Here is a 49,504-nt window from a genome sequence, read left to right as displayed (position 1 = left end):
CTTGACAGGGATAAGACCATTCCCGGGGGCTTCTTGTTTTAAAAAATGCCTAACACATGCAAAAAGACGATAATGATGGCAACAGGAGACAGATAACGAATGAGCAGCAGCCAAACCGCAAACCACTTTCGTCTGAGGCTGGAACCGCTTTTCAGCTCGTCGAACAAATCCTGTTTCGGTATTTTTAACGGAACAAAAATAGAAATCAATAATGCGCCTAACGGCATTAAAATATTGCTTACAAGATAGTCTGCCGCATCAAAAATGGACAAATGAAATATAGAGACGTCACTTAAGACACCGTATGATAATGCAGACGGCACTCCGACAATAAAAATAGCAATTCCGCCTAACCAAGCGAATCGTTTTCTTTTATTGACATCGCCTTTTGAAAGCACTGCGACCAAAATTTCCAGCATAGAAAAAGCGGATGTCAGTGCTGCAAATAAAAATAGAAGTAAAAATGCTAATAAAAAGATAATTCCGAACGGCATTTGATTAAACACAGTCGGCAGCACGTTAAATAACAGGACAGGTCCTTGGTCTGGTTTGAGACCGAATGAAAAGACAGCTGGAAAAATCGCAATTCCGGCCATTACAGCAACCAGCACGTTCATTACAGTTACAGATACAGCAGACTGCACCAGATTTTCCCGTTTCTCTAAATAAGCGCTATACGTTACCATGACCGATACACCGACACTCAGTAAGAAAAAGGATTGTCCCATTGCATATAAAATCGTATTGGCATCAATTGCGGTTAAATCAGGCATGAGGAAAAACTTGATTCCTTCCATCGCGCCATCAAGTGTAACTGAACGCACCATTAAAATGATGAATAATAGAAAAAGCGCCGGCATTAAAACTTGGCTTGCTTTTTCAATTCCGCTGCTAACTCCTTTTGCAACAACTAAAATTGTCACCACCATAAAGAGCAGCTGGCCTCCTACAGCCAAATAAGGGTTTGAAATCGTACTTGCAAATATCGTATCAAAGCCAGATGTTTGCGATAAACCGCCGGTGAAGCCTTTTATAATATAAATTAAAATCCATCCGCCGACGACACTGTAGAAAGATAGAAGAATAAAGCACGTTACCATGCCTAAATAACCGATCCAATGCCACTTCGTTCCCGGAGCAAGTGTTTTATAGGACTGAACGGCATCTTTCTGTGTTTTTCTGCCTATGATGAATTCACCTACCAATAAAGGCAGTCCGATTAAAACCGTAAATAAAATAAAAATAAGTAAAAATGCGCCTCCTCCACTGGTTCCAGCAACGTATGGAAATTTCCATATCGCGCCAAGCCCGATAGCTGATCCTGCCGCGGCTAAAATAAAGCCGAGCTTCGAAGACCATTGATTCGCTTCCTTCACTCTATCACTCCTATTTGATCTAACCATTATAAAGATTCATTGTAAGAATATCTTCCTATATAGTCAAGAACATTTTGATTGGTTTACATCATATATCTATAGTCATCTGCTAAAATCAAATATTGAATTATTCAGAAAATTAATTATAATAAGAGAATGTTTAAAAATTTGTGAGAATTTCTGCTGAAGTTCTTGATACTGTATAAGGAGTGTTTTTATGGACAGCATTAGAAAAATAAGTCATTTTGCGGGACAAACCTTCGGCATATGGGTCATTGTTTTTGCAGTGCTCGGATTTTCTTTCCCGTCTTTTTTTACGTGGATCAGTTCTTATATTACAATTTTTCTTGGCATTATCATGTTTGGAATGGGTCTTACACTGCAAGCCGATGATTTCAAAGAGCTGCTCAGAAAACCTTGGCATGTCATTATTGGGGTGATTGGTCAATATACCATCATGCCGCTTATAGCTTTTGGATTGGCGTTTGGACTGCATCTTCCAGCTGAAATTGCAGTAGGTGTTATTCTTGTCGGCTGCTGCCCTGGGGGAACTTCATCAAATGTCATGACATTTTTAGCAAAAGGAAATACAGCCCTTTCTGTTGCGGTTACCACCATTTCTACCTTATTGGCACCTGTTGTGACACCGTTGTTGATTATGCTGTTTGCCAAGGAATGGCTTCCTGTCTCGCCGGGGTCTTTGTTTATCTCAATCTTACAGGCTGTTTTATTTCCGATCATTGCAGGCCTGATCGTCAAAATGTTTTTCAGAAAACAGGTCGAAAAAGCTGTACATGCCCTTCCGCTTATTTCTGTCATTGGCATCGTTGCGATCGTCTCAGCTGTCGTCAGCGGCAACCGGGAAAATCTGCTTCAATCAGGGTTGCTCATTTTTTCTGTTGTCATCCTTCATAACGGTATCGGTTATATGCTTGGATTTCTTTGCGCAAAGATTTTTAAGATGGACTATCCGTCTCAAAAAGCCATTGCTATCGAAGTCGGCATGCAAAATTCAGGACTCGGAGCCGCACTTGCCACAGCTCATTTCTCCCCGCTATCCGCCGTACCAAGCGCAATTTTCAGTGTGTGGCATAACCTTTCAGGTTCTATGCTTGCAACATACTGGTCAAAACAAGTAAAAAAGAAACAAGCAGCATCCAACAGCAGCAAACTGTCTCTGTAAATTGGCAAGCAAAAAAGGTACATCACTTTATCGTGATGTACCTTTTTTTATTATCCCTCTAATAAAAGCTGTTCAGGATCTTCAAGTAAATTTTTAATTGTCACGAGGAAGCCAACCGCTTCTTTACCGTCTACAATACGGTGATCATAAGATAAAGCGATGTACATCATCGGACGGTTTTCGAAACGCTCTTCATCAATTGCTACAGGACGCAGCTGAATCTTATGCATGCCCAGAATACCGACTTGAGGGCTGTTTAAAATCGGAGTTGACATCAGTGAACCGAAAGTCCCTCCGTTTGTAATCGTGAAGGAGCCCCCCTGAAGCTCGCTAAGGGTTAATTTATTGTTTCTTGCTTTTTTCGCAAGCTCGCCAATTTCTTTTTCGATACCTGCAAATGTCAGACGATCCGCATCCCGTACTACCGGAACGACAAGACCTTCATCCGCTGCAACAGCAATCCCGATATCGTAGAATTTCTTAACGATCAGCTCATCGCCTTGAATTTCCGCATTCAGCAGCGGATATTTCTTCAATGCAGCAACGACCGCTTTCGTAAAGAAAGACATAAAGCCAAGCTTCACTTCGTTTTGCTCAAAGAATTGATCTTTGCGGCGTTTTCTAAGATTCATGACAGCCGTCATGTCAACTTCATTAAATGTAGTCAGCATCGCTGATGTTTGCTGAACCTCTACAAGGCGTTTGGCAATCGTTTGTCTGCGGCGAGACATTTTTTGCACTTCGACAGGCTTGTCAAAGCTTTGTTGTGCTTTTTGAGCCTGAGGCTGCTGCTGTTTTTGCTGAGGAGACGGTTTTGACGCTGGTTTTTCGTACGCTTCGACATCCTGCTTGCGCACTCTTCCTAACGGATCTCCCGTTGGAACCTGAGACAGGTCAATTCCTTTTTCTCTCGCCAGCTTACGAGCTGAAGGAGAAGCGATCGTTCTTGATTTTGATTCAGTTTGTGCTCCCTCGCTTACCTCTTGTGCCGCTGGTTCCGCTTGCTGCTCTTCTTTTTTGCTTTCCTTGGTGTCAGCTTTCTCTGAAGGAGCAGGGGCAGAACTTTCACCCGCGCCTTCTGAAATCGTACCGATAATTTCTCCGACTTGGACGGTATCACCCGAATCTTTCAATACCTCTTGAAGTACACCCGATTCTTCTGCTGTCAATTCAACATTTACTTTATCCGTTTCTAGTTCAAGCAGATATTCACCCTGTTCTACATAATCACCAGGCTGCTTTAACCATTGGGCTATTGTTCCTTCTGAGATTGATTCTGCTAATTCAGGTACCTTAATTTCCGCCATTTTTTCATTTCCCCCTTAGTTTTTGCGAGTCAAGCTATCAGATACAATACGTTCCTGTTCTTTTTTGTGAACTGTCGGATCTCCCTCTGCAGGGCTGGATCGTCTTCTTCGCCCAATATATTGAACACTTACTCCTTCTGGTGCAATTTCAGTCAAATACGGGCTGATATAACCCCAAGCCCCCATGTTCTGCGGCTCTTCCTGCACCCAAACGATTTCTTTCAGGTTCGGAAGTTTTGCAAATAATTTTTTGACTCCTTTTGCCGGGAATGGATACAGCTGTTCAATTCTCGCAATGTGAAGCCACTCTTTACCGTCTTCTAGTTTATTAAAATGATCGCTGATGTCTATGGACACTTTACCGCTGGATAATACAAGTCTGGTTACCTTTTCATAGTCATGAGAAAGTCCGGATTGTTCGTAAACAGGCTGGAAGCGGCTTTCGCTAAGCTCTTGCACTTCTGAAACCGTATTTGGGTTGCGAAGAAGGCTCTTCGGCGTCATAATGACGAGCGGTCTGATCTCTTCACGAAGCAGCATTTTAGCCTGCCTTCTCAATATATGGAAATACTGTGCGGCGCTTGTCAGGTTGGCAACCGTCCAGTTGTTCTCCGCGGCAAGCTGCAGGAACCGCTCGATTCTTCCGCTTGAGTGCTCAGGCCCCTGTCCCTCGTAACCGTGCGGAAGAAGCATGACTAATCCCGATTTTTGGCCCCATTTTGCGCGTCCGGCAGAAATAAATTGGTCAAAGTACACTTGCGCAGCGTTTGCAAAATCTCCGTACTGTGCTTCCCACAATACAAGCGTTTCCGGTGAATGCACGTTATAGCCGTATTCAAAGCCGAGAACGGATCCTTCAGACAACGGGCTGTTATGAACAGCGAACGATGTGCTGCAGTCTGATAAGTGATGAAGCGGCACAAATTCTTCGCCTGTCTCACTGTCATGAAGCACAAGGTTTCTTTGGGCGAACGTTCCGCGCTCAGAATCCTGTCCTGTTAAACGAATTGGTGTACCGTCTTTCAAAATCGAAGCAAACGCGAGTGATTCTGCCAAAGACCATTCCACTTTTCTGTCATCATCAAACGCCTTTGCACGTCTTTCTAAAATGCGCTTTAGTTTTCCGAAAACGTTAAATGATTCCGGCCAGTTGATCAATTCGCCATTCAGCTTGCGGAGCACGTCAAAATCAATGGATGTGTCTACATCAGGGAAACCGTTTGATACAGGCTCTGGAAGTTCAATTTCACAGGCGGTATGTTCCTTTTTAGACGGCACTTTCTGATAAGCATCCTCAATGCGCTTCGTTACAGATTTTTCGATGTTTTCAACAACTTCCTCGGTAAGCACGCCTTCCTTTACGAGCTTTTCAGCGAAAATTTGTTTGACGGTCGGGTGCTTTCTGACAGCATCATACAGCATCGGCTGAGTGGTTGACGGCTCATCCATTTCATTGTGCCCGTAGCGTCTGTACCCGATCAAGTCAATCAGAAAGTCCTTGTTGAACGTTTTTCGGTATTCAACCGCAAACTTAACAGCTGAAAGACAGGCTTCAGGATCGTCCGCATTCACGTGAACAATCGGAATTTCATAGCCCTTCGCCAGGTCGCTGGCATACTTTGTTGATCTTGATTCAGCGCTTTCTGTTGTGAATCCGATCATATTATTGGCGATAATATGAATCGCACCGCCTACTTGATACCCTTTTAAAGAGCTTAAATTCAATGTTTCAGCAACAATTCCTTCCCCTGGGAATGCAGCGTCTCCATGAATTAAAATGGCAAGCGATTTTGTTTCATCCTGTACCGGGTATCCGCTTTGTGTTCGTGTTTCCTGTGCCGCTCTTGTGCTGCCTTCAACAATCGGATTGATAAATTCCAAGTGGCTTGGGTTGTTTGCTAACGTAATGCGCGCTGATTTTGTTTCAGCATCTTGAAGCTCACGATTCGCCCCCAGGTGGTATTTGACATCCCCTGTCCATCCGTAGCTGATTCCAATTGATCCCTCAGACGGGACAAGGTCTTTGTTCGGCGCATGCTGAAATTCAGAGAAAATAATTTCATAAGGTTTGCCGAGCACGTGAGCCAATACATTCAGGCGCCCCCTGTGCGCCATCCCGATGTTTACACTGGTCGTACCTGATTTGACAGATTGTGCAATAATGTCATCCAACACTGGCACAAGTGCGTCCAATCCCTCAATGGAAAAGCGCTTCTGTCCGACAAATGTGCGGTGCAAAAACTGCTCGAAGCCCTCTACTTCTGTCAGTCTTTCCAGCACAGCCGACAGTTTTTCAGCTGAATTCTTCTGGAACAGCTCACCAGATTCAATCTTTCTCGTCAGCCACTCACGCTCTTTGAAGTCATGCACATGGTCAAATTCAAATGAGATCGTTCTTTTATAGGTATTTCGTAAATACTGAATGGCTTCTAGACCGTTCGTAATGTTTTTAGGAGCGTCTTTACAAATCACTGACGCAGGTATTGCTTTGATTTCCTCTTCTGTTAGCCCGTAATCGGATAATGGAAAGAGTTCGCTCTTTTTCCCATCCTTTCTGAGCGGATTGACGGAAGCGTTTAAATGGCCATAGGTTCGGATATCTTCTGCAAGTCTGACTGCGGATGCGATCTTTTGAATCAGATCGGCTGTAACACGTCCCTTTTCTTTTGTTCCCGAGGCCTCTTTTATATCGCTTGGCGGAGCACCGAGCTCGTCGAACATGTCCTTTAGATCCGGATCAATGCTGTTCGGATCCTGGTTATACTGATCGTAAAGCTCCAGCGCATAGCCGAGGTTCGGACCGTAAAAATCTTCCCAATTCATTCGTTGTTTCATACTATTTTGAAACATTTGAATATTACCCCCAACTTAGATAATCAAGTGAATGATTCACTATCTTAAAATAACTTTCGAACGCTGTGTCCAAAATTATGTAATAAAAACGCTTCCAACGATATTTTACCACTGTTTGCAATTTGATTCTACCTTGATTGTTCACAAAATAGTAAAAAACCTTTATAAAAAACAAAAAATTTAATCATTCGAAAAAAGAAAAGCCAAAAAGCATAGGATAACGGGCTATCCTATGCTTTTATGGAGCAGTTTTTTCAGCAGCGGATACAGAACATCCGGGAGCTGATCAACATCCGGGACAAATATACTGAATTTTCCGTACATATCCTGAATGGTCTTCATTTGCGATTCTTCTATTTCTGAGTTGGAGAGAAAAACATTTATTACTTCAATTCCCCTTTTTCGAGCTTCAATAACCGCTTCACTTGTATCGACAATCCCGTTTTGTTCATAGCCAAACGCGGCCGGCTCTCCATCAGAGAAAACAATTAAGAACTTTTGCGCCTCGCTGCGCTGCAGCATTTTTTTCGTCATCTGCCGGATCGCATAGCCGTCACGGTTATCTTCCTCAGGCTCGAGCTGCATAATTGCAGGCCCAGCATCTTGTCTTAATGACGATTGGAAAGGAATAACCGTATTGAAATAGTTTGGTTGGCTTGTTTCGGTCGCATCGTTTGTGTCTTCCCAGAAACCGACAATCTGATGCGGAACCGCTACCGATTTCAGCGCTTCGTGAAACAATACAATTCCCCGTTTTGTTTCGTCCATTTTGTCGAACATGCTGGCTGAGCAGTCGACCAGCAATGTAAAAACTGCGTCAATTTCTGAAGACGGTTCTTGCTTTTTGTAGAACAGACGCGGATTTCGTTCAGTGAAGTAACGGAGGAGCTTATTGTTCAGCCGGCCGGCATGAAGATCTGTTCTTGGCAGTGTTTTTTTATGCTCCAGCGTTTTTTGAATCATTTGTTTCAAACGCTTTTGATATGATTCGATCGTTTTTGCCTGCTGTTTATAAGAAAGCTCTTCTTCACTTGTAGCCGGCTTCGGTTCTTTGTAAATCGGAAATGCGTATTTATTTTCTTTTCCGTCAGCCATACCTGCTCCGTTTGGCTGGTCTTTCTGGGACTCCAGCGCTTCCAGCTTGGAATAGTCTTTCCGTTTTGTTTGTCTGGCTGATCCTTGGACTGAACCAAGGGCTTGATCTCCATCGTCGCCTTCCCTTGAAGCGTCTTTTCCTAAATCTGATTTCGCGCCGTGTTCAATATCAAATTGAAGGAAGCTTTTCGACGGTGCTTCTGTTTCCCGGTGCCATGTCGGCATTTCTTCTTCATGAATATCCTCATCACCGTCTGATTTTTTCGGAAGCGTGATGTCATCACTCAGCTTCGGCGCTTTTTTCTCTTCTTCAAACAACGGCTGTTCTGCAGCCTTTGCGTAATCAAGCTCAGGCAAAAAGAAGTAGGTATTCAGCATGTCTTTGTCGAGCACTTCTTCAAGCCCGTCCATGAGGTCTTCAACAATTTTCAGAACCTGCCGTGTCGAGTCTGCCTCATACACACGCAAGAGCTGCTGTTCAATAAACGGGTGCATCAAATCGATATCTTCACGCATTGATGGAAGGGTCTCGAGCGGCGACTCCGCTGTTAGCTTGACATAGATCGCGCAAAAGAGCGCATCCGTAAAAATGCTTCGTTCCAAATTTAAGGTCAGCTGGGTGGAAAAGTGTTTTCTGTACATGTCTTTTCGCTTCGCAAATACATGTTTCGTACCCGGACGCTCGTGTTTGATGCACTCTTCGATTCTGATGTCCTCAAGCAGCATAAACAGCTGCTTGGCAAAACTTTTAAACGTAAGATGCCGATGGATATCATCCAAAAAATTCGCAAACTCCTGCAGCGAGCTATATCTCGTTCCGATCGAGCGCAGATAGACATCGCTCTTCAGACCCGCTTCCATGTCCTCAGCTGCCCTGTCTTTCCAAAAGTGGCTCATATAGATTTTCTTTTCAAATGGATTGTAATAGGACTGAACGCCATACTCCACTTCTACCGCTTCACTCTTTGTGAGTGTTTTGGCCAAATCAGTCAGCATCATAAATAAAAACGAATCAATTGTGCTGTCGTTAAATTTGATAAATTTCATCGCAGCTCCCTCATTCAAACAGAGTTTCTGCGATATTTCGGACGGCCGCTTTTTCCCGGTCATCATCAAGCTTCTCTACAATTCCCCGCTCGATGGCACGACGCGGCGGAATATAAGCGGCTAAATCACATGTATCGATTAAAGCTCTGATGGATGCCGCTTCTTCAGACACCTGTCCGTTATTGGCCTGAACGATCAGGTCAGAGGAAAGCGTGATAAACCGGTCAATCAATTTCTCATCTTGCAGGGCTGATTGAGACATGAGCACTTGTTTCAGCAGCCCGCCTTTAATATATGGCACATCGATGATAACAAAACGGTTTTTCAATGCTTCATTAAGCGGAACAGTTCCAACGTAGCCTTCATTGATGGCTGCAATGACTCCGAAGCCGTCTTTGGCCCGAATAACCTCGCCTGTAAACGGATTTGTCATCATTTTTCTGTAATCTAATACACCGTTTAAAATCGGCAGTGTTTCCGGCTTTGCCATATTGATTTCATCTATATAAAGAAAATGGCCTTCTTTCATGGCTTTTGTGACAGGTCCTGATACAAACTCGATCGTTGCCTGGCCAGATTGATTTTCAATTGTTTTATAGCCGACCAAAGCTTCAGCATCCAAGTCGACTGAACAGTTGACACTGTGCATCGGTTTATGAAAATAGCTGGACAATGTTTCTGCAAGCTTTGTTTTTCCTGAGCCTGTAGGCCCTTTTAGCAGGACATTTTTCCCCATAGCTAATGCGATGATGGCGTCGAATAAAATGGTTTCGTCCTCCGCCTCATAGCCTGACGTCCCGATGAGCGACTGAAACTCTGGGGAAATCGGCTGATCTTTATATGATAAAAGTTTTTTTTGTATATCTTCCGGCAATGTTAAGTGCTGTAATTGAGTTGTCATAGACAGGTTCCCTTTCCTATTCGTATTCCATTAACGAGTATACTAAAAAAGCCCCTGTATGCTCAATACAAAAGGGCTTGGATGATATTACTGCTTCTCATTATTGCCGGAAAGGGCTCCGCAGACGATACGCGCACCTGAATTCCCGCTGGGATTTGTCAAATAATCGTCGGCATGCTCATGAATAATAAACGCACTCCCGTCCTGGTCGAGAATATTTAGTTTACTTCCTTTTTTTAATGAGGTGTCCGGCGCATTCATAATGACATCTACTTTTCCGTCAGCACTGACTTCAAGGTTCGGCAGATCTCCGGCATGATGCCCCATCGGATTGTTGAAACCGTGTTCTTTGTTCAGCGGATTAAAGGGGCCTCCCGCTGATTCAAAATCCGGCCTGACACATGAACCTTTTTCATAAATGTGAAATCCGAGGGAAGCGCCGGGGCGCAGGCTGTTTGCGGAAATGTGAATATCAAGGCCTTCGTCATCTGATTCTTTGATTTCTATAAAACCGACTGCTTTGCCTTCACGATTGACCAGCTGGACATGATGACCAAATGCTGACGTTTCAACCACTTTTTTTTCCGGCACCCGCTTAGGAGGGTCAGGAGGTTTTTGTCCGCATCCCACAACTCCCAGTGCCGTTGCCATCATCAACAGCAAGAGACGGTACATACTGTCTCCCCCTTGTTTTTTCTAACAGTGTGGTCAATCACTGCCTGATATAAACAAAAAAGCCTATAAAAAGGCTTTTTTGTCACGCCGTTTTAAAAATAGCTTCTTGCGCCCAAGTAGCGCTGTTTCCAATATGAATTGCTGAGGTTGGAAATATCTACGCCCGATGAGCTTGCATGAATAAAGTCTCCCCCGCCCAGGTAAATCCCCATGTGAGACGGACCGGATTTATATGTGGTAAAGAAGACAAAATCTCCGACTGAGGGCTGGCTGACTTTTTGCATGACATTCCAATACCCTGCCGTACTTAATCTTGATATAGATGATACTTTATTAATGAGGTAATAAATGTAGCCGCTGCAATCGAAGCCGGCAGGCGTGTTTCCGCCCCAGCGGTACGGCACCCCGACATATTTTTTCGCTTCTGTTATCATTCTGTCAATCTTCGTCCCTATTCGAATGTTTGACCTTGAGTTGTCTTTTGGTTTTGTCTGATTTGAATTGTTAGATTTTGATGTTCCCGAAATCGTGAGAACCTGTCCGATTTTCAGTACATCAGATGATAAATTGTTTTTATCACGGATGCTTTGCACAGTGACTCCGAGCTGATTCGCAATTTTCCACAGCGAATCGCCTGCTTTCACCTTGTATGTAGTTGTTTTTGAGGAATTGGAGTTTGACGGCTTCTTGGAACCGCTGTTTCCGCGCTTCGGCGAGCTGCCTTTTATTTTGAGCACTTGTTTAGGATAGAGCGTATCTGATGTCAAGCCATTTAAGGTTTTCAATTCAGCTACTGTCATTTTTAAGCTGTTTGCGATTTTCCACAGTGAGTCACCAAGCTTAACTGTATATGTACTTTTTGACGAGCCTGAAGAATTGGAACCGCTGTTTTTTTTCGATCCATTTGATCTGCTTGAACTGCTTGTCCCTTTGATCTTAAGCTTTTGCCCCGGACGAATCAGGTCACTGGTCAGGCTGTTTAAACTTTTAAGCTCTGAAACACTCATTTTATGATTTTTAGCAATCATCCATAGCGAATCACCGTAGGCAACAGTGTATGTTGACGTTTTGCTTGTGTTGGATGAGGATGTTGTGCTTTTTTTGCTGCTCTCAGGGATCTTAAGGCTTTGTCCGACATAAAGCACGGACGATTTCAATTTGTTTTCAGATTTCAGTTTTGATATAGTCGTATCATATTGGCGGGAAAGTTTCCAAAGAGAGTCACCGCTTTTTACCTTTATCGTTTTTGCTTCCGCGGGTGCTGCTGCCATCGAAGACCCAACAACTGCGGAAACAGCCAAGCCGGCTACAATCTTCCTTTTCATTCATTCAACCTCCTAAACTGTTTATATTGCAAAAAACAGCTAGTATTTTGTCCCAAAAATGGCATACAACCGTTTTATCGTCACTTTTTCAATAAGTTAAAACCCTTTTCAAACATTCAACAGCAGTTTCAGCATCGTTCGACCTTTAAACCTTCAAATAAACACCTAACATTTTACATAAGCTGCAATTTTTTTTCGAAAGTCTAAGGAACTATATAAGCGGGGGTAAAATGATGGCTTTCTATTGATGAATGGAGCAGATTTTCCTCCTTTCTTGTCTGTTTTTCTTATCAATTCTCTATTGGCGTGTCAAATCCCTTCCTCTGTATGCTTACGAATGGCTAAAAAGCCTGTTCTTTTGACAAGAACAGGCTTTTATACTATGCGTTGGCTGATTGAGTTTTGTGTTTCACAAATTCAAGAATGCTGTCGGCCGCTTTTTTAGAACCGCCTGCCGCTTTCAGTGATTGACCAATTTCTTTTGCTTTTTCAGCATAAACTGGATTGTTCATCACTTCTTCAATCGTTTCTTTCAAAAGGCTTTCAGATAATTCTTCTTTTTTCAGCACTTTTCCCGCGCCGATTTTTTCCACTTGATTTCCGACGGCAAATTGGTCAGCGCCCATCGGAATAACAACGAGCGGGGTTTCAAAATACAGCCCTTCACTTGTGCTGTTCATTCCGCCGTGGGTCACAAATAAACTGGCTCTTTTGAGGATCTCAAGCTGAGGGACATACGGACGCACAATGAAATTCTCCGGAATGTCGTTTAACTCATTTGCTTTGATATGCTTGCCGATGGAAAGCACTACTTTACCGTCAAAGTCTTTACACACCTCAAGACATTGATTAAAAAACTGCTTTTGATTGTTAAATATGGTTCCCATTGAAATAAACAGCACGTTTTCATTGTCAATCTGCTCAAATGGGAAATCATTGTTTCCCGCTCTTTCCGTAATTGAAGGGCCGACAAATACATACCGGTCGCCAAATTGCTCAGCCATTGGCTGAAATTCCCTTGATGTGAAGACGATTGTCAAATCTCCATCTGAAGAAAAAACGTCAAACGGCTTCTTGATTTCTGCTTGAAATTCAGTATTTAATGTTTCTGCAAGCTGGAGATACGTTTTATAATGAGGCGAATTTTCAAATGATCCTTTAATATAAGACCCCATCATTTCCTTTAGAAATTCCTCATTCATCGCAAAGGTTGTACACAGTGAAAATCTCGGCAGCTTCAGCAGGTTGGCAATGATTTTACCGGCCAGCAGATGGTGATCATATATGACATAATCATACGATTCATGTTTGACTTCCTCATAAATATGAGTCGCGATATCCTTACAGCCTTTCAAAAAGGCGCAGATCATTTCTGTGAAATCTCTTTCTTCATCTCCGGTTGCGTTCTTTCCGAAGTGATCTTCCCGGAAATCATGATACTCGCGAAACTCAATATCAAGAGCTGCAATTTTTTCTTTGTATTCTTTTACTGCGTAGTAGGTAATATGCTCTCCCCTGGATTTCAGCTCCTTCATTACACCGATAGACGGATTAATATGCCCTTCACCGGGAAAACCGATCATTAATACATTAGCCATGCGGCAGCACCTTCCTTTTAAAATTTATGTAATATTTTATACGGTACTATAAATACATAAATAGGTAAAGTATTTAACTTAATTAACATTCATTAGATATAACTTTTCTACCAGTTTATATTTCCTGTCTTCAAGACAAAAAGCATTCAGCTTGAAGTGAATGCTTTAAAAAAGATCTGAATTCAGTCATTTTGTCTCATGATAGGATTCATTATCAGGCCCTTTTATTTATTTTTACGTTCTTGGCGAAATTAAAGGATACAATACACCGTCTTTTGCAAACGACATCTTCCCTGTCTCCTCTGAAACAACGAGCACAAGCGCATCCGTATACCCCGACATTCCAAGGGCTGCGCGATGCCGGGTTCCCAGATGGATATCCACTTCCTTTGTTGTCAGCGGGAGTACATTGGCTGCTGATACGAGTTTATTTTCCCTCACCAATAATGCGCCGTCATGAAGAGGGTTTCCGGGGAAAAAGATGCTCTCAATTAATGAAGCGCTGATTTCCGCATGAAGGGAGGTTCCTTTTTGAATAAAATGCTCAACCGGATCCGCTCTTTCAATCACAATCAAAGCACCATGCTTATGTTCCGATAAGGCTTTAATCGCCTTGGCCAGCTCAATAAATGCCGGTGTAAATTCCTCAATGTATGATTGCAAATAAAAGGATGATGCGATCCCCTGCATGTCCTGAAAAATGTGCCCCAATTCATCTAATTCACAAAGGAGACACTGGTCTTTTTCGTGAAGCGCTTTTAAGATTAGTGACGTATCACCTAATATTTGCTCTAAGTATACTTGTATTTTCCCCTTGAATGCATTTTCTGACATCTGCTCATAACGCATAGACCTTCAACTCCTTTTCAAATTTCCAACTTTTCCGCATGCTTCTCTTATTGATGCACATTCTATTGGTAAAGGAGGGATGTAAAGAATGGAAATCGAAAGAATCATTCAATATATTTGCACCTTTTTAGGCGTGATTTCGCTTTCTTTTATTTATGCCCAAATGTTTAGAAAAACGAAACCGACAAAAAAAGAATAGGTCTGGCGTTCATTGCTTTTTATACATAAAATGTTATAATTTCTCTCGTTATGAAAAAGAAACGGAGATCAATGTATGAAAGAAACTCGAAACGCCCGTCAAAAGATCAAACAGCTTTTGCACATTTTAATTCCGATATTCATTACCCAGGCGGGGCTGTCTCTTATGACGTTTTTAGATACGGTGATGTCAGGAAAAGTCAGCCCCGCTGATTTAGCCGGTGTCGCCATTGGCTCAAGTCTTTGGACCCCAGTTTATACAGGACTTGCAGGCATATTAATGGCGGTCACCCCGATTGTCGCTCAGCTATTAGGCGCTGAAAAAAAACAGAAAATTCCCTTTACTGTTTTACAGGCTGTATACGTGGCCGCGCTTCTTAGCATCGCCGTTTTAGCGATCGGATATGCTGCAGTGGACCTTATTCTTGGCCGATTACACCTTGAGGCTCACGTGCATCAGATCGCCAAACACTTTTTAGGCTTTTTATCGCTGGGAATTTTCCCTTTATTTGTTTACACAGTTTTAAGATCATTCATTGACTCATTAGGGAAAACAAAAGTCACAATGATGATTACACTCAGTTCTCTGCCAATCAATTTTGTATTGAATTACGTATTCATCTTCGGAAAATTCGGAATGCCTGCACTTGGCGGAGTTGGTGCAGGGCTTGCGTCCGGGCTTACATATTGGTGTATCTGCATCATCAGTTTTTTCATCATTCATAAAGCCGCGCCGTTTTCCGAATACGGAATTTTCCTTACCATGTATAAGTTCTCTTGGAAAGCATGCAAAAATATGCTCAAAATCGGCCTTCCTATTGGGTTTGCCGTGTTTTTTGAAACGAGCATTTTCGCAGCTGTCACGCTTCTGATGAGCCATTTTGATACAGTGACCATCGCGTCCCACCAGGCAGCCATGAACTTTGCATCACTTTTATATATGCTGCCGCTTAGCGTGTCTATGGCTTTAACAATTGTTGTCGGTTTTGAAGCCGGTGCAGCCCGATTTAAGGATGCACGCTCATATAGCTTGATCGGCATCATGATGGCAATCGGCTTTTCTTTGTTAACTGCAGCCTGTATCCTCTTATTCAGAGAGCAAATTGCCGGCATGTACACTTCTGACCCCGATGTGCTCCGGCTGACACAGCACTTTTTAATTTATGCGCTGTTTTTTCAGCTTTCCGATGCTGTGGCTGCACCGATCCAGGGAGCGCTCAGAGGATACAAAGATGTGAACTATACGCTTGCGGCCGCTTTTGTCTCTTACTGGGTCATTGGCCTTCCGGTCGGTTATGCGGTCGGTACGTTTACAAGCCTCGGCGCGTTTGGCTATTGGATCGGATTAATTACAGGACTCGCCGCAGGAGCAGTTGGACTGTTTTTCAGGCTGGCTAAACTGCAAAAACGTTATTCGCAAAAACAATACATTTAAAAGAGGTGATCCTATATGGCAAAAAATAAGAAATTATACGAATATCTTTCTCAGCATGCAGAGACCATCAGTTCAACATGGTATGAAACCATTGAGGAAACTGATCCAAATTCCATTTATGCATCAACAGACCCTGATGTCATTCACAATTTAAAGAGCCAGAATCTTGCCTTTAACTATAAAATAAACCGTATTTTTATAGATGATGAAGATGTATACCTGCCTATCCTGAAAGAATGGGCTTTTGAAGTCACACAGGATCAAGAGCATTTAAAGACTCCCATCCATTATATTATTCGGGAGTTTGTCAGAGTCAGAGATTTATATGTTTCCTATGTGAAAGAATTTGTCCATCTCAATCAGGACACTGTGAAAGGCGAAGAAGCCGAAGACCTTTATCATTCCCTTATAAAAGCGTTTGATCTAGTGATTCATATTTTTATAGAAGAAATGTACAAAAACACTAGCCTTCAGCTTCAGGCCCAAAAAGATATGATTACTGAATTGAGCGCGCCGGTCATCGTGCTGTTTCACAGCGTCGGGCTGCTGCCTTTAATCGGAGATATTGATACAGTCCGCGCCAAACTGATTATGGAAAACACACTGCATCAATGTGCGGAGAAAAAGGTGACACAGCTGTATATCGATTTGTCAGGAGTAGCTGTGATTGATACGATGGTTGCCCACCAGCTGTTCAGTTTGATTGAGGCGCTTCGTTTAATCGGCGTTTCTTCAACTTTGTCGGGAATCCGTCCGGAAATAGCGCAAACAGCGGTTCAGCTAGGGTTGTCTTTCGAAGATATTTCCTTGAGATCCACCCTCGCTTCAGCGATTGCATCTGACTTGAAATTAAAAAAGGTATAAGGCTTAAAGGCCTTATACCTTTTTGATTAATCATTCCATTGATATGTCCAATATACTTCTTCCTCAAACCATGTTGCCATAACAGGTTCATTGTTTTTCAATTTTTCTTCAAGCTCTCTGAGCATGCCTTCTGTTTGAGTGCGGTGCGCTCTTAACGCATTCATTTTAATATCGGCTACTTCTTTAATATCAAGCACTACATCAGCTTCGCCGAGAACCTCTTCTCTATTGCGTGTGATCGCCATGCAGAGCGTGCGCGGACGGTCTTCTTTCTTTTTGCGGTACAATGCACGGATTACCGCTTCCCCGCATGCATCATGGTCAGGGTGCACACCGTGTCCAGGATAAAATGTGACAATTAAACTTGGTTTTACATCATCTATGATCTCTTCCATAATATCAGCCAAATACTCATCGTCTTCAAATTCGAGTGTTTTGTCACGGAGCCCAAGCATTCTAAGATCATTGATATCCATTTCTTTGCAAGCGTTAATGAGCTCTTGTTTTCTTAATAGCGGCAACGTTTCCCGGTTCGCGAAAAATGGATCGCCCATATTTCTTCCCATTTCGCCTAAAGTAGCGCATGCGTACGTAACGGGAATGTCTTTTTTTCTGTTTAAGGCAATCAAGCCTGCCACTCCATATGATTCGTCATCAGGGTGAGGCAGGATTACTAATACGTGTTCTTTCATTATTTTTCACCCTTTTCTTTAAACTGTGAACGGTTTTTCACTGATTTGCAGAGAAATAGCCAGTTTACCGCCCGGCAGGTGTCCCGCCATTAATAAACGGTTTTCTTCATCTACCGTGTATTCAGTCAAGCCTTCAGCATAAATCCAGCCTTCTTCTGTTTTTAAGCCAACCCGGTAAGGGCCGTTGCCTTTAATTTTCGCCTGATGATAAGTAACTTTTGCATTGCGGATGTATGCAACAACCGTCATGTTTTTTTCGTTTAAGTGTGCTGAATAAGAACCTGTTGTGGTTTCTAAATGGATATATACAGGGCGGTCCGCATATCGTTCTAAAGATGTTTGCACATCTTCTTTTATGATTGCTTTCATAATTGCTCCCCTCTTTCTTCTTTTAAATGCGCTACACGTTCTGTATGTAATTTGACCAGCTGATATTTTACAGCTGGTTCGAGCTGCGAATTCACAATGCGCTGAATCGCGGAAACATATTTTTCCAGCATCAGTTTCCGGAGTCTCGGATGTGTTCGTTTATCCAAAAGCTCAAGATCAATCGCCTCTGTTACCGCCTCTGCGTCATCACTTGCGAAAGATCGGTTGTTCCAAAGTGAAGCGTAGGCTTTCACTATCTCTTTATCATTGTCCATCGTCTTGCTCCTTTATGTCTTACATACATGAAATGATTATACATAATATATGGTTCAGCTGAAAAGCCAAAGGCCTCAATGGCTTTTTGACGCCCGTTTCCACTTTACTTGTGAAAACGTAAACAAGAGCAATGCAGCCCATATACAGCTGAATGTAAAAGCCTTCGAGCTCGAAAATGGCTCATGGTAAACAAACAGCCCGATCAGCAAAGTAATGGTCGGTGCAATATATTGTAAGATACCGACTTGGTACAGCGGCAGCCGTTTCGCTCCTTCCGCAAACAATAAAAGCGGCAGCGCCGTAAATACACCGGCAAAAAAGAGAAGCATCCACGTCCCCCCGCTTTCTGCACCTGCAGGCTGGGTGGTGTGGCCGCTCAGCAGCAAATAGCCCAAAGCAATCGGCAAAATCATGAATGTTTCCAGCGTTAAACCGACGGCGCTCGACAGGCTTGTTCTTTTTTTGCTTAACCCGTACAGCCCGAAGCTGAATGCGAGCAGAAGCGCAACATAAGGAATGGAACCGTATTGGAATGCCGAGATAATGACGCCGGCCGCCGCAATTGAAACCGCCACTAATTGCAAGCGGTTCAGTTTTTCCTTTAAAAATAAAATACCAAGGAGGACTGATACAAGCGGATTAATGTAATAGCCAAGACTGGCCTCAAGCAAAAACCCATGGTTGACCGCCCATATGTAAACAAACCAGTTAATCGAAATCAGGATAGAAGCGAGAAATAAAGAAAGGATGCCGCCGTTCTTTTTTAAAGAGCGCAGCTCCTGCCACCCTGCTTTCCATTGCCGCAAGAAAAATAGCACGATACACATAAAAACAAAAGACCATATAATACGGTGAGCTAAAATATCAAGAGCCGGCAGCTGTTCGAGAAGCTTCCAATAAAGCGGAAACAGCCCCCACATGATAAAAGAAACGGCTGTATAAAAAACGCCTTTTTTTGTTTCTGAGTATTGCATTTATATCCCCGCCTTTCTTTAGAGCATCTTATATTATATCACGTGAAAGATCGGGCGGGCATATACTATTTTGTCCGTGAAGAAAGGGTGTGGCGACGATGTTTGAGTGGAACAAGTACTTTCCTTTCCACAATCAGTTTTCAAAGGAAGCATTAAAAAAAGCAGATCCAAAAGACGTTGAAACGTATGTAAATCGTGTAATGGAAAGTGTGTTCGGCAGTGACTATGCGGCTCAATTTCCCTTCCGCGATCCTCTCCCCCCAAAAGAACGGCCCGCGAAATCTGCTAAACCTGACATAGATATATTTGAAACAACAGACCATGTGTTTGTTAAGGTGCCAATCAGCGAAAGCCAGCTGGAACAGTTAAAAATCAAACACACTTCCCACGCATTAATGATAGAAAATTTCCCGAATTTGGATCATATCAAAAAAATAAACCTCCCTTGTTTAGTTAAACGCAAAGGAACAAAAGCTGTTTATAAGGATGGCCTTCTGGAAGTCATGTTTCAGAAGCAGCAAGACTACAATATGTCCGAGGTAGAAATCATCCGATAAAAAACGGGGATATCCGCCGTATGGCACGCCGGCACCAAAACCGTACGGTGCACCTCCGTAACCATACGGCACAGGCGGATAAGCATAGGGACGAGGAGCGTTAAACAGAGCACTCCCGAGAAAACCGCCTAATAAACCGCCGACTAAAGGAGCGCCAAACAAGAAAGGATTGCGCGCCGGATATCCGGCTGGATCTAGGTTCCCGCGATAATATGAATGTTGAGGGTACATGATTTTTCCTCCTTTTGTCTGCCTATACGTAAGGTATTCAGAAAGGAAGAAAAACGATTGGGCTATGAAATAAATCTAGGTATTGTTACATCACAAGCCCAGCCAATAACACACAGCCGAGCCCTGTTACTGAGAGAACTGTCGTAAGCAGCGTCCACGTTTGAAATGTTTCTTTCATGCTCAAGCCGAAAAATTCCTTTACCATCCAAAATCCTGCATCGTTTACATGACACGCGATGACACTGCCTGCTCCTGTTGCCAGCACCATTAATGCCGGGTTTACACTGCCCGCCTCCATGAGCGGAGCTGCCATTCCCGCAGTGGTAAGCGCAGCCACGGTAGCTGAGCCCAAACATAGGCGCAGAACCGCAGCGATGATCCATGCCACAAGCAGCGGGGACATATTTGTTTGACTGAAAAGATCAGCGAAATAATCACCGACCCTGCCATCAATAAGCACCTGTTTAAACGCCCCTCCCCCTCCTATGATGAGCAGCATCATCGCGATTTGTGATATCGATTCTGATAGTGATTTGCTGGCCTCCTTCATAGGTATTTTACGAGCATATCCCATTGTATAGAGCGCAAGCAAAAGTGAAATGAGCATTGCCGTCCCTGGAGTGCCGATAAATTCTATGATTTCTTTTCCTTTTGAGTGTTCATTGAGTATTAAAGAAAAAATTGTTGCTATCGCCATAAAGATAACTGGAAATAAAGACGTGACAACACTGATTGAAAAGCCTGGTGTTTCATCCAGCTGAAATTCTTTCCGCGGCCCTAACGCCGATAAATTTCCGCTCTTTTGGTACGCACTGGGAAACAGCTTCATTGCAAATTTATTAAATAAGGGCCCGGCAACCACAGTGGTCGGCACTGCGATGATGATTCCAAAAAGCAGCACTTGACCAATGTTTGCGCCGTATGCAACTGAGATGGCAGTCGGCGCAGGATGCGGGGGCAAAAATCCATGGGTGACATTTAAAGCAGCAGCCATCGGAATTCCCAGATAGAGAAAAGGCATTTTTAATTCTTTCGCAATCGCATAAACAATCGGAATCAACAGAACAAGCCCCACTTCAAAAAACAGGGCAATGCCGATGATAAATGAGGCAACCACCACCGCCGCCTGTATTCGTTTCCTTCCAAATTTGTCAATCAGCGTAATGGCAATGCGATAGCCTCCCCCAGCATCTGAGACAAGCCTTCCGAGCATCGCGCCAAGCCCAAACACTAAAGCTAAATGCCCGAGCTGCCCGCCTATACCCGCTTCAATTGAAAGAACGATTTTATTGGTATCCATCCCTAGTCCGACAGCTACTAAAAATGACACGACAATAAGTGAAACAAAAGTATTTAATTTCACTTTAATAATAAGAAATAACAAAACCAGCACTCCAACAGCAACAATCAAAATCGGCATGGTACCCCTCCATATGTGTTTCTAAAAATGATTTCGGCACTATTTAAACCCCGCAGTCAGAAACCGCTTTCACTAATGACGAAAAAAGTTGGTTATGTGTTTGTTATCTTTTGGTCAACAAGTATATTCATACTAATCTCCTAACCAAAAGCTGTCAATGGTTTTTATGGCGTTTTTCTCAATTACCTATCGATTATCTTGATTATTTAATAGTTATATATTGATTAACTATTGGTTATATGTTATGTTTTTTATCAAGTTATCAGCGAATCTTTATATTTATCCACTATCTGGAAATGAGTAAAATAATGTGAAAACAGACGGATAACAACTTCACATGAGGAGGAATTCACATGCCATTGTTACGTTTTGATGTAATTGAAGGCCGTGACGAAAAATCACTGCAATTGTTATTGGATACCGCTCACCAAGCGATGGTCCAAGCATTTGCTGTTCCGGAAAGAGACCGTTATCAAATTGTCCATCAGCATCCGGCAAACGAGCTTGTGATCCAAGATACAGGATTAGGATTTCAAAGAAGCAAGGATCTGGTCATCATCAGTATAACGAGCAAAACAAGAACAGAAAGCCAAAAAGAAAAATTGTATGCCCTGCTGGCTGAAAAGCTAGAAGCAGTATGCGGCATTTCTCCAGAAGACCTCATGGTTTCTATTACCGAGAATGGCAACGCAGACTGGAGTTTCGGTCTTGGTGAAGCGCAATTTTTGAACGGGAAACTATAAAATAATGAAAATGCAGTAAAAAAAGAGGGTTTCATCAGAGACCCTCCCTCTTCTTTGATTTCTTTTTACGAAATAATCAGTACGAAAGTTGCCAGCAAAACGGGGTAATTCAATATTGGTGGATAGAATCTGGATTTCCCTTTTTAAATCCAGTTTCGATACCATTGTAATTCCAATGGAAGGTGACTGGGTTGTGATTGTAAATATAAAATTCATGCGGATAGATTCCGCCTTGCTGATTTGCGCGACAAGATAAATAATCTTCTCCATTCACAACAGGTTTGATCTAATAACTTTTTCACAGATGCCCCTTTCCTATTTTTATATTCCTTTCGTATGAACATTGCTTTTGGCAAATATAAAAAAGTCATGTAAACGGTATGAATCACCACCCATTACATGACTTTATTATTGAAATAAAGACCTTTTCCGAAGGCCTCTTTCCTTATTTCTCTTCGTCACACACGGTTTCACCGGGCTCGCAAAATTGATCGGCCCATGCCTGCATCTCTTGAAATACAGCTTGAAGCGCTGTTCCTTTTTCAGTGAGCGTGTAGATGACTTTGACCGGCGTTTCAGGGAGAACCTGGCGCTCGACGATCTCGTTTTGTTCAAGCTCCTTAAGGCGCTCCGCCAGCATTTTTTGGCTGATCATCGGTATTGTTTCCGTTATCTCTTTAAACCGTTTCGGCCCATCCATTAGCACATGGATGATCAGACCGTTCCATCGTTTTCCCAGCAATGAAAAAGCGGATTCCATTTTAGGGCACATCGTATTTCCCACAAGTCTTCATCCCTTCATCTATTGATTGACATGTATTCAATGATCCATTACAATATTCTTTCAAGTTACATTTAGTAAGCTTCTAACTTTTCTATTATCATACCACGTTTATCCGAAGGAGGAAACACTATGACGAATACTCTGGATGTTTTAAAAGCACGTGCATCTGTAAAGGAATATGATACAAATGCCCCGATCTCTAAAGAAGAGCTGACTGAGCTGTTGGACCTTGCCGCTAAGGCGCCTTCAGCTTGGAACCTTCAGCATTGGCATTTTACAGTATTCCACAGCGATGAATCAAAAGCGGCGCTTCTTCCTGTAGCGTATAATCAAAAACAAATCGTTGAGTCTTCTGCGGTTGTTGCCATTTTAGGTGATTTAAAGGCAAATGAAAATGGTGAAGAAGTTTACGCCGAATTGGCAAGCCAAGGCTATATTACAGATGAAATCAAACAAACGTTGCTCGGCCAAATTAACGGTGCATACCAAAGCGAACAGTTCGCACGTGATTCTGCATTCTTAAATGCTTCTTTAGCCGCTATGCAGCTTATGATTGCCGCAAAAGCAAAAGGTTATGACACATGCGCAATCGGCGGATTTAACAAAGAGCAGTTCCAAAAGCAATTTGATATCAGTGAGCGCTATGTTCCGGTTATGCTTATTTCCATCGGCAAAGCAGCGAAACCTGCCCATCAAAGCAACCGCTTGCCGCTTTCAAAAGTGTCGACTTGGCTGTAAGGATATGAAAAACCTTAGTCCGAACTACGGACTAAGGTTTTTTTATACAATCGCATCTTTATACCATTCACGAGCCTGTTCAGCTTCATGCTGCGTCAGCTGATGGCCCCCATCCTGCCAGAAAACAGAGGCTAATGCCCCGTTGTTCCGTAAATAACGGTGAAGTTCTTCTGATTCTTCCTTCGTGCAGAGAGGATCGTATTTCCCGGCACCAATAAAAACAGGTAGTCCCGTCATATCAGGCAGTTTGATACCGCGAATCGGAACCATCGGATGATGCAGAATAGCCCCTTTTAAGACATCTTTATAATGGAAAAGCAGGCTTGCCGCAATATTAGCTCCATTTGAATAACCGACTGCAATCACTCGGCCGCGGTCAAATTGATGCATTTCTGCAGCCTCGTCGATAAAATCTTTCAATTCTCTTGTCCGCTCTACAAGATCCTTTTCATCAAATACACCTTCACTTAAGCGTTTGAAAAATCTCGGCATTCCATTTTCAAGCACCGAACCTCTGACACCAAGCAAATGGGCATGAGGATCTATAAACCGCCCCAATGAAAGCAGGTCGTGTTCGTTTCCACCAGTGCCATGCAAGAGCAAAAGTACGTTGTCAGATGTCCCTTTTTCATAAATATGCTTCATCGTAAAAATCCCCCTTTTAAAGTTCAGGCAACATGTCTGTAATTTGTTGTCTATGTTTCTCCAGCCATTCAGGCAGTTTTAATGAAGTTCCCAGCTCATCAAACGTTTCATCTGTCATAAAGCCCGGCTCATCTGTGGCGATTTCAAATAGGATACCGCCTTTCTCCCTGAAATAAACGGATGTAAAGTATTCTCTGTCTAGGATTTCGGACGAAGGAAGATGGTTTTTCGCAATAATCGGAAGCCAGCTCGCCTGTTCCTCTTTCGATGTCCGAAACGCTACATGGTGCACCGTGCCGTAACCTCCCACGCCTCTTTTATCAGGGTGTAAATGTACGTCAATGATGCCGCCGATGGCCGCTGAGGATGTCAGCCTGACAATCTGATCTTCTGACGCCGCTTTGGTGTATCCGAAGCTTTCTGTTAACAATTGAATGGTCGCCTGCGGGTCGTAGGAATACAGGAGCACGCCTTTCATTCCCGTAATCGCTTCGTGTTCCGAAATGCCGTCAGGCGTCCACTCGCTATTGCCGCTTTTCTCGTCCTCTATGATCGCTAACGGAAGATCTTCTGTATCATTAAAAATAAGGCTCTTTTCACCGAATAACGTTTTCTCCTCTAGATTCAGGCCGTCTTTTTCAAGACGTTCCTTCCAAAAAGACAGAGAGCCTTTTGGAACGGAAAAGTACACCCGGCCTGCTTGGCCTTTGCCTACCGTTCCCTGTCCGCTCCCTTGGAACGGGAAAAAGGTCATGATTGTTCCGGGATCTCCGTTTTGATTCCCAAAGTAAAAATGATACGTTCCGGGATCATCAAAGTTTACTGTTTTTTTAACAAGCCTGAGCCCAAGCACTTCTGTATAAAACCGCAAGTTTTCCTGCGGATCTCTGGCGAATGCTGTGATATGGTGCAATCCTTCTGTTTTCATTTTTCCACTCCTACTTTATCTCGATTTCAAGATATTTATTATTTTAAACCTTTATTGAGCTGGATGCAAACCATGTGTTTTGATTAAATAATTGAAAAAATCATTTTTTTCTAATAATTATCTTGTGATCTTTTCTTACAACTGCTATTATAGTGAGCATTATCATGTTTCAGGAGGAAAGTAAATGGTTAAAAAAGCACTTATTGTTATTCTTATTCTTTTGCCATTCATTCAGCTCACGCTTTTGCCGCTTGTGAATCGAATAGAACCGATTATCTTCGGCCTGCCGTTTTTCCACTTTTGGCTGCTGTTGTGGATTATCATCACGCCGTTATGCTCGTTTGGCATTTACCAGATGCAAAAAAAAGATGGAGGACTTGAATAATGCAAGGGAATCTCACTGCACTTCTCATTACAGCTATTATCGTATTAACCGTTGTCTGTATCGGATTTCTAGCCGGAAGAGACAAATCGTCACGAACCTCGGTGGAAGAATGGTCTGTCGGCGGCAGACGCTTCGGGGGCCTTCTCGTCTGGTTTTTAGTAGGCGCTGACCTTTATACGGCATATACTTTCTTAGGATTAACAAGTACTGCTTTTACGGGCGGAAGTGTTGCTTTTTTCGCCATTCCTTATTCTGTATTGGCTTACTTTATCGCCTACTTCTTCCTGCCGAAACTTTGGAAAGTTGCGAAAATTCACAAATTAACAACACTTGCGGATTATGCCCGGGAACGTTTTGACAGCAAGCTTTTAGCAAGCCTTGTTGCCATCGTCGGTGTGCTGATGCTTATTCCGTACATATGCCTTCAGCTGAGCGGGATTCAGGATACACTCCAGGTTGCCGGCACCGGATATATCAACGTAAAATTGGTTGTCATCATCTCATTTATTCTTGTAGCTCTTTACACGTTTTTCAGCGGGATTAAAGGGCCTACTTTTACAGCCATTATAAAAGATATTTTAGTATGGGTCATTATGCTGTTTATGGTGGTGTCACTTCCTCTTATCCATTTTAACGGCTGGACACCGATGATTGATACGTTAGTAAAGGAAGCGCCGCAAATGCTGGCGATACCGGCAGAAGGGCCAAAAGGCATTCCTTGGTTTATCACAGCATCAATTGTTTCCGCCCTGGCACTTTTTATGTGGGCTCATGCCGCTACGGGAGTTTTCACAGCGAAAAGCGCTGATGCAGTAAGAAAAAACAGCATGTTTTTACCGCTTTATAATATTGTTTTAATTTTGGTTATCTTTCTTGGCTTTATCGCCTTTCTTGTGTTGCCGGAAGATACAAATCCAAGACTGGCGCTGCTGCATTTGATTCAAACGTCTTACGGCGGCGTGGCACAAGGTTTTGCCTATGCTACGATTGCCCTTGCTTCATTGATTCCTTGTTCCATTATGGCAATCGGGGCATCAAATTTATTCGCCAATAACCTATATCGGGATTTGATTCATCCGAATGTATCTCAAAGCAGGCTGACCCTTGTCACACGTTCAATGGTGTTTGTTGTTATCGGCCTTGCGCTTCTGTTTGGCATGCTGTTCCCGACTGCCTTAGTCACGCTTCAGCTATTAGGCGTATCCGGCATGGTGCAAATCTTCCCGGCGATTGCTGTCAGCCTATTCTGGAAAAACCAAACAAGAGAAGCAACGGTTATTGGATTGCTAGTCGGTCTTGCGGTGACGTTTATGGTGTATATCACTCAATCCGCACACGGCATTTATGAAGGGTTTTGGGGATTGGCTGCCAATATCATAACTGTAGTCGTTCTTAATCCGCTGTTCATTAAAAAGGCTGGATCTAATCCTGTCATTGAAGGGTTATTTAATAAAAAACAAGACACTAACCCGAATCAAAAGGGTGCATAAAAAAACCATACGCGGCTGCCGCGTATGGTTTTTTTACATTTCTTTTTTCAGGGTTTCAATTGCTTTTTTCATTTGCGTATCATTATTTGACAGCTTCTTTTGAAGTTCTGTCATTAATTTTGTCGTTGTATCGCCAGTCAGTACGCCTGTTTCTTTCAGCTTCTCTTTTTTCTGGAACTGTTTGACCACAGAAACAAAATCCTGGTCATACGTACTGTTTACTTTCACTTGATAGCCAAGTGCTTTAAACATTTGCTGAGCTACTTTGACATTTGTGCCTGAATCCCCTGATTTGTACGTTTTATCTGCGTCCAAATACGGCAGCTTCGCGTAATCAGGCAGCTCCGCTTTCACTTGTGGCTTGATGCCTTTTTTATGAATCCATTCACCGTCTGCAGTCAGCCATTTGGCGACAGTCAGTTTGACGGTAGACCCATCATCATATTCCTTCGCAGTCTGCACTGTGCCTTTGCCAAATGTCGTTTCGCCGATTAACGGTATGCCCGACGATTCGTGAAGGGCGGCGGCCATAATTTCCGCGGCGCTCGCTGTGCCGTCATTTACTAAAACGACGGTCGGCTTGGTCACTGTCCGGTCTTTTTCAGCCTTCATGACTTCTTTTGAACCGTTTTTGTATTCAACCTGCATGATATTTTTCCCTTTATCTATGAACAGGTTGCTCATTGTAATTGCCTGATCCATTAAACCGCCTGGGTTGCCCCGTAAGTCTAAAATATAGCCTTTGGCGCCTTTTTTCTCTAAACTGTTTATCGCATCAGTCAGTTCTTTAGCCGTTGTTTCAGAGAAAGAAGTAATTTGGATTTCGCCAATGTTGCTGTCCTTCATCTCAGAATAGACAGTCTCTACAGGAATGGTATCGCGCTTAATGGAAAGATCGATATTTCCGACCCCCGCTCTGTTGAGCTCAAGCTTCACTTTTGTGCCCTTTTTGCCTCGGATTAAAGCGACGGCTTGATTTACATTCATGCCTTTGACGCTTTTCCCATTTACCTTAAGGATTTGGTCCCTCGGTTTGATTCCTGCTTTTTCTGCAGGTGATCCTTTAATTGGGGACACTATAAGGATTTCACCGTCTTTCTCCTCTACTTGGGCTCCAATGCCTTCAAAGGATGCAGAAATCGTCTCATCAAATGATTTTGCTTCCTCTTGATCCATGTATGTGGAATACGGATCATCCAGAGATTCAATCATTCCTTTAATTGCTCCGTCTACTAATTTGTCATCATCTGTCTTTTGGTAGTAATCACTTTTGATTTGCTCATACGCTTTATTTAATTTGTCGAACTCGCTGTCTCCCGCGCTGATTGATTTTTGGCCCAGGATGCTGGAATTGCCCGTAATAAATAAAGTAAGCGCTGAAGCGACAACCGCAGTGATCAGCACAATAAAAAACAGTTTTAATTGCCGTTTCAATTAAACACCACCTTTTTCTTCTTACATTATTATCATGGACGAATTCTTATTCGTCAACTCGGAGCAAAAATGAAAGAGAAACGCCCTTCTTTTGCTTTTCATAAACCTATGTCTCTATACGACATATGATAAAGAAAAAGGAGGATTTGATATTGAGCCGATATTTAGAAATGCTGTCCTTATTCGGTGTCGCGGGGGCGCATCCAGGCGGGCTGGCTTTTACAAAAGCGGTCCTGCAAAAAGCGGCCCCCTCCCCGGATCAGCCGATTCTCGATGCCGGATGCGGAACAGGCCAAACTGCGGCTTACTTAGGACATTTACTATATCCTGTAACAGTCGTTGATAAAGACCCTATCATGCTAGAGAAAGCGAAAAAAAGATTTGCAGCTGAAGGGCTCGCCATTCCTGCATACCAGGGAGAGCTGGAACATCTCCCATTTTCTTCTGATTCCTTTTCCTGCGTCCTGTCAGAATCGGTCCTCAGCTTTTCCAATCTGACATCCTCTCTTCAGGAAATTTCAAGAGTTTTGAAGCCAGGCGGAATGCTGATTGGCATTGAAGCAGCTTTAAAAAAACCGATGCCGCCTGCAGAAAAAAAACGCATGATGGACTTCTACGGTTTTACTAGTTTACATGAAGAAGCCGAGTGGCATAAAACCCTGAAATCTTATGGCTTTCAAAGGACGAAAGCGATAACACTTCTTCCTGATGACATGGAATTTGAGCCAACCACAGAAATGGATTTATCAGAAACAATTGCCCCTATCTATTACGATACGCTTCAAACACATTATGAACTCATGCAGATATATAGCGAATACATGGGACATTGTATTTTTATCGCGCATAAGTAAAACGGCGTATCGCCCCCTCTTTTCGTCCAACCTTTTTTTCCTATCTCTCATATGCTGATAGAAAGTCAGTATAGGAGGGGAATAATATTGGAAAGATATTACCATCTTTGCCGAAACCATCAAGGTAAAGTCGTCAGAATTACTGAGAGAGGCGGAAGAGTTCACGTCGGCAGAATTACCCGTGTAACAAGAGACAAAGTTTATATTGCTCCTGCCGGCGCAGGGCCAAGAGGTTTCGGTTACGGCTATTGGGGCGGTTATTGGGGATATGGAGCAGCTTACGGCATTTCCCTCGGTTTAATTGCAGGAGTGGCTCTGGCAGGTTTATTCTTCTGGTAAAAATAATATTTTGACCAAAATGCTAGATTCACTAAGCACGATGAAGCCCGCTTACAATTGGTAAGCGGGCTTACAGTTTTATATTTTCTTCACTTTTTCAAAGTACTCTTCCAGCGTTAAGTCATTATCATGCATAACTTTCGCGGCCTTCTTGCCTACATAGCGCAGGTGCCATGGCTCATATTCATATTTCGTGATATCTTCTTTATTTTTCGGATAGCGAATGATAAAGCCATATTTATAAGCATTGTCCTGCACCCATTTTCCGTCTGCCGTGCTTCCGAACGCTTCATTTAGCTCAAAGCCATTGCTCCGGCTCGAAATGTCCATTGCAAGGCCTGTTTGGTGCTCGCTTTCACCGGGATAAGCGACCGCTTCCTTTGCCTTCTTTTCCCCTTTTAGGCTTACTTCATTATCAAAAATGACTTTCTGTCTGTCATAAGAACGGTATCCTGAGACAGCTGCCAGTTCATAGCCTTCCTTTTTCGCAGCATCGAACATCGTTTTTAATGCGTCGGCCGCTTCCTTTCTGATGTAACGTTTTTGGATCTTTTCTTCGAAAGAAAATTCTACATCAGGTATGACTAGATCGCTAGGTTCATAGTTTCCGGGCAGTGCGTATTGTTTATTGACAAGCGCCAGTATATTTTCTGGATTTTGAATGGTTTCCAGACCATCCACTTTTTTAATATCATTGAAATACTCGCTTTCCAATGAAAACTCACTGTCCTGAGTGTTTGTCTTTTTGCTGTCAGCTGTTTTTTGTTCTGTTTGCTTTGTTTCTGCTGTGGTTTTCGCATCCTTTTGAGCATCTCCGTTCGACATGCTGCAGCCGGCTCCGACTATTGCCGTTACACTCAGAGCGGCAGCCAGTGAGAACCATTTACCGGACTTTTTCATATTACATTACCTTCCTTTTATCAATCGTTTCCGCATTCATAAAGAAGAGGCTGCCGGCACCCAGCACGCCTCTTGATGTATTTTATTGTGATACGGAATGTAAAGCCACTTCTATCATATCATGAAATGTCGTTTGACGCTCTTCCGCTGTCGTTTCTTCTCCCGTTAATACGTGATCGCTCACGGTGAGAATTGACAGCGCTTTTCTTCCGTGCTTCGCTGCTAATGTATACAATGCAGTGGTTTCCATTTCTACGCCCAGCACACCGTACTTTGCAAGTTTTTCAATTTGCGAATCGTCGTTGTAGAACTGGTCAGCTGTAAATACGCTTCCTACAGTCACCGGCACGCCTTTATCCTTTGCGGCATCATAGGCCTTTTTTAAAAGCTTGAAATCTGCGCTAGGCGCAAAATCAATGCTTCCGAAAGCGACTCTGTTCATTTGTGAATCAGTTGAGGAGGTCATAGCCAAAATGACGTCCCGCACTTTGACATCTTTACGGATAGCACCGCAAGAACCTACTCTTATTAAATTTTGCACATCATAGCTTTGAATTAATTCATTCACATAAATTGAAATCGACGGAACGCCCATTCCCGTACCTTGCACGGAGATTTTTTTGCCTTTATATGTACCCGTAAATCCATACATGCCTCTGACTTCATTGTAGCACTCTACATTGTCGAGATACGTTTCAGCAATAAATTTTGCTCTGAGAGGATCTCCCGGCAAAAGCACTGTATCCGCAATCTGTCCTTTTTCAGCACCTATATGTACACTCATCTCATATCCTCCTGTAAATCTAAATTATCTTCCAGCCCGTTCATTTTACAACGAATGTCACGATGAGACAAACTTCAGCATTGATTATAAAGGAATATGGAAAAAAAAGAAATGATCCGGGGCCGATTGGACGCTTCCTGATAAAAACGGATAATTGAGGTCTTTATTTGAAAACCTAACCCAGGAAGGAGGGATGGGACATGGGTAAAAAACAGCGTAACCGGATCACCGGCCAAAAAAAGAACAACCACATACCTGCAAAAGACGTCATTGCAGCTGAAGAGGCGCACGAAAAAGAGTATTCCGCTGCCAAACGCAAGCCTTAAACTGCAGAAAACTGCGGACATCCGCAGTTTTCTTTTCATTTGGCCGTTTGGACAATCAGCCGATTGATTTTCCTCCATCCCGCGGGAAGCAGCTTGTAATATGTTTTCCCTTTTCTGCCTTCATCAATCAAAATCACGTCCCCCGTGGCCATAAATCTCGCATCATAATCACTTGGAACGGTATCAAATACATTAAACAAAGAGAATGCTCTTTTCAGCACGTCTTGATGATTGCTCCCGCTCAGTTCAGTTCGATAGACGGGCCTATAGCCCTTTTTTTCGCCAAACCGGGGTGTTTGAAATATTGTCACGTCATAGGAACAAGACTTCTTTTTAAACACGGATAACATCATCAAGATCCCCTCCCTTTTATTTCTTTAACATATTAGCGTTTTTGCCCGGTTTTCCTCTCTCTATTTTTGTCGAAACCGCTTAATCTTTTCGTCAAACCCTTTTACGAGGAAAAACAGAAGCAGGCCGAGACTAAAGCCTCCCAGCACGTCGGTTACAAAATGCACACCCAGATAGACTCTGCTTATGCCGACCAAAACCGTGACCACGCCGGCTATGGTGTATACCATTTTTTTATGTTTGGACAAAAACGGGAGGTGTTTTACTAAAAAGTAGGCAATAACAGGGTAGACATAGGCTGCGTTCATTGCGTGACCGCTCGGAAAGCTGAAGGATGATTCATGAACAAGCGGTGAAAAATCAGGCCTCACTCGTTCGATCCATTCTTTTAACACTTTGTTTAATAGCCGGTCTGCACCGAATACCAGGAGCATCAAAAGCCCGTCCCATGTTTTTCTGTAAAACAACAGGCCCGCTCCAATGATCAGGAGAAGAGGGAACAGGAAAAAAGAAGCACCCAGATGCGTGATCCCTGTCATGACATCATTAAGCCACGGCTGGCGAATCAAAACAGCTGCCCTGCTTATTGCTTCATCTGCAGATTGAACAGCGTTTATATGGATGGCGGCAGCTAGAAGAAGAAAGAAAAGTAACAGGCTAACGGGCTTGTACAACATTTTAACCACCTCGATTTTCACAGAAGTCATAGAACATGAATAATAAAACCGGAGCTGGCCGCTCCGGTTTCAAGCCTCAATCATCTTCATCCAGCTCTTCATCTATCATACATTTTTCTATCAAATAATCAAAGGTAATATCAGCGATTTCAAACAGCTCATCCTCACTCGGTATGTAGCCCCGTCTTGCGAGCTCTTTGTAAAAAAATTCAGCGATTTCTTCCGTATCAATCACAAGATCTATTTCTTTCATTTCCGTACCGCCTCCTTTTTTATGTTTTATGAAAAAACAGGCTGAATTATACCCGGTGTTCTAAACAATTCTTTCATTCATATACATTGAATAAAAACAAGCCATAGGAGGCTGACGAGAATGATTGATAAAATGATGGAAGCACTGGACGGAGAAAGATTTGATGCCATAATGGAAAAAACGCTCAAAGGAATGACGCATGTGATGATTTGGGGCTGTCTGCCTTATTTTTTATATGTTTTGATCCGCATGTTCACAAACTAACTGAAGTGCTCTTTTAAACTTTCCAGAACAAACTTCATCATATCTCTATATTCTTCATCATGAAACATTTCATACAAAATTTTGTAGTCATTATAAATATCCAGAAGCTCATCAACAATTGATACAGCAAGGATGTGAAGGGTATCTTGATCTTCATCATCGCCTTCAAACTGAAGAAGAGCAGACGATGCGATATCTTCGCCAATCTCATGGCCAGTTTCTCCGACATAGTGGACAAACAAAAGCTGATGTACAAACTGGTCCATTTCATATTTTCTCAGCACCAGTGTGAGATCCTCTTCCTCCGTTTCAAGCCACTCTCCATCCTTTAAACGGGTCAGCTCATAAATGATATCTTCCCAGCCATCTTCTAAATATCTCCAAATTTCTGTTCTGTGGCCGATAATGCGAAAGAGTTCTTTCCCATAATCTTTTACATAAACGACGTCCCCAATAAGGAATTCATACTCAATATCAAGCTTCTCCATGTCGACAATGACACCCTCATAATCTTTGTAAAGCTGAATGGACGATTCAAAGTATAAGACTTCATTATGATTGACTTCATAAAGATAGTGTTTATCAATTTGGTGTACTTTTGTGATGGTGCCGACTGTTCCATACATAATGACGACTACGATATCCCCTACTTGGAATTTCGGTTTATTTTGCTTCATGGTGTCTCCCCCTCGCCGCAACATTTCTCATACGCTATCGTATGCCGGGTGACGCCAATTCGCATGGGCATGAAAACCAAAGGAAATATCCAATTCTGGTATGGGTATAAGCATAAAAAAATCCGCAGTGATCTGCGGATGAACCAGCTATTATCTCCCGTGCACTTCAGCCTCGTATTGATCCCAGGCTTCATCAAACGTCGCCATCGTGTGAAGGTAGTCGGCATTCAGCTCTAAATATGAACTGATTTCATGATAATCGGTTGATGTTTTCGGAAAGCTGTGATCCTCATACGCCTGATTGGCAAATTCACTGATGCTGTCCTTCGGTTTAGGATGTCTGTATTTCAATAAATAATGATAAAAGGATTTCATGGGTTTCCCCTCCTGGTGTCTGTCTTTTGTTGTTCTATTATACAGTTCAAGTGTAAAATTACAACAAAAGAATATCGAAACGTCGTCAGGAGAAGTCAAAATAGTTGCGTTTCAGAATCCTTTCTGTCTCCATGAGCTGCTGATACGTCAAGCTTTCAGGCAGTTTTTTGGTTTGAATCAAAAGCAGCTGATCCTCAATCTCCTTTATTGTGGATTCCTCTTGATAAGTCATTCCGCAGGAAGCACACACCATAGCGGGAGTGTCTGTCAGTTCTATGGCTCTTGTTCCGTCAGGGAGCTCCCAGTACACCGTGTTTTTGCCGGGTACTGCTTCAAGCTCGCCGCACCAGTCGCATGTTTTCATGATGAATCCCCTCCGCTTTCAGCCTCTTTCTGTTTTTTCTGCTGCGCCAAAAATTTCTTTTCTTTTAGCTGGTCTCTTTTCTCACGCCGGTCTTTTAATGTTTCATGCTCCGGATTCGCCGTGTACGCCTCTCTTCTTTTGATTCTGGCTACATTTTCCGGTGTAAAAGAAACCTCCTTGTCAGCAAAAATGGCACTCAGCCCGATCGGCTCCTTTTTGTCAGCGATTTCAGGATAAACGGACTCAAAATAGGCGTCGGCCTGGTTAGGGATATAATTCTCCGGTTCCGGATATGACGTAATCACCCCTTCAAAATTTCTTAAAATGACTTTTTCAGGGCTTTGCGACAGGACATAGTTTGGCTGCAGAGCGATTTTCCCTCCTCCGCCTGGCGCGTCAACGACAAAGGTAGGAACCGCATAGCCTGAGGTATGGCCTCTCAGCCCTTCAATGATCTCCAAACCTTTGGAAACGGGAGCTCTGAAATGCCCAATGCCCTCTGACAGATCACATTGGTAAATATAATACGGACGGACTCTGATTTTTACCAAGTCGTGCATGAGCTTTTTCATGATTGGAACCGAATCATTAATACCCGCTAACACGACGGCCTGATTTCCGACCGGCACGCCTGCGTTCACCAGCTTTTCACAGGCTTCAACCGATTCCTCTGTCATTTCGATGCTTGTATTGAAATGGGTGTTTAGCCAAACTGGATGATATTTTTTCAAAATCTCGCACAAATGGTCGGTAATGCGCTGCGGAAAGACGACCGGCGCCCTTGTTCCGATTCTGATTACTTCCAGGTGCGGAATGCTTCTCAGCTCTTTTAGAATGTATTCCAAAATTTGGTCATTGATGAGCAGCCCGTCACCGCCAGAAATTAAACAATCGCGGATCTCGGGGGTTTCCCGGATATAAGCAATCGCAGCATCAAGCTGTTTTTTAGGGACTCCCATTCCGATTTGTCCGGAAAAACGCCTTCTTGTGCAGTAGCGGCAGTACATGGAACATTGATTCGTGACAAGGAACAGCACACGGTCGGGATAGCGGTGTGTCAGACCGGGTACCGGTGAATCTTCATCCTCATGGAGCGGGTCTTCCAGATCGTATTTTGTTTTGTGCATTTCTTCAGAAAGCGGTACAGACTGCATTCGGATCGGACATCTCGGATTATCGGGGTCCATTAAAGAAGCATAGTAAGGTGTAATATTTAAGGGGATCGTTTTGGTAGAAATTCTGACGCCTTCCTCTTCATCCTCTGTCAGATTGATGACTTTTTTTAAATCATCTACCGTTCTTACCGTATGTGTCAGCTGCCAAAGCCAATCGTTCCATTTCTCTTCTGGAACATCCTTCCATAACTCTATTTCCTTCCAATGCCGTTTCGGTTTGTACCATTTGCTTGTCAAATGAATTCCTCCTCGCGCATCGTTTTGACTTACAGGTGCTTGCACCAAATATTCATATTTTCAAGACCTTCGGCTATATAGCAATTATTAATCAGCCTTCCGCCGTATTGGTAACCGGAATGGTACAACACAGCATTCATCCCAAAAGACGCAGCTCGGGCGAGTGAAAATACATGGAAGATTTCTTTCTCAGCCATTTCTTTTTCTAATGCTTCGATTAAAAAGCTTGTCAGCGAATGGCCTCGATATTCCGGAAGCACAGCGCAGTCGGTTATTTCGGCATGCCCCAGCTCTGGATTGATATCTGCACTTGCTGCACTAATCAGGCGGTCATGATCAAACATGACATAATATGTTGTATTTTCATTCATTGTTTTTTCAATATAAGCGGGATCAAATACCGGTGTCGGGTACGTACGGAATACTTTTTTATACAGCATCGATAGCTGGTACATGTCGTTTGTTTCTGCTTTTCTCATCGTAAAAACGGGTGTATCGCTGCGGGGATGAGGCGCTGTATGATATAAGGCCTCGATCATCTCCTGTTCCTTCATATATGAATCTGTTTGTCTCCGTTTCTCAGTGAGATAACAAACCATGACACAAGCCGGGTGGCCAAGATAATAGCCTTTGAGAAACCCCTCCGGCTCAAACAAGTGTTTGGCTAGCACTTCCTCATCTTGCTGTTTCGTATAGACAATGATTTTTTCCGCATCCTCTTCTTTTGCCGCAGCCACAATATCGGGCAGAGCCTTCTCAATGGCTCCGTCATAACGTATGACTCTGATCCGTTTATTAAATCCGTCAAGGTCCAGAACTGCAGTAACGCCGTTATTCTTTATCGACTTGAGCATCCGTATCCTCCCCATCTGAATGAAGCCCGCACCAATCCATAACAAACAGTGCAATAATTTTAGCAGAGTCTATCATAGCTTCAACCTCAATGTATTCATTTGCCTGATGAGCTGTTTTTGTTTCTCCTGGCCCGAAGACGATGACTGGCGTATCTCCTGCATGGTATAAAAGCCCTCCGTCCGTTCCCCATGGCGAGGCTTCGATGATTGGCTCTGTCTGTTTCATTTTTTGATAGGCTGATTGCAGCACTGAAATTAAAGGGTGGCCATCAGGCAAATCGTTCGGCAGCCATTGAGCGCCGAACCATTCTACTTGAATCGGATGGCGTTTAAACCATTCGTCACGGTATTCTAAATCTCTCAGCCAGTTTTCTAATTCCGTTTTTACGTCTTCAGGCTTTTCATGGGGAGCAATTCCGCATCTCCCTTCAATGACGACACGGTCTGCAACTGATGATGGCCAGGAACCGCCTGAGATAGTGCCGATATTTACCGGTACCGGTATTGGGACATTGTCGTACAGCGGATCAGATATTCTGGCATTGCGCACTTTCTCCAGCTCCTGTATGGCTGTGATCACGTGCATGCTTTTTTCAATTGCGCTTACCCCCTCATAGCGTGTGCCTCCATGTGCCGCTAATCCCTTCACTGTGATTCGAAACCACATTGAGCCCTGCTGCTTTATAAAAAGCTTCATATTCGTCGGCTCTGGGATCAGCGCGCCGTCAGCACGATACCCTCTCATGATGGCAGACAATGTTCCCGCGCCGCCGCACTCCTCATCTACAACACTTTGAAACAATACATCTCCCTTCAATTTGACACCGCAGGCGTGCAGAGCTTCTAAAGCAAAAAGAAGGGCTGTATTGCCTCCCTTCATATCCGTTGAACCGCGGCCGTATATTTTACCGTTTTCTTCGACAGCTTGAAACGGCTCATACTTCCAATCCTTTAGGCTTCCTTCCGGGACAACATCGATATGACCGTTTAAAATCAGCGACCGGCCCCCGCCTGCTCCTGTTTTTTTGGCGACAATGTTCGGGCTCTCATGAAAATCGGAACGGTCTGATTTAAAGTAGGGATGCTGTTTTAATTGCTTTAGGCTTGGCTCCCACACGTCAATGTCCATATGAAATTGCCGCAGCTTTTCAAGTACAACGGCTTGAGCGTTAAATTCTGACCCCAATGTGCTTTTTTCTCCAATCAGCCTTTTGAGAAGACGAATGGCTTTGGCCGAATGCTGATCGAGCCACTCGATTACTTTTCTCTCAATGTCCTGCATCCTCATTCCCCCTTTTAAGAAAAAGGCATATCTATTTTGATTTCAGCTTCAGTAAGCCTCATCACCTCGTCGATTGTCGAGCCATTCATCAGTTCTTTTAAAACGAAATGATGGCCGTCAACTTCAAGAACCGCTTTTTCAGTAATGATCATATCTACACAGCCTGCTGCAGTTAATGGAAGCGTGCATGTTTCTGTTAATTTAGGCCTTCCCTTTTGATCTGTATGACTCATGACAACAACCACTTTTTTCGCTTTTTGGGCCAGTTCCATCGCACCGCCCATGCCCGGCACCTTTTTTCCCGGGACCAGCCAATTTGCCAAATCGCCTGACTGGCTCACTTGCAGGGCGCCTAAGATCGTAATGTCAATTTTGCCTCTTCTGATCATCGCAAAAGACATCGTTGTATCAAAATAAGACGTTCCATTTACCGCGCGGACAGGAAATCCCGCAGCATTGCATAAATTTTCATCCTCTTCTCCCTTTTGAGGGCTCTCGCCAATGCCAAGCACGCCGTTTTCCGCCTGCAGCATGACCTGCATATCAGGCGGCAAAAAGTTCGGCACCAAGGATGGAATGCCGATACCGAGATTCACAATCATGCCCGGCTTGATTTCGGAAGCGGCCCGTTTTGCGATTTGTTCTCTTTCTGCTACTCCCAAGCCCATTTCCACTTCACTCCTTCACTTCTCACAACCCCCTCGACAAATACCCCCGGTGTGACTATCATTTCTTCAGAAATTTCCCCCATCGGGACGATGCGCTCAGCTTCGGCAAAGGTTCTCCTCGCGGCCATTGCCATAAGCGGATTCATATTGCGCGCTGTTTTATCATACGTTAAATTGCCGAATTCATCGGCTATGTGTGCATTGATAAAAGCAAAATCAGCCGTCAGCGCCTCTTCAACCAAATATCGCTTTCCAGCTACAGACACGATGTCCTTATTCTTACAAACGCTTTGATTATCAATGCCGACATCGGTTAAAATGCCGCCGAGTCCCGCTCCACCGGCTCGAATCCTTTCCGCAAGCGTTCCCTGCGGTGAAAATTGAACTTCTAGCGTCCCGTCTGTCATCTGTTTACCGGCTACAGGATTGGAACCGATATGCGATGCGATCAGGGTTTTAACTCGTTGATTGACAATTAGCGGGCCGATTCCTATTTCCGGGAACCCGGCATCATTGCAAATGACAGTTAAATCTGTTACACCGCTGTCCAATATAGCTTCAATCAATGAAGGCGGTGATCCGACTCCGCCAAAACCCCCAAACATCAGAACCGACCCGTCCTGAACATCTGCAATTGCTGTTTCGATGCTGATTGTTTTTTGAAATGGCGCCATTTGTTTTCAATCCTTTTTCAGTTTTTTTTCGACTGCTGCAACTGTTTCCGAAAAAATTGACATGAGTTCTTCAGCTTCACCGTCTGAAATGGTAAAAGGAGGAGCAATTATGACAGCATCACCTTCCCCGCTGTCTATCCCCGCCTTGGCAGGATACACAATCAGCCCGCGTTTTTTCGCCTCGCCGATCATTCGCTGAGTAACCGCCTGCTCTGGCGGAAAAACGTTCTTCGTATTCTTGTCTGTAACAAATTCAACGCCTAATAGCAGTCCTTTTCCGCGCACATCGCCAATGATCTTGCTTTGAGACGCTGCCTCAACTAGCTTCTTTTTCAGAACAGCGCCCTTTTTCTCTGATTGCTTGATCAAGTCATGTTTTAGCACATACCGCAAAACTTCAAGAGCTGCCTTTGCTGAGTAGGGATGTGCACTATATGTGTGACCGCTCATAATCACACCTGAACCTTGTTTTATCGTTTCAATAATAGAATCAGATACGACGGCAGCGGCAATAGGCGCATATCCGGCACCGAGGCCCTTTCCCAGTACAGCAATATCTGGAACAGCGTGCCAATGCTCTGTCGCGAGCATTCTGCCTGTTCTTCCAAGACCTGTCATCACTTCGTCTGCAATAAAGAGCACATCGTGTGTGCGGCATATCTCACTTAATCTTTCATAATATCCTGGAGGCGGAGTAATTGCTGCTCCTGCGGCTCCGATAATAGGCTCTGCCACAAAGCCAGCGATAAATTGGCTTCCGATTCTTTTGATGGCCGTTTCCAGTTCATCTGCTGCAGCCTGAACAAAGTTTTCCTCCGTCCCATGATTCCGCCGATAAATATGAGGAGCCGAAATAGCCGGATATCGCTCAATCAGATGGGTGAACCGGTATCTCCTTTCATAAAAACCAGATAATGAAAGCGCTCCCAAAGTTATTCCGTGGTAACTGCTCCATCGCGACAAAAAGATGGATTTTTGCGTATGCTTTTTTTCCTGCCAGTATTGAATGGCGATTTTCATAGCGGTTTCTATCGCTTCTGATCCGCTGTTGACAAAAAAAGACCAATTCACATCTCCCGGCAGCTCCTTCGCCAAGAGAGCGGCTAGTTGCTCGGCGGGCTCACTCGTAAACTGTGAGCGGTAAGCAAAAGACACCTGATCCAGCTGTTCTTTCAGCTTCTCAGTCACATCAGGAACTCCGTGGCCGATGTTGCATGTCACTGCACCAGATGACCCGTCGAGATACCTTTTTCCGGTCTGATCGTAAACATATGAACCCTTGGCATAACTGACAACCGGATAGGCCGAACTAAGCTCCGGCTTAATCAAATAACTGCTCATGCTCCCACCTCAAAAACCCATTTGCTATATTGTATGAGTGTTCAATTTACGGCATGACGTTCCCCGGAAAAACTTTTTCACACAAAAAAGAGCCTTTCCTAACGGAAAGACTCCTTTTGAATTTCACCATCTAGCAAATAAAAGCGGCTCCGACAATAATTAATAAAATGAACAAGACAACAATCAATACAAACGTATTTGTCCCGCAGCCAAACCCGTAACCGTATCCAGGGTATCTATACATGCTGTTTTCATCCTTTCTTATCACGATATACGGCATTTTATGCGGGCCAAGTCCCAAACGGTTTGTGCAAATGCCTATTTCATGTAAGGAAATAATGAAAAACTGTATGCACCCGCTCATATTTTTTAAACGACAGCTTTTCATAAAAGCGGGTTGCGCCATCAATGCTTGTAGCCACTAAATAGGCCGCTTCCATTCCTAATGATTTGGCGATAGACAGCATTTCTTTCACTAAAATACTGCCATAGCCTTTCCTTTGAAACTGATCCAAAATGGCCACTTCTTCGATTTTAGCCGTTTTGTCTTGCGGATGTATAAACAGTTCACCGCATCCAATAGGAATTTTTTGGGCCTGATCGCTGTAACAAACAACAAGGATGATCGTACCCGCTTCGTAAAAGGGATATTTTCTTTTTAATTTTTGTTCAGCGATCGCTTCCCCAATATAAATGGAATCATAAATTTTCATAATAGAAGATCCGTCGCTGAGGCTTTTTGCTGTCCCCCAAGCCGTTAACGGATGGCCCATCTGCCCCTTCCAGCCATCAAGCTTCATGTCATAAAACAGCTCATCTTCGACGACAAAACCGCTCTTTACAAGCGATTGCTTCAAACCGAGCGGAAAAACATGCTGCGGCGACGCTTTTAAATGAAGATAATTCGCATCAAGCAGCTTTGGTACGGATGGCAAAAAGCCCAGTAACCGCTCCAATGGAAACGTATCATGGAGCTGAACAAAGTTGTGAGAAAAAATGTGCGGAAGCTTCGGATCCCTATATACGCTGTAATGATCAAACGATTCCGATTCAGACGTTAACAATATATACTGATGTTCCGTTTTTGAATAATGTCCTGTCATGAACGTCTCCTTTTTTTGACCTATACCTTTACTCAAAAGCAATATTTAATTTCTTTATAATCTCATCGTACACCGGATAAAACGGCTTTCCAATTGGAAATTGTTGAATATTTCGGAAAGAAGCGGATATTGGCTTCTGATGTAAAAAGAACTTCCTTGCTACTTGCTCACTAATCGGGTGAAAAGCAGCGTTTAAAAACAAAAATGGCGCGCGCTCTATAAAAAAAAGCCTTCGCCCAGGCGGATGTTCGATCAATCCAGATCGGTCCCGCGTAATTGGCAGCCCTTCAGGCAGCGCCTCCAGTTCTTCTTTTTCAATTGTTACTATGTCTTTTCTTTTAAATTGATAAAACTGAAAAGCATACTGATCCACAATCCGTCTTTTTTTTCCGGCTTCGATATAAAATATTGCAGGGTGGTCAGCTTTCTTTACTAAAATATAATTCGGAATGTTTAAAATTTTCCCAATCCTATATTGGAATAAATACGGGTCCGGAACGGCTACAGTCCGATTTAGATACAAAGAATCCCACCTTTCCCCGACAGGACGCCTTACACCCTGATCAAGAAAATACACGTTTTGATCAGTACCCTTTACAAAGGAGCCGTCAATCAAATCGGCGGGCAGAAACCGATATGCATTTTGGAAAGAATCGGGAGTTTTATAGGTTGTATCTAATACTTCATTTATCGGCAGAAATGGGGCAAAGTTGTTGATTCGGGCCCAAAAAATTGAGTCTCCATGATTCCAATGCTGCATATCATCATCCCAATAGCTCCCATATTTATGATGAATACGATCAAGTAATGAACGTCGATGCATAACTGAGCAATGATCTACTTGAAAAGCAGCCTGTTCAAGCACTGCATTGGCATTTCTATAGAAATAGGAGATTTCCTCTCCCCTTTCATTAACATGTACAACTTTTTGTTTCGAATATACAACCTGTGCCTCAGGCTTTTGTGAAAACATCTGCACCATGCGGCTCAGCCGCTCGGGATGATAAACAGTGTCATCGGTGAGATAGGAAATGTAATCGCCGTCGGCAAATGGGAGCGCGGTGTTAATTAATGTGGCGTAACGGGTTGTTGTTAATCGTTCTGCGGGATGCACGAAACTGTTTTGATAACGAATGCGCTGGTCATGAAGATATCTATGAATCACTGCAATTGTTTCTTCATTAGAATGATCATCCATGATAAAAAGCTCCCAGAGATCATGAGTTTGCTTCATGACGCTTTCGATCGCTTTTTGCAGATAATCAGGTTTGTTGTAACTTGTTAAAATAATCGATACTTTCTCTCCCATCTATTCAACCTCCTATCGTCAAACATAAAAACGGCTCCGCAGCAAGCAGAGCCTCTGTCATCATTTAAAAAGCACCCCAGCTTACAATACTTGAGAGTGCGACATGAGATCTCGTGTTATTTAAAGGGTTTTGAAAAATAACCAAATCAGTCAGAACTTCTTTTACGATGACGTTTTGAAGCGTATTCCCATTCACCAGATGAACTGTTGAGACTGGTACGCTAAGCTCTTTTGCAAATACGAGCTGACGTCTGAGATCAGATGGATTTCCTTCAGAAGACGATTGACGTATGAGCAAAATCAACAAAAGCAGAATAAAATGCAGTTCATCTTGATTTTCTTCTTGATTTACGTGTTTTTCTAGATCCAAACAGTCCCTCTCCCTTTATCCTTATACTCTGTTTCACAATATGAACTGACTTTGATTGATGGTATAGGCAATGTCCGCTTATTTAAAAAATCAGCATTTTCCTTAAAATATATGAAAAATAGATCAGGTACGGCGTTCGACTCATACCAAATGGCAGCCAGAGGAATATGATTAACGTGAGTTCACTATTGAATAGGAGGTGTGTGTAATGAGCTCAGAAAACGCGCAGTTAAAAAAGGATTTGATTAAAACCCTTTTAAGCCCTTTATTTCCAGCTACAACAGAAGGAGGAGAAAACATGGATAGTAATCTTAAAGCCTTGCTTGAAGCTGCCATCGATCAAAAAGTAGATGAAAGTGAAACAGTGACGGCAGAATCTCTTTTAGACCCTTCCCTTCCGGCAAGATGGATTTTTGCCAGAGTTACGCCAGGCACTACAATCAGCATTGTGACTGATTCAGGTGATATGATCGGGCCGGTTGTCTTTGTTGCTTTCGATCAAGTTCACGGTATCGTATTTGTAACACAGGAAAGCTCCGTCACTCCAGCAGGTCAAGCCACAACTTTAATTGATGTAGACAAAGTAGAAAGCGTCACGTTCTTTTCATAGCATCTGATGAAAGTTTTGTATATCCAGTCGGGATACGGAGGAATATACAGCTATTTTGACCGCTGGGCTGAAGAATGTTTTCAGCACACTCATACAGAGTATATGGCTGCAGACGCACCGGAAGCAGAATCTCTGATGAAAATCGAAACATTTCAGCCGGACTTCGCACTTATGATGGTTGGAGACCGCGTTCCTCACGACTGGCTGACCTGGTTAAAGGGTAAGGGTATCCCCGTGTATGTTTGGCTGACCGAAGACCCATTTTATATTGATACCAGTCTTCAGGTGATTAAGCACGCTGACGCCATATTAACGATTGAACAAAATGCCGCTCTCTATTATCGGGAGCTTGGCTATCAGCACGTCTATTATGTTCCGATCCCAGTTAATCATCGGCTGTTTAAAAAAATGGACACAGAACATTCTTTTCATTCAAATCTGCTTATCATCGGCTATCCTTACCCTAATCGGGTTCAGCTTATGAAAGAAGCGGTGCAGCTGCCTTTTACGGTCCGAGTCATCGGGAAGGAATGGAGAAAATATCTGCCTAAAAAAGTACTCAAACAGCCGCATATCGATGTCGTCAGCACATGGGTTCCGCCCGAACAGGCGGCTCATTATTATAATGGGGCAGACATCGTAATCAATGCGCATCGGCCCTATCATTTTGCTTTTAACAAAAATAATAGCCGGATCAAAAATGCGAGTTTTAATAACCGAACGTTTGATATCGCTGCATGCGAAGCATTTCAATTAACAGATTTACCCGCGGCACATCCTTTTTCATCCTTTATTTCTTATCACAGCATCAACGACTTTAAGGAAAAAGCCGCCTTCTATATCAACCACCCTGAGGAACGGCAAAAAGCTGCAGCTTCCAATTACAGAGAGACCGTACCCGCTAATACGTATGATGAGCTTCCTGCAAAACTAAAGACGATTCATCTGGCGCTTTCTTGAAAAATCGTTCATTGGTATGAACGATTTTTTCGTCCACAGAAAAAAGCAGCTTGATCAGCTGCTTTCTTTTTTAGCCTCCGGTCCTTCAGCTTCCTCGGATTCACCTGTTTATGAAGATCAGGCTTTCCGCCGAGATGCTGTGCAATCTGTTCCCACGGCACAATTTTGAAGTTTTGATTGACAGCTTGTCCATTTTCAATATTTTCACCGTCCTGCGCCACAAAAATCCCGTACGGATATTTTTGGCCTAGTCCGAAACCGAGAACATCAATTCCATCCGTATCACTAGTTCCATCTATCTTCTCGCCATCTGTAATATCAAAGCTGGCAACATAGCGATTGCTTCCCTGCCGTTCATACATTGCATAGGTGTTATTGCCTTGACTTGAGGCCATAAGATATCCTTTGCCGTCTGGCGCATAATAAATCGTCAGTCCCTCAATATCTGCTGCCAAATGTTCCCCAGTTGCACGATCGACAACCTGCCCCTTTGATCCTCCGCCGGGTTCAGCATTAAATTTCCAGATGGCCTCATCTTCCTCTGCAATGTACAGGTTCCCATACTCATCATCTGCAACAAGGCCTTCAGTCTGAGAATTCAATTGAAATTCACGCACTTTTTTCCCCGTCACATAACCGTTTCCGTTATCCACAATTTCATACTGTTCAAATTCTCCTTGTTTGCCTGTGACTAAAGCGTAAAATGCCCCTGTTTTCTGGCTGTGATACAGGCTGAATCCGTAAACCTCAGAAATATCTGTGGAAATAGGATGTTTCGGATCTGTTATGCTTTTCAATTTTCCTTTATCTCCGTCAATCTCATATACTTCGATTGTATTCTTCCCTTCAGACCGATTAGAGGCGGCAGCAATGTCAATCTTTTTGCCGTTTAGCGGAAAATCATAGCGTAGATCGACATTATTAAGCTTCCCAAACTCGAAAGAATGAATCTGTTTGCCATCCAAATCATACACAACAAGTCCGGACTTCTTATTTGTCGTGATCAACTTGCTTTTTTCCGGATGCTTTTCATGAACCCAAATGGCCGGATCATCCGCAGCGTCATCGCCAGAGGCGACCGGCTCTGTCTCCGTTTGCGCCGTCACTTTAAAATGATGTGCCGCATGCACATCATGAGCCGACACCGGGTTTGCTGTCAGGCTAATCAATAAACCCGTGACAGTGCTCAGCAGCATTTTTTTTGAAACTTTCATTTGATACCCTCCTTTTTATCACTTCCTATTGTAAAATATATACAGAATTTAGCTGTGAGGAAAATGAACTCTTTTTTTATAGTGTTTCTGACTCATAAACCACTTTCCTTACAAAGCACGTGAAATGTTTCCATCCGTTTTCCTTTTGCGGTGCGAAATAAACTATTATAAATATTTAGTACATTGTGTATTTAGTTAGAAAATTTACTGTGACGTCTATTTTCATTTTCTATTAAAAAAGAACACTTTATGACATGATCATTCCCCTAAATTTTATTTTATTAGTGCTTTCATTATCTCGATTAAAAAGTTGAACATATGATACATGGTAGAGAAACGAGAGTTGAGGGATAAGCCATACCTAAACAGCAGACAGCAGAACTAAAATCATTTTTCCATAACAAAACAGTTTTAGTCACTGGCGGGACGGGTTCAATCGGGAGCCAAATTATCAAACGCCTTTTGCAGTTAACACCGAAACAGGTGATTGTATTCAGCAAAGACGACAGTAAACAGTATGTCACGAGTCAAAAGTATGCGGAGGATAAGCGGCTTTCATTTGTACTCGGAGATGTGGGTGATCACAGGAGGGTGAATCAGGTAATGAAAGGCATTGACATCGTCTTTCACGCTGCTGCGCTGAAACAGGTTCCGACATGTGAGAACCATCCATTTGAAGCGATCCAGACCATCTCATCGGTGGACAGAATGTGGTGGAGGCCGCTCTTTCACATCAAGTACAGCATGTTTTTAATATTAGTACAGATAAAGCTGTATCTCCTGTGAACACAATGGGTGCCACCAAGCTGTTATCTGAACAGCTGTTTCATCAAGCAAACCGCCACGTTCAAAACAGAGGAACCGTATTTTGTTCGGTCCTGCTTCGGAAATGTTCTCGGCTCAAGGGGTTCTGTGATCCCTATTTTATTTGAACAAATGATGAAGGGCGAGCCGCTGACCATTACAGACAAGAACATGACCCGATTTTTCATGTCAATAGACGATGCGGCGGCACTGACATTGCAATCAGCTGCTATTACAAAAGGCGGAGAAACCTTTATTTTTAAAATGGAATCACTGAATCTTGAAGAACTGATTCATGGATTTGAAGAGTATGCATCCCAGCACGGGCTCCCGCAGCCGGCTGCAGTAGAAGTCGGTAAGCGTCCAGGTGAAAAACTTCACGTAGAATTAACGTCTCCTCATGAAATTCGAGTCACTGTATGAATGGGGACAACCTTTATGCGATTCATCCAGATCCGGAAAAACATCCTGATTTTAGCAAAGTCAATCTGCCTGGGTATCAATCGGTTCAAGCCCCTCTTATTACGAAAGACAGAATTGCCCAGTTTATAGAAGATTGGCATCAAGAAAAAAAGGCATAAAAACAAACCTGTCTATCCATTAGGCAGGCTTGTTTTTTGTGTTTTATTTATCAAACAGATGCAGATAGCTTTCGTATCCTTCTTCTTTCAGCTTATCCTTCGGCACAAACCGAAGCGCCGCTGAATTTATGCAGTAACGAAGCCCGCTTGGCCCCGGTCCGTCATTAAATACATGACCAAGATGAGAGTCAGCAGTACGGCTTCTCACTTCTGTGCGAATCATGCCGTGGCTCGTGTCCAGTTTTTCTTCCACTTCATCTTCTTCAATCGGCTTTGTAAAGCTTGGCCAGCCGCAATGGGAATCAAATTTATCCTTGGATGTAAACAATGGCTTGCCTGATACAATGTCTACATACAGCCCTTCTTCCTTATGATTCCAATATTCATTTTGAAATGGCGGCTCTGTGCCGTTATTTTGCGTCACCTCATATTGCATGCGGTTTAGTGATTTAATTTTTTCTTCTTTGTTGTACGCCATTTATTTCGCCCCCCAATGCTCGCTGATAAATCCTGCTCGTCCAGAACCCGTCCGGTAGCGCTGATAGTGTCCAGGATTCTTTTTATAAAAATGCTGATGATAGTCTTCCGCTTCATAGAAAGGTTCAGCTTTTAAAATGTCCGTTACAATCGGATCTTTAAAGATGCCGCTTTCCGCCAAGCGCTGCTTGGAAGCTTCTGCAAGCTCCTTTTGTTTGTCATTATGATAAAAAATGGCTGCACGGTAGGAACTGCCGCGATCAGCAAACTGGCCGCCGGCATCTGTCGGATCGATTTGCTGCCAAAATAATTCAAGCAGCTTTTCATAAGGGAACACATCAGGTTGAAACGTGATTTGAACCGCTTCACGATGTCCTGTCGTTTCACTGCATACCTCTTCATACGTAGGGTTTTCAGTATGGCCGCCTGTATACCCGGACACCACTTTTTCAATTCCCGGCTGTTCGTCAAAAGGTTTGACCATACACCAAAAACAGCCTCCTGCAAATGTGGCGATTTCTTTTTTTTCAGACATACTGGTGCCTCCTTTGTTAATACGTGGTATTATTATATTATAGCATGTAAAAATAGAATGAAAATGATTCTGCTTTTCAATAAAATCTATAGGTTTTAAGCAATATGCTTAGTAATGGAGGTTCACAAATTTGAAAGTAAGAACACAGATGATGTACGATATGGAAACTTTACTCCGTAAAGTCTTTAAACAAATACGCAACGAAATCAATGAAATTCTAGATAAAGAGCTGTCACGGAATGAATTTACCATTCTGCGGATCCTCAGTGAACAAGGGCCTAAAAAAGTCACTGAATTTGCGCCTATTTTAGAGGTATCGGCAAGCCACATTACGGCTGTGACTGATGCGCTGGTAGAAAAGGAATGGATTACAAGAATCAGATCGAAGGAAGACAGACGCATCATCCGCATTCATATCACTGAAGCGGGCGAAAAAGTCCTTCAGCACTTCAACGAGAAAAAAACGGAATATTTCTTTAAACGTTTTGACTGCTACACTGATGCTGAACTCGCTACATTAATCGAGCTCTTCAGCAAACTTGATAAAAAACGGTGAAAAAAAGCACATACCCTATATATGGGTATGTGCTTTTCGCAGCGCTTCACTTTATTTTGCAGAGAACAGTTTCATTGTTTTCCAACGGCCGTACCTATAATACAAAAACGCTGCACAACTGCTAAATAAAAAACTCATTCCGATTCCGAGCCCGATTCCTTTCTGTCCGAGCCAAGCTGAAAATAGAGCCGTGAAAGGATATCTCAAAACCCAAAACG

General features: G+C 43.2%; 55 protein-coding genes and 2 pseudogenes (1 of these 57 running past the window's edge). 16 read left to right on the top strand and 41 right to left on the bottom strand.

The features are described 5' to 3' along the window. Window positions 1–38: 38 nt before the first annotated feature. Window positions 39–1,376 carry a sodium-dependent transporter gene (locus MOB98_RS12740; RefSeq protein WP_268362944.1) on the bottom strand — a complete coding sequence of 446 codons (1,338 nt, stop codon included), beginning with the start codon at window positions 1,374–1,376 and terminating at the stop codon, window positions 39–41. A 217-nt stretch (window positions 1,377–1,593) separates the two neighbouring features. Between MOB98_RS12740 and MOB98_RS12735 the strand changes: the two genes are divergently transcribed. Beyond that, window positions 1,594–2,559: a bile acid:sodium symporter family transporter gene (locus tag MOB98_RS12735; protein WP_268362945.1), complete on the top strand. Its 966-nt coding sequence runs from the start codon at window positions 1,594–1,596 to the stop codon at window positions 2,557–2,559. A gap of 50 nt (window positions 2,560–2,609) precedes the next feature. Here the strand turns inward: MOB98_RS12735 and odhB are convergent, their stop codons facing one another. The 8 genes from odhB to cdaS all read right to left on the bottom strand — a co-directional run bounded on the left by odhB (window position 2,610) and on the right by cdaS (window position 14,209). Then, a complete protein-coding gene (odhB, locus tag MOB98_RS12730) occupies window positions 2,610–3,866 on the bottom strand; it encodes a 2-oxoglutarate dehydrogenase complex dihydrolipoyllysine-residue succinyltransferase (protein ID WP_268362947.1) in 1,257 nt (418 codons plus the stop codon). A gap of 15 nt (window positions 3,867–3,881) precedes the next feature. Further along, window positions 3,882–6,716, bottom strand: a complete 2,835-nt coding sequence (gene sucA / locus MOB98_RS12725) for a 2-oxoglutarate dehydrogenase E1 component (RefSeq protein ID WP_268362948.1) — start codon at window positions 6,714–6,716, stop codon at window positions 3,882–3,884. A 228-nt stretch (window positions 6,717–6,944) separates the two neighbouring features. Continuing rightward, window positions 6,945–8,861: a nitric oxide reductase activation protein NorD gene (locus MOB98_RS12720; RefSeq protein WP_268362949.1), complete on the bottom strand. Its 1,917-nt coding sequence runs from the start codon at window positions 8,859–8,861 to the stop codon at window positions 6,945–6,947. A gap of 10 nt (window positions 8,862–8,871) precedes the next feature. After that, window positions 8,872–9,762, bottom strand: a complete 891-nt coding sequence (locus tag MOB98_RS12715) for an AAA family ATPase (protein ID WP_268367266.1) — start codon at window positions 9,760–9,762, stop codon at window positions 8,872–8,874. 87 nt (window positions 9,763–9,849) lie between these two features. After that, window positions 9,850–10,437 (bottom strand): superoxide dismutase family protein, encoded by a 588-nt coding sequence (locus MOB98_RS12710; protein WP_268361066.1) that lies wholly within the window; start codon window positions 10,435–10,437, stop codon window positions 9,850–9,852. 92 nt (window positions 10,438–10,529) lie between these two features. Continuing rightward, window positions 10,530–11,762 carry a peptidoglycan endopeptidase gene (locus MOB98_RS12705; protein WP_268361065.1) on the bottom strand — a complete coding sequence of 411 codons (1,233 nt, stop codon included), beginning with the start codon at window positions 11,760–11,762 and terminating at the stop codon, window positions 10,530–10,532. Window positions 11,763–12,142: 380 nt separating this feature from the next. Further along, window positions 12,143–13,360: a macrolide family glycosyltransferase gene (locus MOB98_RS12700; RefSeq protein ID WP_268361063.1), complete on the bottom strand. Its 1,218-nt coding sequence runs from the start codon at window positions 13,358–13,360 to the stop codon at window positions 12,143–12,145. A 234-nt stretch (window positions 13,361–13,594) separates the two neighbouring features. Further along, a complete protein-coding gene (cdaS, locus tag MOB98_RS12695; protein ID WP_268361062.1) occupies window positions 13,595–14,209 on the bottom strand; it encodes a cyclic di-AMP synthase CdaS in 615 nt (204 codons plus the stop codon). Between the two features lie 274 nt (window positions 14,210–14,483). Between cdaS and MOB98_RS12690 the strand changes: the two genes are divergently transcribed. Beyond that, on the top strand, window positions 14,484–15,842 hold the full coding sequence (locus tag MOB98_RS12690; protein WP_268361060.1) for an MATE family efflux transporter: 1,359 nt from the start codon (window positions 14,484–14,486) through the stop codon (window positions 15,840–15,842). Window positions 15,843–15,857: 15 nt separating this feature from the next. Beyond that, complete coding sequence (gene rsbRC / locus MOB98_RS12685; protein WP_268361059.1) at window positions 15,858–16,706, top strand: RsbT co-antagonist RsbRC; 849 nt, start codon at window positions 15,858–15,860, stop codon at window positions 16,704–16,706. Window positions 16,707–16,732: 26 nt separating this feature from the next. On the opposite strand, the gene bshB2 is transcribed toward rsbRC, so the two are convergent. The 4 genes from bshB2 to rarD all read right to left on the bottom strand — a co-directional run bounded on the left by bshB2 (window position 16,733) and on the right by rarD (window position 19,017). Then, a complete protein-coding gene (gene bshB2 / locus MOB98_RS12680) occupies window positions 16,733–17,398 on the bottom strand; it encodes a bacillithiol biosynthesis deacetylase BshB2 (protein ID WP_003220099.1) in 666 nt (221 codons plus the stop codon). An 18-nt stretch (window positions 17,399–17,416) separates the two neighbouring features. Then, the gene (locus MOB98_RS12675) at window positions 17,417–17,767 is read right to left on the bottom strand and encodes a YojF family protein (protein ID WP_268361058.1); all 351 of its coding nucleotides are present in this window, start codon (window positions 17,765–17,767) and stop codon (window positions 17,417–17,419) included. Then, window positions 17,764–18,042: a hypothetical protein gene (locus tag MOB98_RS12670; RefSeq protein WP_268361057.1), complete on the bottom strand. Its 279-nt coding sequence runs from the start codon at window positions 18,040–18,042 to the stop codon at window positions 17,764–17,766. Before MOB98_RS12670 ends, MOB98_RS12675 begins: the two co-directional genes overlap by 4 nt. Window positions 18,043–18,117: 75 nt before the next feature. Further along, window positions 18,118–19,017 carry an EamA family transporter RarD gene (gene rarD / locus MOB98_RS12665; RefSeq protein ID WP_268361056.1) on the bottom strand — a complete coding sequence of 300 codons (900 nt, stop codon included), beginning with the start codon at window positions 19,015–19,017 and terminating at the stop codon, window positions 18,118–18,120. A 98-nt stretch (window positions 19,018–19,115) separates the two neighbouring features. Here rarD and MOB98_RS12660 point away from each other — a divergent pair, with 98 nt between their 5' ends. Continuing rightward, complete coding sequence (locus MOB98_RS12660; protein ID WP_268361054.1) at window positions 19,116–19,574, top strand: Hsp20/alpha crystallin family protein; 459 nt, start codon at window positions 19,116–19,118, stop codon at window positions 19,572–19,574. Here MOB98_RS12660 and MOB98_RS12655 read toward each other — a convergent pair. Next, a pseudogene (locus MOB98_RS12655) lies at window positions 19,575–19,805 on the bottom strand (hypothetical protein); the annotation flags it as partial. 85 nt (window positions 19,806–19,890) lie between these two features. Beyond that, window positions 19,891–21,225 carry a gluconate:H+ symporter gene (locus tag MOB98_RS12650; protein WP_268361051.1) on the bottom strand — a complete coding sequence of 445 codons (1,335 nt, stop codon included), beginning with the start codon at window positions 21,223–21,225 and terminating at the stop codon, window positions 19,891–19,893. Window positions 21,226–21,578: 353 nt separating this feature from the next. Between MOB98_RS12650 and MOB98_RS12645 the strand changes: the two genes are divergently transcribed. Next, the gene (locus MOB98_RS12645; RefSeq protein WP_268361050.1) at window positions 21,579–21,968 is read left to right on the top strand and encodes a tautomerase family protein; all 390 of its coding nucleotides are present in this window, start codon (window positions 21,579–21,581) and stop codon (window positions 21,966–21,968) included. Between the two features lie 445 nt (window positions 21,969–22,413). Here MOB98_RS12645 and yodB read toward each other — a convergent pair whose 3' ends face one another. Then, complete coding sequence (gene yodB / locus MOB98_RS12640) at window positions 22,414–22,752, bottom strand: transcriptional regulator YodB (RefSeq protein WP_268361049.1); 339 nt, start codon at window positions 22,750–22,752, stop codon at window positions 22,414–22,416. A 129-nt stretch (window positions 22,753–22,881) separates the two neighbouring features. On the opposite strand from yodB, the gene MOB98_RS12635 reads away from it, so the two are divergent. Then, window positions 22,882–23,490: a nitroreductase family protein gene (locus tag MOB98_RS12635; RefSeq protein ID WP_268361048.1), complete on the top strand. Its 609-nt coding sequence runs from the start codon at window positions 22,882–22,884 to the stop codon at window positions 23,488–23,490. 42 nt (window positions 23,491–23,532) lie between these two features. On the opposite strand, the gene MOB98_RS12630 is transcribed toward MOB98_RS12635, so the two are convergent. Then, complete coding sequence (locus tag MOB98_RS12630; RefSeq protein ID WP_268361047.1) at window positions 23,533–24,135, bottom strand: alpha/beta hydrolase; 603 nt, start codon at window positions 24,133–24,135, stop codon at window positions 23,533–23,535. A 16-nt stretch (window positions 24,136–24,151) separates the two neighbouring features. Beyond that, window positions 24,152–25,063, bottom strand: coding sequence for a ring-cleaving dioxygenase (locus MOB98_RS12625; RefSeq protein WP_268361046.1), 912 nt, complete (start codon window positions 25,061–25,063; stop codon window positions 24,152–24,154). A 184-nt stretch (window positions 25,064–25,247) separates the two neighbouring features. Here MOB98_RS12625 and MOB98_RS12620 point away from each other — a divergent pair, with 184 nt between their 5' ends. Together MOB98_RS12620 and MOB98_RS12615 are read left to right on the top strand one after the other, a co-directional pair. Next, entirely contained in the window at window positions 25,248–25,448 is a 201-nt protein-coding gene (locus tag MOB98_RS12620) for a DUF3311 domain-containing protein (protein ID WP_268361045.1), read from the top strand. Next, entirely contained in the window at window positions 25,448–26,938 is a 1,491-nt protein-coding gene (locus tag MOB98_RS12615; RefSeq protein WP_268367268.1) for a sodium:solute symporter family protein, read from the top strand. Before MOB98_RS12620 ends, MOB98_RS12615 begins: the two co-directional genes overlap by 1 nt. 33 nt (window positions 26,939–26,971) lie before the next feature. On the opposite strand, the gene ctpA is transcribed toward MOB98_RS12615, so the two are convergent. Next, window positions 26,972–28,372 carry a carboxy-terminal processing protease CtpA gene (ctpA, locus tag MOB98_RS12610; RefSeq protein WP_268361043.1) on the bottom strand — a complete coding sequence of 467 codons (1,401 nt, stop codon included), beginning with the start codon at window positions 28,370–28,372 and terminating at the stop codon, window positions 26,972–26,974. A gap of 152 nt (window positions 28,373–28,524) precedes the next feature. Between ctpA and MOB98_RS12605 the strand changes: the two genes are divergently transcribed. Both MOB98_RS12605 and MOB98_RS12600 read left to right on the top strand, forming a co-directional pair. Then, window positions 28,525–29,226: a class I SAM-dependent methyltransferase gene (locus tag MOB98_RS12605; protein WP_268361042.1), complete on the top strand. Its 702-nt coding sequence runs from the start codon at window positions 28,525–28,527 to the stop codon at window positions 29,224–29,226. 87 nt (window positions 29,227–29,313) lie between these two features. Further along, complete coding sequence (locus MOB98_RS12600; RefSeq protein ID WP_268361041.1) at window positions 29,314–29,565, top strand: hypothetical protein; 252 nt, start codon at window positions 29,314–29,316, stop codon at window positions 29,563–29,565. Window positions 29,566–29,643: 78 nt separating this feature from the next. Here MOB98_RS12600 and ldcB read toward each other — a convergent pair whose 3' ends face one another. Beyond that, a complete protein-coding gene (gene ldcB / locus MOB98_RS12595) occupies window positions 29,644–30,465 on the bottom strand; it encodes an LD-carboxypeptidase LdcB (RefSeq protein ID WP_268361039.1) in 822 nt (273 codons plus the stop codon). Between the two features lie 82 nt (window positions 30,466–30,547). Next, on the bottom strand, window positions 30,548–31,249 hold the full coding sequence (deoD, locus tag MOB98_RS12590) for a purine-nucleoside phosphorylase (protein WP_268361038.1): 702 nt from the start codon (window positions 31,247–31,249) through the stop codon (window positions 30,548–30,550). 200 nt (window positions 31,250–31,449) lie between these two features. Between deoD and MOB98_RS12585 the strand changes: the two genes are divergently transcribed. Then, window positions 31,450–31,575: a hypothetical protein gene (locus MOB98_RS12585; RefSeq protein WP_003241588.1), complete on the top strand. Its 126-nt coding sequence runs from the start codon at window positions 31,450–31,452 to the stop codon at window positions 31,573–31,575. A 35-nt stretch (window positions 31,576–31,610) separates the two neighbouring features. Here MOB98_RS12585 and yodL read toward each other — a convergent pair whose 3' ends face one another. From yodL to MOB98_RS12570, 3 genes are all read right to left on the bottom strand, one after another. Then, the gene (gene yodL, locus MOB98_RS12580) at window positions 31,611–31,928 is read right to left on the bottom strand and encodes a shape determination protein YodL (protein ID WP_268361037.1); all 318 of its coding nucleotides are present in this window, start codon (window positions 31,926–31,928) and stop codon (window positions 31,611–31,613) included. A gap of 60 nt (window positions 31,929–31,988) precedes the next feature. Beyond that, on the bottom strand, window positions 31,989–32,600 hold the full coding sequence (locus MOB98_RS12575; RefSeq protein WP_268361036.1) for a phosphatase PAP2 family protein: 612 nt from the start codon (window positions 32,598–32,600) through the stop codon (window positions 31,989–31,991). Window positions 32,601–32,679: 79 nt separating this feature from the next. After that, window positions 32,680–32,856, bottom strand: a complete 177-nt coding sequence (locus MOB98_RS12570) for a YozD family protein (protein ID WP_003218148.1) — start codon at window positions 32,854–32,856, stop codon at window positions 32,680–32,682. Between the two features lie 120 nt (window positions 32,857–32,976). Here MOB98_RS12570 and MOB98_RS12565 point away from each other — a divergent pair, with 120 nt between their 5' ends. Beyond that, window positions 32,977–33,120 (top strand): hypothetical protein, encoded by a 144-nt coding sequence (locus MOB98_RS12565; RefSeq protein WP_268361035.1) that lies wholly within the window; start codon window positions 32,977–32,979, stop codon window positions 33,118–33,120. Here the strand turns inward: MOB98_RS12565 and MOB98_RS12560 are convergent. The 13 genes from MOB98_RS12560 to cgeC form a co-directional block, all read right to left on the bottom strand. Continuing rightward, complete coding sequence (locus MOB98_RS12560; RefSeq protein WP_268361033.1) at window positions 33,117–33,797, bottom strand: hypothetical protein; 681 nt, start codon at window positions 33,795–33,797, stop codon at window positions 33,117–33,119. The two genes, MOB98_RS12565 and MOB98_RS12560, sit on opposite strands and share 4 nt — an antisense overlap. A 150-nt stretch (window positions 33,798–33,947) precedes the next feature. After that, window positions 33,948–34,172, bottom strand: a complete 225-nt coding sequence (locus MOB98_RS12555; RefSeq protein ID WP_003241575.1) for a YozE family protein — start codon at window positions 34,170–34,172, stop codon at window positions 33,948–33,950. Window positions 34,173–34,257: 85 nt separating this feature from the next. Beyond that, window positions 34,258–34,536 carry a YokU family protein gene (locus tag MOB98_RS12550; RefSeq protein WP_268361031.1) on the bottom strand — a complete coding sequence of 93 codons (279 nt, stop codon included), beginning with the start codon at window positions 34,534–34,536 and terminating at the stop codon, window positions 34,258–34,260. Beyond that, complete coding sequence (ablA, locus tag MOB98_RS12545) at window positions 34,533–35,948, bottom strand: lysine 2,3-aminomutase (RefSeq protein ID WP_268361029.1); 1,416 nt, start codon at window positions 35,946–35,948, stop codon at window positions 34,533–34,535. Before ablA ends, MOB98_RS12550 begins: the two co-directional genes overlap by 4 nt. 29 nt (window positions 35,949–35,977) lie before the next feature. Continuing rightward, window positions 35,978–36,802: a putative beta-lysine N-acetyltransferase gene (gene ablB / locus MOB98_RS12540; RefSeq protein WP_268361028.1), complete on the bottom strand. Its 825-nt coding sequence runs from the start codon at window positions 36,800–36,802 to the stop codon at window positions 35,978–35,980. Continuing rightward, entirely contained in the window at window positions 36,780–38,090 is a 1,311-nt protein-coding gene (locus MOB98_RS12535; RefSeq protein WP_268361026.1) for a peptidase, read from the bottom strand. Before MOB98_RS12535 ends, ablB begins: the two co-directional genes overlap by 23 nt. An 8-nt stretch (window positions 38,091–38,098) precedes the next feature. Then, window positions 38,099–38,752 (bottom strand): 3-oxoacid CoA-transferase subunit B, encoded by a 654-nt coding sequence (locus MOB98_RS12530; RefSeq protein ID WP_268361025.1) that lies wholly within the window; start codon window positions 38,750–38,752, stop codon window positions 38,099–38,101. Then, window positions 38,737–39,426, bottom strand: a complete 690-nt coding sequence (locus MOB98_RS12525) for a CoA transferase subunit A (RefSeq protein ID WP_268361024.1) — start codon at window positions 39,424–39,426, stop codon at window positions 38,737–38,739. The genes MOB98_RS12530 and MOB98_RS12525 overlap by 16 nt, the downstream gene beginning before the upstream one ends. A gap of 6 nt (window positions 39,427–39,432) precedes the next feature. Then, window positions 39,433–40,767, bottom strand: coding sequence for an aspartate aminotransferase family protein (locus MOB98_RS12520; RefSeq protein WP_268361023.1), 1,335 nt, complete (start codon window positions 40,765–40,767; stop codon window positions 39,433–39,435). Window positions 40,768–40,897: 130 nt separating this feature from the next. Beyond that, window positions 40,898–41,131 carry a YjcZ family sporulation protein gene (locus MOB98_RS20900; RefSeq protein WP_419900999.1) on the bottom strand — a complete coding sequence of 78 codons (234 nt, stop codon included), beginning with the start codon at window positions 41,129–41,131 and terminating at the stop codon, window positions 40,898–40,900. Continuing rightward, window positions 41,091–41,870, bottom strand: coding sequence for a GNAT family N-acetyltransferase (locus tag MOB98_RS12510; protein WP_268361022.1), 780 nt, complete (start codon window positions 41,868–41,870; stop codon window positions 41,091–41,093). The genes MOB98_RS20900 and MOB98_RS12510 overlap by 41 nt, the downstream gene beginning before the upstream one ends. A gap of 28 nt (window positions 41,871–41,898) precedes the next feature. After that, window positions 41,899–43,179, bottom strand: coding sequence for a glycosyltransferase family 2 protein (locus MOB98_RS12505; RefSeq protein ID WP_268367218.1), 1,281 nt, complete (start codon window positions 43,177–43,179; stop codon window positions 41,899–41,901). A gap of 64 nt (window positions 43,180–43,243) precedes the next feature. Continuing rightward, window positions 43,244–43,549 carry a spore maturation protein CgeC gene (gene cgeC, locus MOB98_RS12500; RefSeq protein ID WP_268367217.1) on the bottom strand — a complete coding sequence of 102 codons (306 nt, stop codon included), beginning with the start codon at window positions 43,547–43,549 and terminating at the stop codon, window positions 43,244–43,246. 208 nt (window positions 43,550–43,757) lie between these two features. Between cgeC and cgeA the strand changes: the two genes are divergently transcribed. Together cgeA and MOB98_RS12490 are read left to right on the top strand one after the other, a co-directional pair. Beyond that, window positions 43,758–44,159, top strand: a complete 402-nt coding sequence (cgeA, locus tag MOB98_RS12495) for a spore crust protein CgeA (protein ID WP_268360556.1) — start codon at window positions 43,758–43,760, stop codon at window positions 44,157–44,159. Between the two features lie 6 nt (window positions 44,160–44,165). Next, window positions 44,166–45,119 (top strand): CgeB family protein, encoded by a 954-nt coding sequence (locus tag MOB98_RS12490; RefSeq protein WP_268360554.1) that lies wholly within the window; start codon window positions 44,166–44,168, stop codon window positions 45,117–45,119. Between the two features lie 8 nt (window positions 45,120–45,127). Here MOB98_RS12490 and MOB98_RS12485 read toward each other — a convergent pair whose 3' ends face one another. Continuing rightward, on the bottom strand, window positions 45,128–46,333 hold the full coding sequence (locus MOB98_RS12485) for a phytase (protein ID WP_268360553.1): 1,206 nt from the start codon (window positions 46,331–46,333) through the stop codon (window positions 45,128–45,130). Between the two features lie 357 nt (window positions 46,334–46,690). Between MOB98_RS12485 and MOB98_RS20895 the strand changes: the two are divergent. Beyond that, window positions 46,691–47,718, top strand: a pseudogene (locus MOB98_RS20895) (SDR family NAD(P)-dependent oxidoreductase). 43 nt (window positions 47,719–47,761) lie between these two features. On the opposite strand, the gene msrB reads toward MOB98_RS20895, so the two are convergent. Together msrB and msrA are read right to left on the bottom strand one after the other, a co-directional pair. Continuing rightward, window positions 47,762–48,196 carry a peptide-methionine (R)-S-oxide reductase MsrB gene (gene msrB / locus MOB98_RS12475; RefSeq protein ID WP_268360551.1) on the bottom strand — a complete coding sequence of 145 codons (435 nt, stop codon included), beginning with the start codon at window positions 48,194–48,196 and terminating at the stop codon, window positions 47,762–47,764. Beyond that, the gene (msrA, locus tag MOB98_RS12470) at window positions 48,197–48,730 is read right to left on the bottom strand and encodes a peptide-methionine (S)-S-oxide reductase MsrA (protein ID WP_268360550.1); all 534 of its coding nucleotides are present in this window, start codon (window positions 48,728–48,730) and stop codon (window positions 48,197–48,199) included. It abuts the gene before it with no gap. Window positions 48,731–48,860: 130 nt separating this feature from the next. On the opposite strand from msrA, the gene MOB98_RS12465 reads away from it, so the two are divergent. After that, window positions 48,861–49,286, top strand: coding sequence for a MarR family transcriptional regulator (locus tag MOB98_RS12465; RefSeq protein ID WP_004398634.1), 426 nt, complete (start codon window positions 48,861–48,863; stop codon window positions 49,284–49,286). Between the two features lie 51 nt (window positions 49,287–49,337). Here MOB98_RS12465 and MOB98_RS12460 read toward each other — a convergent pair whose 3' ends face one another. Beyond that, window positions 49,338–49,504: the 3' portion of an MATE family efflux transporter gene (locus MOB98_RS12460; RefSeq protein ID WP_268360549.1), read on the bottom strand. 1,171 nt of this gene lie beyond the right edge of the window; the window shows 167 of its 1,338 coding nt (coding positions 1,172–1,338); its start codon lies off the right edge, out of view; the stop codon is at window positions 49,338–49,340.

This window comes from Bacillus sp. N13C7 (genome assembly GCF_026790065.1).
In the GTDB taxonomy this organism is placed as follows: Bacteria; Bacillota; Bacilli; order Bacillales; family Bacillaceae; genus Bacillus.
Note: the sequence above shows the minus strand (reverse complement) of the source record. Positions and strands in the feature narration are given on the sequence as shown.

Coding starts and splice junctions, on each gene's coding strand:
- MOB98_RS12735 (WP_268362945.1), top strand. CDS start 1,594: ATGGACAGCATTAGAAAAATAAGTCATTTTGCGGGACAAACCTTCGGC.
- odhB (WP_268362947.1), bottom strand. CDS start 3,866: ATGGCGGAAATTAAGGTACCTGAATTAGCAGAATCAATCTCAGAAGGA.
- sucA (WP_268362948.1), bottom strand. CDS start 6,716: ATGTTTCAAAATAGTATGAAACAACGAATGAATTGGGAAGATTTTTAC.
- MOB98_RS12720 (WP_268362949.1), bottom strand. CDS start 8,861: ATGAAATTTATCAAATTTAACGACAGCACAATTGATTCGTTTTTATTT.
- MOB98_RS12715 (WP_268367266.1), bottom strand. CDS start 9,762: ATGACAACTCAATTACAGCACTTAACATTGCCGGAAGATATACAAAAA.
- MOB98_RS12710 (WP_268361066.1), bottom strand. CDS start 10,437: ATGTACCGTCTCTTGCTGTTGATGATGGCAACGGCACTGGGAGTTGTG.
- MOB98_RS12705 (WP_268361065.1), bottom strand. CDS start 11,762: ATGAAAAGGAAGATTGTAGCCGGCTTGGCTGTTTCCGCAGTTGTTGGG.
- MOB98_RS12700 (WP_268361063.1), bottom strand. CDS start 13,360: ATGGCTAATGTATTAATGATCGGTTTTCCCGGTGAAGGGCATATTAAT.
- cdaS (WP_268361062.1), bottom strand. CDS start 14,209: ATGCGTTATGAGCAGATGTCAGAAAATGCATTCAAGGGGAAAATACAA.
- MOB98_RS12690 (WP_268361060.1), top strand. CDS start 14,484: ATGAAAGAAACTCGAAACGCCCGTCAAAAGATCAAACAGCTTTTGCAC.
- rsbRC (WP_268361059.1), top strand. CDS start 15,858: ATGGCAAAAAATAAGAAATTATACGAATATCTTTCTCAGCATGCAGAG.
- bshB2 (WP_003220099.1), bottom strand. CDS start 17,398: ATGAAAGAACACGTATTAGTAATCCTGCCTCACCCTGATGACGAATCA.
- MOB98_RS12675 (WP_268361058.1), bottom strand. CDS start 17,767: ATGAAAGCAATCATAAAAGAAGATGTGCAAACATCTTTAGAACGATAT.
- MOB98_RS12670 (WP_268361057.1), bottom strand. CDS start 18,042: ATGGACAATGATAAAGAGATAGTGAAAGCCTACGCTTCACTTTGGAAC.
- rarD (WP_268361056.1), bottom strand. CDS start 19,017: ATGCAATACTCAGAAACAAAAAAAGGCGTTTTTTATACAGCCGTTTCT.
- MOB98_RS12660 (WP_268361054.1), top strand. CDS start 19,116: ATGTTTGAGTGGAACAAGTACTTTCCTTTCCACAATCAGTTTTCAAAG.
- MOB98_RS12650 (WP_268361051.1), bottom strand. CDS start 21,225: ATGCCGATTTTGATTGTTGCTGTTGGAGTGCTGGTTTTGTTATTTCTT.
- MOB98_RS12645 (WP_268361050.1), top strand. CDS start 21,579: ATGCCATTGTTACGTTTTGATGTAATTGAAGGCCGTGACGAAAAATCA.
- MOB98_RS12635 (WP_268361048.1), top strand. CDS start 22,882: ATGACGAATACTCTGGATGTTTTAAAAGCACGTGCATCTGTAAAGGAA.
- MOB98_RS12630 (WP_268361047.1), bottom strand. CDS start 24,135: ATGAAGCATATTTATGAAAAAGGGACATCTGACAACGTACTTTTGCTC.
- MOB98_RS12625 (WP_268361046.1), bottom strand. CDS start 25,063: ATGAAAACAGAAGGATTGCACCATATCACAGCATTCGCCAGAGATCCG.
- MOB98_RS12620 (WP_268361045.1), top strand. CDS start 25,248: ATGGTTAAAAAAGCACTTATTGTTATTCTTATTCTTTTGCCATTCATT.
- MOB98_RS12615 (WP_268367268.1), top strand. CDS start 25,448: ATGCAAGGGAATCTCACTGCACTTCTCATTACAGCTATTATCGTATTA.
- ldcB (WP_268361039.1), bottom strand. CDS start 30,465: ATGAAAAAGTCCGGTAAATGGTTCTCACTGGCTGCCGCTCTGAGTGTA.
- deoD (WP_268361038.1), bottom strand. CDS start 31,249: ATGAGTGTACATATAGGTGCTGAAAAAGGACAGATTGCGGATACAGTG.
- MOB98_RS12585 (WP_003241588.1), top strand. CDS start 31,450: ATGGGTAAAAAACAGCGTAACCGGATCACCGGCCAAAAAAAGAACAAC.
- yodL (WP_268361037.1), bottom strand. CDS start 31,928: ATGATGTTATCCGTGTTTAAAAAGAAGTCTTGTTCCTATGACGTGACA.
- MOB98_RS12570 (WP_003218148.1), bottom strand. CDS start 32,856: ATGAAAGAAATAGATCTTGTGATTGATACGGAAGAAATCGCTGAATTT.
- MOB98_RS12565 (WP_268361035.1), top strand. CDS start 32,977: ATGATTGATAAAATGATGGAAGCACTGGACGGAGAAAGATTTGATGCC.
- MOB98_RS12560 (WP_268361033.1), bottom strand. CDS start 33,797: ATGAAGCAAAATAAACCGAAATTCCAAGTAGGGGATATCGTAGTCGTC.
- MOB98_RS12555 (WP_003241575.1), bottom strand. CDS start 34,172: ATGAAATCCTTTTATCATTATTTATTGAAATACAGACATCCTAAACCG.
- MOB98_RS12550 (WP_268361031.1), bottom strand. CDS start 34,536: ATGAAAACATGCGACTGGTGCGGCGAGCTTGAAGCAGTACCCGGCAAA.
- ablB (WP_268361028.1), bottom strand. CDS start 36,802: ATGCTCAAGTCGATAAAGAATAACGGCGTTACTGCAGTTCTGGACCTT.
- MOB98_RS12535 (WP_268361026.1), bottom strand. CDS start 38,090: ATGAGGATGCAGGACATTGAGAGAAAAGTAATCGAGTGGCTCGATCAG.
- MOB98_RS12530 (WP_268361025.1), bottom strand. CDS start 38,752: ATGGGCTTGGGAGTAGCAGAAAGAGAACAAATCGCAAAACGGGCCGCT.
- MOB98_RS12525 (WP_268361024.1), bottom strand. CDS start 39,426: ATGGCGCCATTTCAAAAAACAATCAGCATCGAAACAGCAATTGCAGAT.
- MOB98_RS12520 (WP_268361023.1), bottom strand. CDS start 40,767: ATGAGCAGTTATTTGATTAAGCCGGAGCTTAGTTCGGCCTATCCGGTT.
- MOB98_RS20900 (WP_419900999.1), bottom strand. CDS start 41,131: ATGAGCGGGTGCATACAGTTTTTCATTATTTCCTTACATGAAATAGGC.
- MOB98_RS12510 (WP_268361022.1), bottom strand. CDS start 41,870: ATGACAGGACATTATTCAAAAACGGAACATCAGTATATATTGTTAACG.
- MOB98_RS12505 (WP_268367218.1), bottom strand. CDS start 43,179: ATGGGAGAGAAAGTATCGATTATTTTAACAAGTTACAACAAACCTGAT.
- cgeA (WP_268360556.1), top strand. CDS start 43,758: ATGAGCTCAGAAAACGCGCAGTTAAAAAAGGATTTGATTAAAACCCTT.
- MOB98_RS12490 (WP_268360554.1), top strand. CDS start 44,166: ATGAAAGTTTTGTATATCCAGTCGGGATACGGAGGAATATACAGCTAT.
- MOB98_RS12485 (WP_268360553.1), bottom strand. CDS start 46,333: ATGAAAGTTTCAAAAAAAATGCTGCTGAGCACTGTCACGGGTTTATTG.
- msrB (WP_268360551.1), bottom strand. CDS start 48,196: ATGGCGTACAACAAAGAAGAAAAAATTAAATCACTAAACCGCATGCAA.
- msrA (WP_268360550.1), bottom strand. CDS start 48,730: ATGTCTGAAAAAAAAGAAATCGCCACATTTGCAGGAGGCTGTTTTTGG.